Annotated in this window: 77 protein-coding genes, 6 tRNA genes and 6 pseudogenes; 29 read left to right on the top strand and 60 right to left on the bottom strand. The window is 25.1% G+C overall.

The features are described from left to right. The 10 genes from LUA84_RS00555 to LUA84_RS00510 form a co-directional block, all read left to right on the top strand. On the top strand, positions 1–516 hold a 516-nt coding region (locus LUA84_RS00555; RefSeq protein ID WP_231433945.1), incomplete at its 5' end, for a glucosidase family protein. A gap of 160 nt (positions 517–676) precedes the next feature. Then, entirely contained in the window at positions 677–916 is a 240-nt protein-coding gene (locus tag LUA84_RS00550; protein WP_231433944.1) for a glucosidase family protein, read from the top strand. Position 917: 1 nt separating this feature from the next. Beyond that, positions 918–1,208 carry a RuvB-like domain-containing protein gene (locus LUA84_RS00545; RefSeq protein WP_231433943.1) on the top strand — a complete coding sequence of 97 codons (291 nt, stop codon included), beginning with the start codon at positions 918–920 and terminating at the stop codon, positions 1,206–1,208. After that, positions 1,171–1,527, top strand: a complete 357-nt coding sequence (locus LUA84_RS00540) for a hypothetical protein (RefSeq protein WP_231433942.1) — start codon at positions 1,171–1,173, stop codon at positions 1,525–1,527. Before LUA84_RS00545 ends, LUA84_RS00540 begins: the two co-directional genes overlap by 38 nt. A 47-nt stretch (positions 1,528–1,574) precedes the next feature. Further along, on the top strand, positions 1,575–1,832 hold the full coding sequence (locus LUA84_RS00535; RefSeq protein WP_231433941.1) for a winged helix-turn-helix domain-containing protein: 258 nt from the start codon (positions 1,575–1,577) through the stop codon (positions 1,830–1,832). Beyond that, positions 1,832–1,905, top strand: a tRNA-Val gene (locus tag LUA84_RS00530). The genes LUA84_RS00535 and LUA84_RS00530 overlap by 1 nt, the downstream gene beginning before the upstream one ends. 612 nt (positions 1,906–2,517) lie before the next feature. Further along, positions 2,518–3,138 carry a hypothetical protein gene (locus LUA84_RS00525; protein WP_231433940.1) on the top strand — a complete coding sequence of 207 codons (621 nt, stop codon included), beginning with the start codon at positions 2,518–2,520 and terminating at the stop codon, positions 3,136–3,138. Between the two features lie 416 nt (positions 3,139–3,554). Continuing rightward, positions 3,555–3,803 carry a hypothetical protein gene (locus tag LUA84_RS00520; protein ID WP_231433939.1) on the top strand — a complete coding sequence of 83 codons (249 nt, stop codon included), beginning with the start codon at positions 3,555–3,557 and terminating at the stop codon, positions 3,801–3,803. Positions 3,804–4,068: 265 nt separating this feature from the next. Next, complete coding sequence (locus LUA84_RS00515) at positions 4,069–4,473, top strand: hypothetical protein (RefSeq protein ID WP_231433938.1); 405 nt, start codon at positions 4,069–4,071, stop codon at positions 4,471–4,473. A 205-nt stretch (positions 4,474–4,678) separates the two neighbouring features. Next, positions 4,679–4,751 (top strand) — tRNA-Pro (locus LUA84_RS00510). A gap of 334 nt (positions 4,752–5,085) precedes the next feature. Here LUA84_RS00510 and LUA84_RS00505 read toward each other — a convergent pair. From LUA84_RS00505 to LUA84_RS04955, 4 genes are all read right to left on the bottom strand, one after another. Beyond that, entirely contained in the window at positions 5,086–5,406 is a 321-nt protein-coding gene (locus LUA84_RS00505) for a hypothetical protein (RefSeq protein ID WP_231433937.1), read from the bottom strand. A 93-nt stretch (positions 5,407–5,499) separates the two neighbouring features. Continuing rightward, entirely contained in the window at positions 5,500–6,234 is a 735-nt protein-coding gene (locus LUA84_RS00500; protein ID WP_231433936.1) for a thermopsin family protease, read from the bottom strand. Then, complete coding sequence (locus LUA84_RS04960; protein ID WP_457913277.1) at positions 6,155–6,379, bottom strand: thermopsin family protease; 225 nt, start codon at positions 6,377–6,379, stop codon at positions 6,155–6,157. The genes LUA84_RS00500 and LUA84_RS04960 overlap by 80 nt, the downstream gene beginning before the upstream one ends. Then, positions 6,321–6,581 carry a thermopsin family protease gene (locus LUA84_RS04955; protein WP_457913315.1) on the bottom strand — a complete coding sequence of 87 codons (261 nt, stop codon included), beginning with the start codon at positions 6,579–6,581 and terminating at the stop codon, positions 6,321–6,323. The genes LUA84_RS04960 and LUA84_RS04955 overlap by 59 nt, the downstream gene beginning before the upstream one ends. Positions 6,582–7,089: 508 nt before the next feature. On the opposite strand from LUA84_RS04955, the pseudogene trmY reads away from it, so the two are divergent. The 3 genes and pseudogenes from trmY (at position 7,090) to LUA84_RS00485 (ending at position 8,276) form a co-directional block, all read left to right on the top strand. Further along, positions 7,090–7,662, top strand: a pseudogene (gene trmY / locus LUA84_RS00495) (tRNA (pseudouridine(54)-N(1))-methyltransferase TrmY). Positions 7,663–7,947: 285 nt separating this feature from the next. Further along, positions 7,948–8,193 carry a hypothetical protein gene (locus tag LUA84_RS00490; RefSeq protein ID WP_231433935.1) on the top strand — a complete coding sequence of 82 codons (246 nt, stop codon included), beginning with the start codon at positions 7,948–7,950 and terminating at the stop codon, positions 8,191–8,193. Between the two features lie 8 nt (positions 8,194–8,201). Beyond that, positions 8,202–8,276: transfer RNA gene (locus tag LUA84_RS00485), tRNA-Arg, on the top strand. Positions 8,277–8,951: 675 nt separating this feature from the next. On the opposite strand, the gene LUA84_RS00480 is transcribed toward LUA84_RS00485, so the two are convergent. The 10 genes and pseudogenes from LUA84_RS00480 to LUA84_RS00440 form a co-directional block, all read right to left on the bottom strand. Further along, positions 8,952–9,034: transfer RNA gene (locus LUA84_RS00480), tRNA-Leu, on the bottom strand. A 9-nt stretch (positions 9,035–9,043) separates the two neighbouring features. After that, on the bottom strand, positions 9,044–9,766 hold the full coding sequence (locus LUA84_RS00475) for a hypothetical protein (RefSeq protein ID WP_231433934.1): 723 nt from the start codon (positions 9,764–9,766) through the stop codon (positions 9,044–9,046). 445 nt (positions 9,767–10,211) lie between these two features. After that, the gene (locus tag LUA84_RS00470) at positions 10,212–10,463 is read right to left on the bottom strand and encodes an alanine--tRNA ligase-related protein (protein WP_231433933.1); all 252 of its coding nucleotides are present in this window, start codon (positions 10,461–10,463) and stop codon (positions 10,212–10,214) included. After that, positions 10,414–10,824: an alanine--tRNA ligase-related protein gene (locus LUA84_RS00465; RefSeq protein WP_231433932.1), complete on the bottom strand. Its 411-nt coding sequence runs from the start codon at positions 10,822–10,824 to the stop codon at positions 10,414–10,416. Before LUA84_RS00465 ends, LUA84_RS00470 begins: the two co-directional genes overlap by 50 nt. A gap of 284 nt (positions 10,825–11,108) precedes the next feature. After that, a complete protein-coding gene (locus tag LUA84_RS00460; protein ID WP_231433931.1) occupies positions 11,109–11,342 on the bottom strand; it encodes an alanine--tRNA ligase-related protein in 234 nt (77 codons plus the stop codon). A gap of 307 nt (positions 11,343–11,649) precedes the next feature. After that, a complete protein-coding gene (locus LUA84_RS00455) occupies positions 11,650–11,919 on the bottom strand; it encodes a hypothetical protein (protein WP_231433930.1) in 270 nt (89 codons plus the stop codon). Positions 11,920–12,005: 86 nt separating this feature from the next. Continuing rightward, positions 12,006–12,320, bottom strand: coding sequence for a hypothetical protein (locus LUA84_RS00450; RefSeq protein ID WP_231433929.1), 315 nt, complete (start codon positions 12,318–12,320; stop codon positions 12,006–12,008). Between the two features lie 225 nt (positions 12,321–12,545). Beyond that, a complete protein-coding gene (locus tag LUA84_RS03970; protein ID WP_256443463.1) occupies positions 12,546–12,674 on the bottom strand; it encodes a hypothetical protein in 129 nt (42 codons plus the stop codon). An 18-nt stretch (positions 12,675–12,692) separates the two neighbouring features. Continuing rightward, positions 12,693–12,857, bottom strand: a complete 165-nt coding sequence (locus LUA84_RS00445) for a 50S ribosomal protein L12 (RefSeq protein ID WP_231433928.1) — start codon at positions 12,855–12,857, stop codon at positions 12,693–12,695. Between the two features lie 42 nt (positions 12,858–12,899). Beyond that, a pseudogene (locus tag LUA84_RS00440) lies at positions 12,900–14,018 on the bottom strand (fructose 1,6-bisphosphatase). A 369-nt stretch (positions 14,019–14,387) separates the two neighbouring features. Between LUA84_RS00440 and LUA84_RS00435 the strand changes: the two are divergent. Genes LUA84_RS00435 through LUA84_RS00425 form a run of 3 tightly spaced genes read left to right on the top strand, consistent with a single transcriptional unit; the run spans position 14,388 to position 15,307 of the window. Beyond that, the gene (locus LUA84_RS00435; RefSeq protein WP_231433927.1) at positions 14,388–14,588 is read left to right on the top strand and encodes a hypothetical protein; all 201 of its coding nucleotides are present in this window, start codon (positions 14,388–14,390) and stop codon (positions 14,586–14,588) included. Between the two features lie 2 nt (positions 14,589–14,590). Continuing rightward, positions 14,591–15,031, top strand: a complete 441-nt coding sequence (locus LUA84_RS00430) for a toprim domain-containing protein (RefSeq protein WP_231433926.1) — start codon at positions 14,591–14,593, stop codon at positions 15,029–15,031. 45 nt (positions 15,032–15,076) lie between these two features. Beyond that, complete coding sequence (locus LUA84_RS00425; RefSeq protein ID WP_231433925.1) at positions 15,077–15,307, top strand: hypothetical protein; 231 nt, start codon at positions 15,077–15,079, stop codon at positions 15,305–15,307. Here the strand turns inward: LUA84_RS00425 and LUA84_RS03965 are convergent. Together LUA84_RS03965 and LUA84_RS00420 are read right to left on the bottom strand one after the other, a co-directional pair. After that, entirely contained in the window at positions 15,304–15,438 is a 135-nt protein-coding gene (locus LUA84_RS03965) for a hypothetical protein (RefSeq protein ID WP_256443462.1), read from the bottom strand. The two genes, LUA84_RS00425 and LUA84_RS03965, sit on opposite strands and share 4 nt — an antisense overlap. A 77-nt stretch (positions 15,439–15,515) precedes the next feature. Beyond that, positions 15,516–15,776 (bottom strand): hypothetical protein, encoded by a 261-nt coding sequence (locus tag LUA84_RS00420; protein ID WP_231433924.1) that lies wholly within the window; start codon positions 15,774–15,776, stop codon positions 15,516–15,518. A gap of 5 nt (positions 15,777–15,781) precedes the next feature. Between LUA84_RS00420 and LUA84_RS03960 the strand changes: the two genes are divergently transcribed. Together LUA84_RS03960 and LUA84_RS03955 are read left to right on the top strand one after the other, a co-directional pair. Further along, the gene (locus tag LUA84_RS03960) at positions 15,782–16,129 is read left to right on the top strand and encodes a tRNA-wybutosine modification methyltransferase TYW3 (protein WP_256443461.1); all 348 of its coding nucleotides are present in this window, start codon (positions 15,782–15,784) and stop codon (positions 16,127–16,129) included. After that, on the top strand, positions 16,092–16,451 hold the full coding sequence (locus LUA84_RS03955; RefSeq protein ID WP_256443460.1) for a tRNA wybutosine-synthesizing 3 family protein: 360 nt from the start codon (positions 16,092–16,094) through the stop codon (positions 16,449–16,451). The genes LUA84_RS03960 and LUA84_RS03955 overlap by 38 nt, the downstream gene beginning before the upstream one ends. Positions 16,452–16,661: 210 nt before the next feature. Here the strand turns inward: LUA84_RS03955 and LUA84_RS00410 are convergent, their stop codons facing one another. The 14 genes from LUA84_RS00410 to LUA84_RS00345 form a co-directional block, all read right to left on the bottom strand. Continuing rightward, the gene (locus tag LUA84_RS00410; RefSeq protein WP_231433923.1) at positions 16,662–16,895 is read right to left on the bottom strand and encodes a hypothetical protein; all 234 of its coding nucleotides are present in this window, start codon (positions 16,893–16,895) and stop codon (positions 16,662–16,664) included. Between the two features lie 434 nt (positions 16,896–17,329). Next, the gene (locus LUA84_RS00405; protein WP_231433922.1) at positions 17,330–17,686 is read right to left on the bottom strand and encodes a hypothetical protein; all 357 of its coding nucleotides are present in this window, start codon (positions 17,684–17,686) and stop codon (positions 17,330–17,332) included. Next, the gene (locus tag LUA84_RS00400) at positions 17,676–17,861 is read right to left on the bottom strand and encodes a hypothetical protein (RefSeq protein ID WP_231433921.1); all 186 of its coding nucleotides are present in this window, start codon (positions 17,859–17,861) and stop codon (positions 17,676–17,678) included. The genes LUA84_RS00405 and LUA84_RS00400 overlap by 11 nt, the downstream gene beginning before the upstream one ends. 31 nt (positions 17,862–17,892) lie before the next feature. Further along, complete coding sequence (locus LUA84_RS00395) at positions 17,893–18,144, bottom strand: hypothetical protein (RefSeq protein ID WP_231433920.1); 252 nt, start codon at positions 18,142–18,144, stop codon at positions 17,893–17,895. A gap of 578 nt (positions 18,145–18,722) precedes the next feature. Beyond that, the gene (locus LUA84_RS00390; protein ID WP_231433919.1) at positions 18,723–19,085 is read right to left on the bottom strand and encodes a hypothetical protein; all 363 of its coding nucleotides are present in this window, start codon (positions 19,083–19,085) and stop codon (positions 18,723–18,725) included. A gap of 7 nt (positions 19,086–19,092) precedes the next feature. Further along, complete coding sequence (locus LUA84_RS00385; RefSeq protein ID WP_231433918.1) at positions 19,093–19,236, bottom strand: hypothetical protein; 144 nt, start codon at positions 19,234–19,236, stop codon at positions 19,093–19,095. A 376-nt stretch (positions 19,237–19,612) separates the two neighbouring features. Then, positions 19,613–19,867 (bottom strand): hypothetical protein, encoded by a 255-nt coding sequence (locus tag LUA84_RS00380; RefSeq protein WP_231433917.1) that lies wholly within the window; start codon positions 19,865–19,867, stop codon positions 19,613–19,615. Between the two features lie 99 nt (positions 19,868–19,966). After that, positions 19,967–20,176, bottom strand: a complete 210-nt coding sequence (locus LUA84_RS00375; protein WP_231433916.1) for a hypothetical protein — start codon at positions 20,174–20,176, stop codon at positions 19,967–19,969. 225 nt (positions 20,177–20,401) lie between these two features. After that, entirely contained in the window at positions 20,402–20,806 is a 405-nt protein-coding gene (locus LUA84_RS00370; protein ID WP_231433915.1) for a hypothetical protein, read from the bottom strand. After that, the gene (locus LUA84_RS00365; protein WP_231433914.1) at positions 20,763–21,068 is read right to left on the bottom strand and encodes a hypothetical protein; all 306 of its coding nucleotides are present in this window, start codon (positions 21,066–21,068) and stop codon (positions 20,763–20,765) included. The genes LUA84_RS00370 and LUA84_RS00365 overlap by 44 nt, the downstream gene beginning before the upstream one ends. Positions 21,069–21,284: 216 nt before the next feature. Continuing rightward, positions 21,285–21,443, bottom strand: coding sequence for a hypothetical protein (locus LUA84_RS00360; protein ID WP_231433913.1), 159 nt, complete (start codon positions 21,441–21,443; stop codon positions 21,285–21,287). Positions 21,444–21,837: 394 nt separating this feature from the next. After that, positions 21,838–22,143, bottom strand: coding sequence for a hypothetical protein (locus tag LUA84_RS00355; RefSeq protein ID WP_231433912.1), 306 nt, complete (start codon positions 22,141–22,143; stop codon positions 21,838–21,840). 147 nt (positions 22,144–22,290) lie between these two features. Continuing rightward, positions 22,291–22,665: a hypothetical protein gene (locus LUA84_RS00350; RefSeq protein ID WP_231433911.1), complete on the bottom strand. Its 375-nt coding sequence runs from the start codon at positions 22,663–22,665 to the stop codon at positions 22,291–22,293. A 64-nt stretch (positions 22,666–22,729) separates the two neighbouring features. Then, positions 22,730–22,999 (bottom strand): hypothetical protein, encoded by a 270-nt coding sequence (locus tag LUA84_RS00345; RefSeq protein WP_231433910.1) that lies wholly within the window; start codon positions 22,997–22,999, stop codon positions 22,730–22,732. 1,109 nt (positions 23,000–24,108) lie between these two features. Here LUA84_RS00345 and LUA84_RS00340 point away from each other — a divergent pair. Together LUA84_RS00340 and LUA84_RS00335 are read left to right on the top strand one after the other, a co-directional pair. Next, the gene (locus tag LUA84_RS00340) at positions 24,109–24,255 is read left to right on the top strand and encodes a hypothetical protein (RefSeq protein WP_231433909.1); all 147 of its coding nucleotides are present in this window, start codon (positions 24,109–24,111) and stop codon (positions 24,253–24,255) included. A gap of 227 nt (positions 24,256–24,482) precedes the next feature. Further along, positions 24,483–24,734, top strand: a complete 252-nt coding sequence (locus LUA84_RS00335) for a hypothetical protein (protein ID WP_231433908.1) — start codon at positions 24,483–24,485, stop codon at positions 24,732–24,734. A 654-nt stretch (positions 24,735–25,388) separates the two neighbouring features. Here LUA84_RS00335 and LUA84_RS00330 read toward each other — a convergent pair. The 6 genes from LUA84_RS00330 to LUA84_RS00310 all read right to left on the bottom strand — a co-directional run bounded on the left by LUA84_RS00330 (position 25,389) and on the right by LUA84_RS00310 (position 28,137). Beyond that, positions 25,389–25,868: a hypothetical protein gene (locus LUA84_RS00330; RefSeq protein ID WP_231433907.1), complete on the bottom strand. Its 480-nt coding sequence runs from the start codon at positions 25,866–25,868 to the stop codon at positions 25,389–25,391. A 25-nt stretch (positions 25,869–25,893) separates the two neighbouring features. Next, positions 25,894–26,256: a hypothetical protein gene (locus tag LUA84_RS00325; RefSeq protein ID WP_231433906.1), complete on the bottom strand. Its 363-nt coding sequence runs from the start codon at positions 26,254–26,256 to the stop codon at positions 25,894–25,896. A gap of 131 nt (positions 26,257–26,387) precedes the next feature. Beyond that, entirely contained in the window at positions 26,388–26,675 is a 288-nt protein-coding gene (locus LUA84_RS00320) for a hypothetical protein (RefSeq protein ID WP_231433905.1), read from the bottom strand. A 20-nt stretch (positions 26,676–26,695) separates the two neighbouring features. Then, a complete protein-coding gene (locus LUA84_RS00315; protein ID WP_231433904.1) occupies positions 26,696–27,190 on the bottom strand; it encodes a hypothetical protein in 495 nt (164 codons plus the stop codon). A gap of 73 nt (positions 27,191–27,263) precedes the next feature. Beyond that, positions 27,264–27,386 (bottom strand): hypothetical protein, encoded by a 123-nt coding sequence (locus LUA84_RS03950; RefSeq protein WP_256443459.1) that lies wholly within the window; start codon positions 27,384–27,386, stop codon positions 27,264–27,266. A 562-nt stretch (positions 27,387–27,948) separates the two neighbouring features. Further along, on the bottom strand, positions 27,949–28,137 hold the full coding sequence (locus LUA84_RS00310) for a hypothetical protein (protein ID WP_231433903.1): 189 nt from the start codon (positions 28,135–28,137) through the stop codon (positions 27,949–27,951). A 522-nt stretch (positions 28,138–28,659) separates the two neighbouring features. Between LUA84_RS00310 and LUA84_RS00305 the strand changes: the two genes are divergently transcribed. Beyond that, on the top strand, positions 28,660–28,974 hold the full coding sequence (locus tag LUA84_RS00305; RefSeq protein WP_231433902.1) for a hypothetical protein: 315 nt from the start codon (positions 28,660–28,662) through the stop codon (positions 28,972–28,974). Between the two features lie 208 nt (positions 28,975–29,182). On the opposite strand, the gene LUA84_RS00300 is transcribed toward LUA84_RS00305, so the two are convergent. Beyond that, the gene (locus LUA84_RS00300) at positions 29,183–29,413 is read right to left on the bottom strand and encodes a 50S ribosomal protein L21e (RefSeq protein ID WP_305836314.1); all 231 of its coding nucleotides are present in this window, start codon (positions 29,411–29,413) and stop codon (positions 29,183–29,185) included. Between the two features lie 142 nt (positions 29,414–29,555). Between LUA84_RS00300 and LUA84_RS04950 the strand changes: the two genes are divergently transcribed. Genes LUA84_RS04950 through LUA84_RS04945 form a run of 4 tightly spaced genes read left to right on the top strand, consistent with a single transcriptional unit; the run spans position 29,556 to position 30,454 of the window. Next, complete coding sequence (locus LUA84_RS04950) at positions 29,556–29,876, top strand: hypothetical protein (protein WP_457913314.1); 321 nt, start codon at positions 29,556–29,558, stop codon at positions 29,874–29,876. A 30-nt stretch (positions 29,877–29,906) separates the two neighbouring features. Beyond that, the gene (locus tag LUA84_RS03945; protein ID WP_256443458.1) at positions 29,907–30,158 is read left to right on the top strand and encodes a DUF655 domain-containing protein; all 252 of its coding nucleotides are present in this window, start codon (positions 29,907–29,909) and stop codon (positions 30,156–30,158) included. Next, complete coding sequence (locus LUA84_RS03940; RefSeq protein WP_256443457.1) at positions 30,139–30,267, top strand: DUF655 domain-containing protein; 129 nt, start codon at positions 30,139–30,141, stop codon at positions 30,265–30,267. The genes LUA84_RS03945 and LUA84_RS03940 overlap by 20 nt, the downstream gene beginning before the upstream one ends. Next, the gene (locus LUA84_RS04945) at positions 30,260–30,454 is read left to right on the top strand and encodes a DUF655 domain-containing protein (RefSeq protein WP_457913313.1); all 195 of its coding nucleotides are present in this window, start codon (positions 30,260–30,262) and stop codon (positions 30,452–30,454) included. The genes LUA84_RS03940 and LUA84_RS04945 overlap by 8 nt, the downstream gene beginning before the upstream one ends. Before the next feature lie 76 nt (positions 30,455–30,530). Here LUA84_RS04945 and LUA84_RS00290 read toward each other — a convergent pair whose 3' ends face one another. From LUA84_RS00290 to LUA84_RS00245, 11 genes and pseudogenes are all read right to left on the bottom strand, one after another. After that, entirely contained in the window at positions 30,531–30,671 is a 141-nt protein-coding gene (locus tag LUA84_RS00290; RefSeq protein ID WP_231433901.1) for a hypothetical protein, read from the bottom strand. Positions 30,672–30,732: 61 nt separating this feature from the next. Then, a pseudogene (locus tag LUA84_RS00285) lies at positions 30,733–31,372 on the bottom strand (fibrillarin-like rRNA/tRNA 2'-O-methyltransferase). Then, entirely contained in the window at positions 31,369–31,533 is a 165-nt protein-coding gene (locus tag LUA84_RS03935) for a hypothetical protein (protein WP_342765385.1), read from the bottom strand. The pseudogene LUA84_RS00285 and the gene LUA84_RS03935 overlap by 4 nt, the downstream one beginning before the upstream one ends. 112 nt (positions 31,534–31,645) lie before the next feature. Continuing rightward, positions 31,646–31,981, bottom strand: coding sequence for a hypothetical protein (locus tag LUA84_RS00280; protein WP_457913312.1), 336 nt, complete (start codon positions 31,979–31,981; stop codon positions 31,646–31,648). 58 nt (positions 31,982–32,039) lie between these two features. After that, positions 32,040–32,201, bottom strand: a complete 162-nt coding sequence (locus tag LUA84_RS00275; protein WP_231433898.1) for a hypothetical protein — start codon at positions 32,199–32,201, stop codon at positions 32,040–32,042. Further along, positions 32,173–32,355 (bottom strand): hypothetical protein, encoded by a 183-nt coding sequence (locus LUA84_RS00270; RefSeq protein WP_231433897.1) that lies wholly within the window; start codon positions 32,353–32,355, stop codon positions 32,173–32,175. The genes LUA84_RS00275 and LUA84_RS00270 overlap by 29 nt, the downstream gene beginning before the upstream one ends. Further along, positions 32,352–32,588: an uS10/mL48 family ribosomal protein gene (locus tag LUA84_RS00265; RefSeq protein WP_256443568.1), complete on the bottom strand. Its 237-nt coding sequence runs from the start codon at positions 32,586–32,588 to the stop codon at positions 32,352–32,354. Before LUA84_RS00265 ends, LUA84_RS00270 begins: the two co-directional genes overlap by 4 nt. Before the next feature lie 59 nt (positions 32,589–32,647). Next, on the bottom strand, positions 32,648–33,115 hold the full coding sequence (locus tag LUA84_RS00260) for a DALR anticodon-binding domain-containing protein (RefSeq protein ID WP_231433895.1): 468 nt from the start codon (positions 33,113–33,115) through the stop codon (positions 32,648–32,650). A gap of 94 nt (positions 33,116–33,209) precedes the next feature. Then, positions 33,210–33,767, bottom strand: coding sequence for a DALR anticodon-binding domain-containing protein (locus LUA84_RS00255; protein ID WP_231433894.1), 558 nt, complete (start codon positions 33,765–33,767; stop codon positions 33,210–33,212). Positions 33,768–34,082: 315 nt separating this feature from the next. Then, complete coding sequence (gene argS, locus LUA84_RS00250; protein WP_231433893.1) at positions 34,083–34,370, bottom strand: arginine--tRNA ligase domain-containing protein; 288 nt, start codon at positions 34,368–34,370, stop codon at positions 34,083–34,085. Positions 34,371–34,398: 28 nt separating this feature from the next. Further along, positions 34,399–34,572, bottom strand: a complete 174-nt coding sequence (locus tag LUA84_RS00245) for a hypothetical protein (RefSeq protein ID WP_231433892.1) — start codon at positions 34,570–34,572, stop codon at positions 34,399–34,401. Positions 34,573–34,668: 96 nt separating this feature from the next. Between LUA84_RS00245 and LUA84_RS00240 the strand changes: the two genes are divergently transcribed. Beyond that, positions 34,669–35,016 (top strand): hypothetical protein, encoded by a 348-nt coding sequence (locus LUA84_RS00240; RefSeq protein WP_231433891.1) that lies wholly within the window; start codon positions 34,669–34,671, stop codon positions 35,014–35,016. Between the two features lie 11 nt (positions 35,017–35,027). Beyond that, entirely contained in the window at positions 35,028–35,216 is a 189-nt protein-coding gene (locus LUA84_RS00235; RefSeq protein WP_231433890.1) for a hypothetical protein, read from the top strand. 39 nt (positions 35,217–35,255) lie between these two features. Here LUA84_RS00235 and LUA84_RS00230 read toward each other — a convergent pair. The 11 genes and pseudogenes from LUA84_RS00230 to LUA84_RS00185 form a co-directional block, all read right to left on the bottom strand. Then, positions 35,256–35,326 (bottom strand) — tRNA-Trp (locus LUA84_RS00230). After that, complete coding sequence (locus LUA84_RS00225) at positions 35,326–35,631, bottom strand: translation initiation factor eIF-1A (protein WP_231433889.1); 306 nt, start codon at positions 35,629–35,631, stop codon at positions 35,326–35,328. Before LUA84_RS00225 ends, LUA84_RS00230 begins: the two co-directional genes overlap by 1 nt. 243 nt (positions 35,632–35,874) lie before the next feature. Continuing rightward, positions 35,875–36,357, bottom strand: a complete 483-nt coding sequence (locus LUA84_RS00220) for an NMD3-related protein (protein ID WP_231433888.1) — start codon at positions 36,355–36,357, stop codon at positions 35,875–35,877. Next, on the bottom strand, positions 36,354–36,641 hold the full coding sequence (locus LUA84_RS00215; RefSeq protein WP_231433887.1) for a DUF424 family protein: 288 nt from the start codon (positions 36,639–36,641) through the stop codon (positions 36,354–36,356). Before LUA84_RS00215 ends, LUA84_RS00220 begins: the two co-directional genes overlap by 4 nt. Beyond that, positions 36,638–37,096 (bottom strand): eukaryotic translation initiation factor eIF-2-beta/eIF-5 family protein, encoded by a 459-nt coding sequence (locus tag LUA84_RS00210; protein ID WP_231433886.1) that lies wholly within the window; start codon positions 37,094–37,096, stop codon positions 36,638–36,640. Before LUA84_RS00210 ends, LUA84_RS00215 begins: the two co-directional genes overlap by 4 nt. A 620-nt stretch (positions 37,097–37,716) precedes the next feature. Further along, positions 37,717–38,088 (bottom strand): annotated as a pseudogene (locus tag LUA84_RS00205) (minichromosome maintenance protein MCM); the annotation flags it as partial. Between the two features lie 18 nt (positions 38,089–38,106). Then, on the bottom strand, positions 38,107–38,346 hold the full coding sequence (locus LUA84_RS03930; RefSeq protein ID WP_256443567.1) for a hypothetical protein: 240 nt from the start codon (positions 38,344–38,346) through the stop codon (positions 38,107–38,109). A gap of 22 nt (positions 38,347–38,368) precedes the next feature. Continuing rightward, a pseudogene (locus tag LUA84_RS03925) lies at positions 38,369–38,782 on the bottom strand (ATP-binding protein). After that, on the bottom strand, positions 38,748–39,065 hold the full coding sequence (locus LUA84_RS00195) for a hypothetical protein (protein WP_231433884.1): 318 nt from the start codon (positions 39,063–39,065) through the stop codon (positions 38,748–38,750). Before LUA84_RS00195 ends, LUA84_RS03925 begins: the two are co-directional and overlap by 35 nt. A gap of 7 nt (positions 39,066–39,072) precedes the next feature. After that, entirely contained in the window at positions 39,073–39,456 is a 384-nt protein-coding gene (locus tag LUA84_RS00190) for a hypothetical protein (RefSeq protein WP_231433883.1), read from the bottom strand. A gap of 84 nt (positions 39,457–39,540) precedes the next feature. Beyond that, on the bottom strand, positions 39,541–39,684 hold the full coding sequence (locus LUA84_RS00185) for a hypothetical protein (RefSeq protein ID WP_231433882.1): 144 nt from the start codon (positions 39,682–39,684) through the stop codon (positions 39,541–39,543). Between the two features lie 70 nt (positions 39,685–39,754). Here LUA84_RS00185 and LUA84_RS00180 point away from each other — a divergent pair. Both LUA84_RS00180 and LUA84_RS04580 read left to right on the top strand, forming a co-directional pair. Continuing rightward, positions 39,755–39,844, top strand: a tRNA-Ile gene (locus tag LUA84_RS00180). Between the two features lie 228 nt (positions 39,845–40,072). Further along, a pseudogene (locus LUA84_RS04580) lies at positions 40,073–41,513 on the top strand (MFS transporter). Between the two features lie 585 nt (positions 41,514–42,098). On the opposite strand, the gene LUA84_RS04940 reads toward LUA84_RS04580, so the two are convergent. After that, positions 42,099–42,596, bottom strand: a complete 498-nt coding sequence (locus LUA84_RS04940; protein WP_231433879.1) for an elongation factor 1-alpha C-terminal domain-related protein — start codon at positions 42,594–42,596, stop codon at positions 42,099–42,101. Positions 42,597–42,987: the final 391 nt, after the last annotated feature.

Below are 42,987 nucleotides of genomic sequence, written 5' to 3'. Positions count from 1 at the left end.
TTAATTTCATTAAAAGGATTATATTATATTAATAAAGATATTGTAAAGAATAAGTTAATTGAATATTCAAATTATTTTTTATTAGATGGAATATTGATGAATATAAAAAATGAAAATGTTGGAAATTCTGATGGAATAGGATTATATATTTTTAGATTATTTCAATTTAAAGATTTGTTTGAAAGAGATTTATTTAATAAATTAGTAAATAATATAATAGAGAAACTAAAACTATTTGAAGAAAATTATTTAGATGAAAAATTATTTTTATTTAAAGCATATCCAAATGAAACATGGATGGATACATTAAATAGAATTTATCCAATTGAAATACAATTTTTAATGGCAAATGCATATGACAATTTATATAATTATACAAAGAAAGATGAATATAAAGAAAAATTAGAAAAAATAAAGAATTCAATTAGAAAGAATTATTTATCAGATTATTCATTATATGATGATATAAAAAATAAAAAAATAAGATGCAATGTATTTTTATCCTATTATTTTTAGCCAAAGATTTTTTCAAAGATTATGAATGGGAAAATATATTTGATTATTCATTAATTCATTTATATCTAAAATGGGGAGGAATTAGTAGTTTACTATATTTGATAAAGAATTTATTCCATATAGTAATGAGGATAATTATTTTAAAAATGAGGGAAAATCAATGCATAATGGAGATTCATGGATTTTTATAAATAATATTGCTGCTATAGACTTATACAATTTAAATAAGGAAAAATATGAAAATATAATAAATAGTATTATAAAAGCTGATGAAAGATTGATAAAAATGATAGGAACATTACCAGAAAGATCCAATGCATACGAATTAAAACCAGTAGGGGCCTTACATCAATTATGGTCAATATCAACTTATATGGAATTATTAAATAATATAAAATAAGATGTGGTGGAAAGAATATGGCTTTTCTAAAAATCCTTTAGATATAAGACCAAATGAAAATTTAGTTGGAGTAGATGATATAATAAAAAAAGTAAAAGATTCAATAATAAATGGAGAAATATTTTTATTATATGGACCAATTGGATCTGGAAAAACTTCTTTAGCATTTAAAATTAAAAAAGATCTATCAGATGATTATAATGTAATATATATAAATGGAGAATATGAAAAAGATAAAGATATAGATGAAATAATTGAAGAAAATAAATATATTAAGTTCTTATTTCTTTAAATTTGAAAATAAATTACCTATAGTATTGATATTAGATGAATATTATAATTTTCCAGAAGATGTATCTAAAAAACTAAAATATTTATATGATAATAAGATTGTTCATTCAATAATGCTAATTCATCCATCTCCACAAGTAATGAATGCTACTTTATCTTTCTTAAATAGATTATATAGAAAGATTGAAATGAAATTCCCTCCAGAAGATGAAATATTAAAATTGATAAATAAAAAATTAAAGGGAAAAATAAATATAGATGAAAAAATATTGAGAAATTTAATAAGAAAGAATAATAATAATGTTACAAATATTTATTGAATTAAATAATTTATTAGAAGAGGTGGATAGATAATATAAATAAAGATTTGGAAGAAATAAAAAATTTAGAAGGTGATATAAAATTATCTAATACACAAAAACGAATTTTAGAGATATTATATAAAAATAAAATGTCCTCAAGAGAAATATCAAAAATATTAAATCTTCCAAGGAATAATATATCAAAATATTTGAATAAAATGCATAAACAAGGTATATTATTAAGAGAAGTAAATAACAATGAATATATTTATAGTATAAACCCACAATATATAAATATTATATCAAAAAAGATTGGAAAATAGCCACCGTAGCTCAGCGGTAGAGCACTACCTTGACATGGTAGGGGTCACAGGTTCGAACCCGGCGGTGGCACCAGTTTTTCATTTAATTTTTCATTAGAGAATGATTATATTTTCTTTTATTATAGTTGAACTATAATTAGATTATTGTTTTATATTTTATAAACGGCTAAGGATTATTAGAAAAGATCATAAAGTATAAAAATATATATGTATTCATCAAACTATGAAGACTGATGATAATTATAAATACAGAAAATATGGATATTGTTATAAAAAGAAAATAAAAGTAGGTCTAGAAAACTTATTATTAGTAAAATTATTGCTAGTATCATAATAAATTTGTTAATATTAATAATACTCATAGTCATTTATTATCCTTCATATATAAAACAAACCACAATAAATTCAACATGGGTTTTCCAATTCTTTAGCATTGTAAATCAGTACAGACAATCAAATGTGCTCCGCCATTACAACATTGTCCTTGGCTAGACAACTTTGCCTACATTAGGTTGATACAATGATCCAGAACCCTACAATAAGCTAACTACGGTTTTGATCANGACTTCAACGAATACCTAAGTCAATACCAAAGCTTTCTCATTATTGGCGAGGAAAGTCTGGACCCAAGTGGCTACACACCTAGTAAGTACGCACAGATCCTACAATCAGAGGCTTCAATCTATTGGGAAGGTTTAAAGATAGCAATTATACATACTATGGATATTATATTGGCTACGGACCAACTTATGCAATTACTGGTTCCTGTCCAGTAACTGAAATACCAGGTCCAAACATAAATATACCCCAGTACTTTCAGTCATATGGTTGCTCAGTAGAACTTGAAAACAATACTTGGTTAGTTATAGAACTAAGCATTTGGTGCAGTGGGCCTACAACAATTACAGTTTCAACGATTAATGAAAGTCTTTCTCCTCAGTATTATATATACTTACCAATACAATATAACTTATCAACAAACAGTAAATATGTAGAAATAGTTGTAAATATTACCTCAACAAGCCCTGTTGAATTATTTTTATTCACACCAGATCAATTTAATTACTTTGAAAGTCTATACCAACAGGAAGCATGGTCATTTACAAGCCCTGCATATTACTATGGTGGCGAATCAACAATATTTAACACAGAGATTACATTAAATACAACCCAACTAGCTAATAGTGGTTACTATTTAGTCATTAGTAAAGTATTGCCAAATGCTCAGTACACATATGTTAATGGTAATGTAACGATAATATATATTCCAACAACACCTAACATGCTGGCTATTACCGCGTCATAGATTTGATTTTTATATATCCAGCTATCAGGTATAAACATGACAGTTAATATATGCAGACAATTGGAGTATATAACTTTAGTAATACTTAAAAATTTTATTTAGTAATATTTTTATGAAATCAGTTAAGATATATCTGATTGGTTTGATTATTTTGGCTATAGCAGCTTCAGTATTTGCAGTACTATGGTTGACAACTTATTTTAATTATGCAAACTATGAAACTAATATACGAAAATTTACAAATACAATATCAAACATTACAAAGTCAATACAATACACTTGAGTCTAACTATACAAATCTGGAGACAAACTATGGTAGCCTACAAAACCAATATCAGACACTACAAACACAATATAGCTCACTACAGAGCCAGTATAGTAAACTAAACAATACTTATTGGAACATACTCACATACTTGGGACAGTTTGATATTAGTGATGGTACATTACAACCAGACTACTTTGAATATTCATGGGTTGTTGTACCAAACGGCTTCTCAGGAACAATATACATAACCGTATCAGCATCAAGCCCTGTCGAAATCTATGTACTTAACTTACAAAATTTAATACAATTTGCTGAGGGTTACTCATATCAATATTACTTATATGATCAGGGCACTTATATAAATGATAATCTTCTGTTGGTCCAGGTCTCTATGTAGTAATTGCGTATAACCCAAGTAATATAACAGCAACTCTATTATCATTTACAGTAACAACATTATATACACCAACATCGTAATTATTCTAAAAGTTTGAGTCTAAATTTACAGAACTTAGAAATAATTCAAAGTATACTAACTACAGTAAAGATAAAACATAATTTAAACCCATTATAGTTGTATAGACTAATGATTATTGACCACAAGTTACAGTTCAAATCACTGATAGTATAAATTTATATTTAAAAAACAAAATAATATTAAAATGATAATAAACTTTGGAATACAAGAATATCTATTTCTTTTTATAATATCAGAAATAATTGTAGGATTGATATTGCCATTTATAATAATAAAAGAAGAAAAAGAAAAAATAATAGAATTAAAATTGTATTCTTTAGTAGGTTTTATATTATATGTATTATTTGGAATGACATTTATAGTTATATTAGCATCAATAGATTACTATTATAATTTTTCGCTATTTAATTACAATTTAGGTTATATTATTGGATTTTCATTATTTATAATTGGATTAGCATTACAAGGTATTGCTGAAGCAACCCTTGGAAGATATTATTTACCATCTATTGGAACTGTTGAAGATCAAAAAAAGATTAAAAATGGTATATACAAATATTTAGGATATCTGGATATTTCGGAGAAATAATAATATTCTTTGGACTTGGCTTTGTAACATATAGTCTATTAGGAATATTAGGAGCTTTTATTGTATCATTAATGATATATTTTGGAGAAGTAATTCCAGAAGAAAAATATATGTTAGAATAGTTTGGAAAGGAATATGAAGAATATATGAAAGAAACTTTTAGATTTATTCCTTATATATTTTAATTTTTCATATATTTTTATCTGGNACCGTAGTCCAGCCTGGAAGGATGTCGGTTTGGGGTACGGTTGTCCCGGGTTCAAATCCCGGCGGTCCCATTAGTATAAAATATATAATATTATCACTATTATTCCAATTATTCCTCCAATCAATAATCCAATATTTAAATAATTATACTGAATTTCTTTATTAAACTGTATAACAATATTTAGTGGTTNATTTACAACATAATTATATCCATTTTCATAATAAATTGTATTATAAAAGAATCCTGGATAAATATGTTTTGAAGGCAAAATATTTATTAAAGTTCCATCATTTAAAAAGATAGAAGTGTTTCCATAAGTATTTACAGAATTATTTATAGAAATATTTACTAAAAATTGTGTATTAATATTTACTAAATATTGATATATACAGTAATTGATTAAATTAATATTTTTTGGAGAATTTATATTTAAAGTTAATATTGTTTTGACTGCAATACAATCTTTCCTGATTATTTATATAATTAATTGAATTTATTAATATAGTTATATTACTATTTGCATTTATATAAAAACTATTATTTCCAGAATAAGTATTATTATTTATTGTATAATTGAATGGAAAAGATATATTTAGTTGATATTGCAAATAACAATAATTGGATAGATTTATACTTTCTGAATTATTTATATTTAATGTTATATTATTTGGACAATAATACTGATAATTTCTCAAATTATATGTTTGATTTAAGTAAATATTCAATATATTATTTGCATAAAGGGAATATATATTATTATAATATGTTTCATTTAAATAAATTTCCAGAAATTGCGAAATTTATTCCAATACTATCATTTATAGTAACCAAATAATATTCAATATAGCTTGTATAATATTATAATTATTATTTACAAGCAAACTTATATTAACATACTGTTGAGAATAATTAATATTATAATTTTCCCCATTTATTGTTAAATTATTTAATAAATATAATGTATTGTTTTGATAAATATATACCGGAATATTCATATTAAAAATTGTTCCAAATGGATATTGATAATTTATATATGAATTATTGTAAGAATAATAAACTGATATATTATAATTTAAAGTGTTTGTACTTCCCAAAAATTCTGGATAAAAATAATCTGTAAGTAAGTTTACAAATCCTTGAGATATTATATTTTCATAAATATTTGAAGAAGATTCTTGTGTATTAAAACCAAAATTGAATATTGATGGATCCGGAGTAAGATATTGATTATTATATAAATAATATAAACCTAAATATCCACTATTATTGTTTATATCTATACAGGTTCCGTATCCAGGTCCTCCGATAACAAATTCTAAATCTTCTATATTATTAGAACCTGTAAAATATGGAGAAATAATTATATTACCATTTGATGGAATTAATAATGTAACATTATCATACCAATATATATTTTGTCCATCAAAACTATATACAAATTGAATTTCTGGATAAGAATTGTTTTGAGTAACATTAATTATTAAGTATACATTTAATGGATTTTGCAGAACAACGTTTATTTGTTTCATATACATAAAAATATTCATTATCATAATTACTTATTATTCCATTACCTCTAATTAAATTTCCTAATAAATAAGAATTTAAAGAAGTAAAATTCCATAAATTATCAGCAAATTCATAATATCCAATATTCTTTATTAATAAAACATTTTGTAACCAATAATAATTGACCATTACTTAATTCTAAAATAGCATTTAATTGTATAGAACCAGAATTTTCACCTATAAAATTATTAGAACATAAAGGATCAACATATGAACTAAAATTATTTAAATAAACTTCTCCAATAACTTCATTTGTTGTAATATTGTATCCATAAATATTTCCATTACTAATATATATACCATAATCAGAAATTCCTATTGGGGAATAAATATTATTTTCACTTTGATTTGTTAAACTATATATAAGATTATAATATGCATTTTGATGTATTATTGTTGTAAATTACTATATAATAATTTCCTGAAGGTAAAAATATACTTTGTTCTATATAATTTGTATATTCTTGATAAATTGAACTAAAATTCCCACCATTTTGAAAACTTTGAAAATTTTGTTGATTCATTAAATAAAAATTTAAAGGAATTATTGAATTAAAATATATATTGAAATATTGATTTGATGAATTTATTGGGTAATAAAAATAATATGAAGAATATAAAATATAAAAATAACCATAAGACCCTTGTCCTAAATTATACAGATTTAATTGATTTACATTTATTGAATTTATTGGAATATTAAATAATGTTGGTGAATAATTTTGCGAATATATATTAAAAAATTAAATATTAAGATCAATAATGCAAATAATTTTAGTTTTTTCATATGATTTTATTATTATCTCATTTTTTATAAGATTTTATTTAAAATTTGACTTATGAGAACATTTATTTTTTATTCAAATACAATAAGAACCGACGGAAATTTTAAAAATATATATTATTCTGGAAGATTAGATATTGCAATTAATTCAATTATACATGCCTTTTTTGTATCAAATGGATTAAGAAAAAATATTAGATTTGATCTATATTTAAATGGAAAGCCAGTTCCTCCTAGATTAATAAGAATAGAATCTGATATAAATACTCCATGGTCAAAAAAGGATATATCTACCATTATTATCAATATCATTAAAAAAATATAATAAAAAGAATATTAAAAATCATTTCCAGGTATATATGTTGATAAAATTGATTTCTTCGATTTATTAAATGAATATAAAAATAATGGAAAGAATATATATTTATTAGATAAGGATGAAAAATTTATTGAAAATGTTAAAATTGAAAATCCAGTATTTATTATTGGAGATTTATTAGGAATACCAAAAGATATAAAGAAAAAAATAGAAAATGATGTAATAAAAATTTCTTTAGGGGATATTAATTATATTTCATCACAAGTTATTGTAATATTAAATATATTATTTAGATTAAATGAATTTTGAAAAGGATATATGATGATACTTCATATAAATTTGTTTATAGGGAATGATACTTGGTTTAGATCTATCTGCAAAGGAAAATAATAGAACTGGATATTTTTACTTTAACTAAAAAACCAACCTTTGGAATATTAAATAAAAATGAAGAAATATTAAGATTTAATAGTAAACGAAAAGTTCAAATATATATTTATTGATGCTCCTTTAAGCTATGAATATCCATATAGAATAGAAGAAAAATTATGATATAAATATGGATTTAAACCATTACCATTATCTTTAAAATCAATGAAATTACTATATGAAAGGGCTAATTTATTAAAAAGTAAAATAATAGAAATTAATAAGAATATAGAAGTATATGAAACATTTCCAAGAGCTGTAGAAAAAATATTAAAATTGAAATATCAATATTTTTCAAATGTATTTAAATATAAAGATATTTATGATGCATATTTATCCTATTTAGCCGGTTTATTCTTTAAATTGAATAAATATGAAAAATTTGGAAATTTAATACTACCAAAGATATAATATATATAGGACCCGTAGTTCAGCATGGACAGAATTCTCGGTTGCGGTCCGAGAGGTCCGGGGTTCGAATCCCCGCGGGTCCATATAAATTTTTGTTCCTATTTGATAATATATGCTAGAAGATTTATTACTTAATCCAAGAGTTTACAAAATAGAAAGAGAAGGCATAAGCTCATATAAAATATATGCACAGTCATTTCCTGATGACTCTAAATTTTATGATGAATCTAAATTTTATACTTTTAAAACAAAAAGGGGTATTATGAAAATATTAGAAATATATAAAAATAAAGAAGGAAAAGATATATATTATCCTGAAGTAATCATAATACCTACCCCACCATATGGAACATATAGTCATCCCATCCCGCTTGATGGTAACTTTTCTTTAGCTATAGGATATACAAGAGANNTACCACTCTATGTACNTTTAAATAACTTAATTATTACATCAGATATAACAATTTATGGAGAAAAAGATAAACTAAAAGAGATGAATGTTATAGGTTTCTGTGGAACTGATACTTTTAATAAAGATATAAAGCCAAGATCTTATATTATAAATCTAAAAAAAGCTAAATTAGATGATATAATTGCTTTTATTAAAAATAATTTCATAAATCCAAAAATTATAGAAAAAACCGGAATGAAAAGAATTGGTTGGTATATTATTATTAATGGAGAAAACGTTTGCAAAAAATCTAAAATAACCCCTAAAGAGATTAAAATACTCGATATATATATGTAAATATTTATAATGCGGCGGAGGGATTTGAACCCCTGGCGGATCTTATCCAATCGGACCTAAACCGACCCCCTTTGACCTCTCGGGCACCGCCGCTTATAAAAATTAATTTACTTTCTTTTTATAAAATTTATCAACTTTCTTTTCCCCTTCTTTTAAATTAATAATTCCATCTTTACACTTTAAATTAATATCATTTATTAAATCTTTATACTTTAAAATATATTTTATTCTATCTGAAACATATAAATTAGTTTCTACATATAATTTTCCATCCTTTATATTGTTTTTAATATATTCTTCCAATATTATATTTAATTTTTTATTATATTCATCCCTTTCTTTACTTATTTTCTCAATATAATTATTTAAATTATTTATGTCAATATTATACTTATTTTTTATATCCAAAATTTTTTCCTCATAATCTTCAAATTCTTCTATAACCCTATCACCAGCAACAAATCTAAACCTTATTAATCCATCTGCAATTTTTTCTACACTTTTTATTTTTACTAATCCAATTTCTAATGTATTATCTAAATGTGTTCCTAGACATGCTTCAACATCTGTATTTTCTATTTCAACAATTCTTAATTTTGTTTGTGGTATGAATCCTCCCTGATATATTGTAAATCCATATTTTTCTTCAGCCTCATTTCTTAATAAATAAAATTTATTTTTTTTCCTTCCTTCCAATATTATTTTATTTAATTCTCTTTCAATTAATTTTATTTCATTATATGAAGGTACCTTATAGTGAGTAACATCCAATTTTCCTTCATATTCGTTTTTTTCGGCTCCAGCCTGCGCATATATGATTTCCATATATTTTTCTTAAAACTTTATGTAAAATATGTGTTGCAGTATGATGCCTTGATATTCTATATCTTCTATCTTTATACAAGTAATTCTGTAAAACATTTGAATTTCTATGCCAATTAATGTTTTCTATCTATTTTGTGTAATATTATTTTTTCATAGTTCAATTACATCGATAACTTTTGCAAAATAATTTTCAAATCCTTCAATTTTATTACCATTTAAATAATACTTTTAATATTTCTTTTACATAATATGGGAAATCATACTTATTCAAAATTTCCTTTGAATAATTTTTTATTTCATCTAAATTAAACTATATCCAGTATCATTTACCTGACCACCTTTTGTTGGATAAAATACAGTTCTATCAAATTTAGAATGTTTATTTTCTATTCCTATTAATTTTCCAATTTCATAATATTTTTTCCATGATTCATAAAATGGTTTATCATGTTTCTGGATAATTTAATTTTAAATTTAATTTTTCTTCCTTTTTTACTTTTTTAGATTTTTCTTTATGTTCTTCAATTAATTTATTTAATTCTTCTCTATTTATTTTTATATTTGGATTTATATCTTCTATAATTTCTAAAGAAATTCCATATGATGTATATAATTCAAATATTTTCTTTGTATCAATATTTTTTAAATTATTTAAAATTTTTTGGGCATTTTTCTTTACTTCTACAATATTTCTCATATTCATATTTTAATATATCAACAATTTCATTTATATTTCCCTTTAATTTTTCTTCATACCAATCTTCAGAAATTTTTATTAATAATTTTCTCAAAAAATCTTCTATATCATTTATTTCAAAATATTTATCAATAAAATAAAACATCCTTCTTGCAATCAATCTTAAATTATAATTTCCACCAATATTTGAAGGTAATGCTCCAACAGATATTGCAATATTTGATGATCTAATATGATTTGAAATTGAATATATTGCCCTCATTATTTCAATATTATTCTTTGGATCAATTCCTTTTTCCTTTAAAAATTCTTCAAAAGATTTTATATCATTTTTTTCAAAATCAAATAATGAAGAATACATTGAAATTTTTGATAATAAATCTAAATCAATTTCATATTTTATATTAACTCAAAATGAATTTTATTGTTTTTGGAAATACATTATCATATGATGCACTTGTACCATTTGTGATCCCTGAAACCCTTTCTCGTCCCATTCCCATATCTAAAACTTTTAATTTATCCAATTCTATCCATTCATTATTAATAATTTTATATTGCATATATACCTNGTTTGCAACTTCTAAACCCCTTATAAAGAATTCAATTGATGTACCACCATTTCCTCCACCTTCCCATTTATCTTCATGACAATATAAATTCATTCATTGGAAAATTATTATCTTCAAACCAATAATATAGATCTAAGAAATATTGATTCATATCATATTCTTCAGGTCTTACAAATGCATGTTGTCCAATCATTACAAAACCAGTATAATGTCTTCGAGTCAATCCAACATTTCTTACATCATTGAATCTTAAACAAAATGCAGGAACAGTTAATTTTTTTGAAGGAGGCTCTGTATATCCTTCCACAATCCATGGCTGAAAATCTGCAATTGATGCATTTACAAAATCTATATCATCTCTCCCATCTTGCTACAACAGGATATCTATTTATTATTGCATTTCCCCTTTTATTTAAATATTTTGAAAAGCTTTCCCATACTTCTTTATATTCCAATTTTTTTCCAACAGGATTATTTATAAAACCATAATTTTCATGATCTCCACAATTTCTCTATTTTTATCAGAAGTCCAAAAATATCTCCCACCAATTTTAGATTTTTTTCTAAATAAACCCAGACTTTCTAAAGATCTTTTTGGATATAATTTTTCATAATTAGATTGCACTCCTTTTCTTTAATAATTCATATTTTTGCATTACTAATATTTCATCCATTGATAGCTCAGAACCATTCATAATTTTTTGTTGTATCTTTGAATATTCTTCAATTATTTTATTCTTTTCCTCATCTGATATTTCAATTGTTTGTTTTTGTAATCTCTTACTTATATATCTTTGTAAATCTTCATTTAATTTATCTTCAAGCTCTCTTATTCTATCTTTTATTTGTTTTATTTGTTCTTTAAGTTTATTATATTTATCCATTATCTGTGTTAATCTCTCCTTTATTTGTTTTATTTGTTCTTTTATAACCTTTCTTTCATCGATATTTTTTCTAATATTTTGACCTATTATTGATAATTTAGATTATAAGCATTATATTCTTCTTTTAATTTATCAATTTCTTGTAAAACAGAAGATATTTCTTCATATTTACCTAAAAGTTTTCTTAAATATTTTATTCTGTTCCAAATTTTCTTTTCTTGGGAATATGATAAAACTTCAGTCTGTAAAACATACTCTAATGTTTCCAACTCTTTTTTATATTTACCTATATCTTTTGCAATATCTTTATTCTTAAATATATCTTTTCTTGCTTGTTTTATCTCATCCAATTTTTTCTTTAATTCTTCTAACTTTTCTAATGTTTTTTTTCTTTCTTCCATTAAATTATCTAATACTTTACTATATTCTTCTTTCTTAACTTCTCAATTCTTTCAATTTTTCCAGTAATTCCTTTCTTTCCTTATATAATGCTTTCTTTCTAGAATATTAATTTTCCTTCTCCTCTCCCAACTTAATCAATTCCTTTTTTGCCAAGATAATGCCCCTATAAATCTTATCTGAATCAGTCACCTTAAAATAAAATTATATATAGAAATTTATAAATTTTAGAAACCAAACAACGATGATAAACCTTCTAATGCTTGCTCTTCTTTCTTTTCTTCTGCCTTATTTTCTTGTTTTTCTTCTTTCTTTTGCTCTGGGTTTGCTCTGTCAGTCAGGCTGTGCTGGAGCAAATGATAATGATTCTTCCTTTATTTTATCCAAATCAACTCCCTGTAACTTGCTAATACAGCATTTATCATTGCATGATTTGGTTCTATTCCTACTGATGTTAATACCTTCTTTATATTATCTGCATTTATTTCTTTTTTAGCTTCATGCAATAGCCAGACTGCATATATATATTCAAGACCCATTTATTATTGTTAAAAAAAATATATTTAAAAATAATACCTTCCTTACTTTATATCCTCAAATCTTTGAATTAGTTTATCTAATATGGGGTTTACTGTAGTTGTTAATAGATATTCATAGGATACCCTATGTGGTTCAAATGGACCATGTCTTCTTATGTAATCTGCAATTTCTAATGCTTTATTTCTTGTATAATCAATTGCTGGATCATCAAACATATCTTCTGGTCCATATAATTTATCTTTTTTTACTTGAAATCCCAATGCAATTACCCTTGGAGGACCATCAAATCTTGTTGCTCTCGCATTTTTTAAACTTACAGGTAATAAAGGACCCCAATATGATCCCCTCATCCATCCATTTACCATATATGGAAATGAAAATGCTTCTAATATTTCTCCAACAGCTGGAAATCCTTTTTGAGCTCTTACAATCATTACTGGATCATCTTTTCCAGCATATCTTCCAGCCTCTTCATATAATCTTTCTTTTGAAGAAACTGCCACAGGTTCATCCTTTGGATATTTATCAGATCTTGGATATACCCTTTTTATAGCAAATCTTTCAGATGTTCCAATTAGTAATAATAAATCATAAATTTCTTCTGGAGAATGCAGATATATTCTTTTATGATTATATAGATCCCATACTTCAGATCTAAATCCAGGTCTCATATCAGGATCAATTACCAAACCTGGTGTATTAAATGGATTTGCAAACATTTGGAATAAAGGATTATTAAATGCTCCAGATTCTGTTTTATCTGCAGCAAATACAATTATTGATTCTGAAGATCTTAATGTAAATTCCATTTCTGCAACTCCAGGTCCCATTCCAATTAATGAACCTGTAAATTCATTTTTTAATAAATCAACCCTGCACCATATAAATTCATTTCTTTTGCAATTTCAGCAATTTTTCTTAAATGTTTCAAATGCAATTTGATGTATTTCCCTATTATTTTCCCCTTTATTATGCAATATTATTAAATTTAAATCATCCCCAACATGAGATACAAAATAATCAAATATTTTTTCCCCCTTATATTTATCTAATATATCTGAAGCTGTTTCTTCAAATATTTCTGGAATTGTTGAATTTCCAACTAAACTTCTTAAATCAGCTTTTAGAACACTTATTGTTATTTTTTCTGATGATGTCATATAATAAATTTTGATTTCATTTTTTATAGTATTATTATACCACCTGGAGGTATAAAAATTTCAATAGTTAAATACCTTTCCTAAAAATATTTAATAATGGAAAGCCTACACCACCTTAGATAAAGTATATGATACATGCATCAGTATATATTGATGGAGTAGTTGAGAAAATCAGACTGTAATAGCACCAAATATTTGGGCAAACAGAGGGACTATTAGGATCAGAAATGGATTTAAGGAAATTTCAAAGATCTGGAAAAGTTGGAAGAATAGATGTAGATCTTAAGGTAGAAAATGATAAAACAATTGGAGAAATTAGGATACCAACAAGTTTAAATAGATCTGAAACTGCATTAATTGCAGCAACATTTGAGAACTGTAACAAGGATAGGACAACTAGATGCAACAATAAAAGTACAAAAAATAGAAGATATAAGAAAAACAAAAGTACAACAAATATTGGAAAGAGCTAGAGAATTATTAGGAAAATTAATAAATGAAGAATTACCAGATCCAAAAGAATTACTATTATATTTAGAATATTCGCATAATATGAAAACATTTAATTGAATATGGACCTGAAAAATTACCTGCAGGACCCGATAGTAGATAAATCTGAAGAAATAATATTAGTAGAAGGAAGAGCAGATGTATTAAATCATTTAAGATATGGAATTACAAATGTAATAGCATTGAATGGATTAAATGTTCCAAAAACAATAGTTGATTTATCAAAGAAAAAAATTTTAACAACATTCTTTGATGGAGATAGAGGTGGAGACTTATTAGTAAAAGAATGCATGCTAAGTGGTGTTGATATTGATTTTGTAGCAAAACCAGAACCTGGAAGAGAAGTTGAAGAATTATCTGGAAAAGAAATATTAAAGGCATTAAAGAATAAGATATCATTTGATCAAATTAGGGCATATTATGAAAAATTAGAAGGAAATATTGAGGACATAAAAAATATTAGGAGTGAAAAAAGAATAAAAGTTCAATATTACAAAAATTAAAACCATATATAGACTGATTTATTTAAAACTGATCAGGCTTTATTATTGGATGAAAACTTCAATATATTAAATAAAGTACCTGTAGATAAATTGGATGAAACAATATTGAAACATAATAATCTAGCTTGTATCGTAAAGGATGGAATATTAACAAGAGAACTATTAGAAGAAATAGAAAAAAGTACAAGTATAAAATATATATTATGTATAGATAGTATACAAAAGAGTAGCAATAAAGTAAAGATATTTACAATAAGCGATCTTGATAAAGTCTAGCTTTTTTCTATTTGATAATTTATTATTCCATTAACAGAATTATTTCCTACAGATGAATAATATAATGTTAAATATAAAATTCCACCAAGTTTTTCCCATTGAATAATTGTCAATCTTGTTTGTTCATCCAATTCAAAATTATATTGTAATGTAATATGATTACCTGGTTGTATTATATATATATTTTGTAAAAAATTTCCAGAAGTAATTATTGATGATGTTTAATTGAATTTCTTAATCCTAAATATGAAAAATATATTTCAACAGAATTATTGTTTGGATTATTTACATTAAAAGAAAAATAATCTCCACTTACAGTAAAGTTTGATATGTATAAATTATATATATTTTCAGGATTTACCATCTTATTTTCACTAAAATATGTTGAATATGAATAATATATTAGATAAATTACTGGTATAGAAAATGCTAGGAATAATATATTTAATATTATCTTTTCTTTATCCATAATATATGGATGAATTTAATAAATTAAAAATATATCATATGAGAAAACTTGAAGAAGCTAAGGAAAAATATTTAGCAGATCAACCAATATACCATATCTTAGATCTTATTAATTCATTAGATTTCTTTTTTACAACATCTTCATGTGCGGGCAGGATAATTTTATTAAAAATACCAAAAAGTGGAAAAAAATTCGATGCAGAATTTTTATTTAAATCACATTATTATGTAATTTTCTATTATATATGGAATAAATTGTTAGAAGTATATAAAAATTATGATGAAAAAATATACTTTAAATCAAGAACCATTTATTTTGCATGTATCTTCAAAAAATATAGAAAAAGCATATGAATTATTAAATATTGCAAGAAAATCTGGATTTAAACATTCTGGAATATTTTTAATAAACGATAAAAGAGTAATGGTTGAAATTGTTGGAAATGAAAAAATTGAAACAATTGTATCAAAAAATAGAAAATTATTAGTAAGCAAAGAATATTTTTATAATTTAGTAAAAGAAGCAAATGAAAAATTCAAGAATGTAAGAAAAAGGATAGATATATTTTATAAAAATACTTTTATCCTATTATATAACAATATAAATTATCGCAATAATCATTTATTGTTTCATTATTTATTTCTAAAAATTCATATAAATAGTAATTGTATGTAAATTGATTATTTATACTTGTTTCTGGAACAAAACAAATAGCATTAAAAAAATAAACTCCTGAATATCCGTGTGCTTTCACTGCATAGCATGTGTGTTCAATTATACATAAATTCGATAAATAGTCTTGTGCTGATGAACAATTAGAATAATATTTATATGGTCCAAATTGTAATGTTTCATTATATATAGAACAACTAACATTACTATAATTTATTTGAAGATGTACAGGTGTTGAAGAGCTGGATAATATCCGTCAGTATAATATGTATAATTTTCTAATATATTTTCAACAAAACTTTTATTAACTTCTACATTTTCTTCATTACTCATATTTACACTCGTTATGTTATACCAATGTTCATTGAATATATTCTCTTTATTTATATTATATGATTGATAATTTAACAATATATTTTTTATATTTGAATATAAGCATTCATTCATATATTCACTATATGTATCATTTTTAATACATTGATTATTTACGATCTGTCCAACAGATTCACATGGTATTACAATTGTTACATTTGTAATGCCTGGATATTCTGATGGTATAGGTTGAGATGTATAAAATCCAGAACATATAATAGGGATTATTAAACGACAAATCTAAGTATAAATTATCACCAACTGTTTCATTAGAATACGAATTTTGATATAAATATATATAATGTGATTGATTTGCTAAATTATAATATATGAATTGAAATGTTTGATTATATAAATAATCAATTAATTCATTATAATATAATAAAAATGGGTATACTGAATAATCTATTCGATTATTTAATTGAGGAAAAGATAAATTTCTTTCATATTTGCTTAATACAAAGAAAGAATATTGAGGATTTGATAATACAAAACTATTAATACAACTGTCATAATAAAAACCTATGTGGAAAATTTGCATATTTAAAATTTAAAATTCCAATTTCTTCGTTTAAATTTTTCTCTACTGTATTTGCAACACTATAAAAAATATTATTATTTTTATCACTAAAATTATCTAAAGGAATTATTGGAACACATAATGAATAATTTATATAATAATTATTTCCAATAGTATAAACAGGATAAATTATAGGATTACTTATATTGTATTTAAATAAAAAAGGAATTTCACAAGAGTAATAATAATAATATGGAATACTATTTTCAAATACATAAACCTGATTATAAACAGGGTAAAAAATATTTGTTAAAAGATTATTTATTAAATTATATCTAGATATCAAATGGAATATAAACAAATAATAAATATAAAAATCCCTGATATGCAATATAATCTTCACTTAAATATTTTAAAGATTGAGTTGAAAGTTCCATCTGAGAATTTAAATAATAGATACCAAAGAGAACTAAAATTATTACTCCTATTAATAATGCTAATGGTGCTAAAGATGTTTTCATATAAAATCAATGAATTTTAAAATTATTAACTTTAAGTTAATTGATTAGATGAACTATATATATTATAACTGTAATTTACATAAAAATTATATAATACTGTTGGCGGACAAACATAGAATGTATCGAAGTTACCATCTAAATAAACATTATAAGGTATATATTCTTTATTTGGGCATACTCCAATAACTGAATAATTATTTAAATAGAACGATAAAATTGTAGCTGAATTATTTAAATAATATAATTCATCATTTACCAACTCATTTATTATAAATTTATTCAATTCTGTATCATTATAAAACCCTGCATATATATCTATTACAGGAACTAGTTACCATCATCAAAGTAAATTAAAGAATCCAAAAAACCATTTGCAGATTTATATTAAATACCAACAGTATTTAAATCTGCAATATTATTTAGTGTTGGATTTCCATATGAAAATATACCAAAAATAAATATAAAGGATACTACTTATAATAATTAATATTGTATGATAAATGATAAAAAGAAACCAATTTGTATTTTCATTGTACTTTAATTAATTTGACAAGAAGANNTATTTATTTGGCCTCCGGCAATCGTATTACATGTTTCATTATATATTCCATTCATATAAAGATTGTCCTAATCCATATAAAGATACTATTACAGGTTCTGCACTATCAAATTCTGGTAAAGTAATATAATATGAAGCTATTGGTTGTATATATATTTCACTATAATAATCCCCATCTGCATAATCATAATATATTGCAGTATTATTTATAATTTGATAGTTTTCATATGCATTTTCTGTTTCATTAAATATATATAAACTATAATTATTGAAATAATTGATTAAAAACTTATCTAAAGATGCTAAACTTCCATCATATGATAACTAACATTATTAATATTATATGCATTATAATTTGGATTTACATTTATATCATTTTCAAAACTAAGGTTATATGGATCATAAGAATATGAGTTATTTATATTGTTAATATCATAGAAAAAGAAATATATATAATCATCATAAGAAAAATTTAGATATGTATAGTTAACTTGATCTGATTGATTTGTTTGATTATTATAATAATAAAGTGTTCCAGATACATTCATGAAACATTGTTGATATGTATTATTATATTCATTAATAATCTGCAAATTTGGAGCATAAAATAATAATAATGGATTTCCTGTATTTTCATATAAACAAAAATTTAATCTATCAATCAATAAACTATTAGTAAATTGCTGATAAGTATATTCTGAAATATGATTCAATATTAAAAAACGCATATAATATTGCTACAATAAAAAATGTAAATATTATAACAACTGCAGCAGCTATATTTTCAATTATATCTTTTAAGGATAATGATCTCATGTTTCAGAAGATAATACTGATATATTTAGATATGGGCCTCCATATTCTACACCAACCTTTGATATAACAATAAACTCTGGAAATTCTTCTTGACCCTCATTATTTATATTTCCTTCAACTGATTTACAAGACTATTATCTTCTGATTCTTCAGTTGAAATATAGATATATGTAAAGCTTGTATTACATAAATAATAATCATTATCATTACCATAACATCCATTATAAAATGTGAAATTTGGCTTATAATATATTGATAATGTTAAATATGGTTGATATACTGTATATTTACCATTTGGAAGTAGACCAAAAAAAGTTTTACCTTGACTTATAAATTGATTATAATAACAATATGTATATGGATTTGTTGTAGCTTGCTAATATTGTATTAAAGTGATTGCTGAGGAAAATGCCATATTAAATGCAAAACCAGCTACAAAATCGGCTGGAAGTGGTAAAGTTTCATCTAATACCATATCTACAACTTGCATTATAGTAGCTTCTCCAGCAGCCCATAAAGAAGGCCCTACTGAAGATTGCAATGCATTAAAAATATCTCCCCATATATTATGATTTCCATATGAATATTCAATTATGCAGATTGTTTGTATATGAAGTATATGCAATGCCAAAATTTATTAATGCTTGTTTAGCAATTGCTGTATGTTTTTAGATATGCCATTTAAAACTTCTATTATAGATTTTGTTGAACCAAAACTCTTTAATCATGGTTAATATGAAAGTCCTTCAGCTATAAAAGAATTTAGTGCATCATCTGCAAGTTGTTGCCATAAATCACGTACATAGCATACTCCAATACTAACTAAAAAATCATTATTATTATATAAAGGAATAAACAGAGTGGATGATTGTATAGGAGGAATTATCCTAAATTCATAGAAAAAGGTTGGTCCATTAGTTACTAAAAATGCTGCACTCATATTTCCAGGTTCTGATGTTGAATATGTAATAAAACCAGCAACTTCTAATATTAAATAAGGATTATGAGTACCAAATATTCTTGTAACAGATATATGGAAAATATATTCCTATTAACGATACAATTATTAAAAATATTGATGCTATTGTTGAATCTAATAATTCATCATCCATACTATGAAACAGTTTCTCCTATATATATATTAATATCTGCCGTTCCATCATTACTATTTACATCTATATACATTACTGTTGGTGGTAATAGAACCTGCTAATAATAATATTGGAAAATCTACCCCCAGAAAGAGACTTCCTAATGTAGCAGCATCTACTATTTCACCTTCTATATTACTAAGCTGTACTTCAGCATTTTGTGGAAATCCTGATAATTCAACACATACCGATGGATTATATGTTAAACTATTTGAATTCATATTTGAATATGGAGAACAATATATATTACTACTTTCTTCATATGTATTACTATTTTCATTAATTGTTGACATAAACGTACATCTATTACTATTACATGTTATATTTGTATCATTTATTATAGTAAGAACCATTGATGATGGTATTTGAAGCATTCTAACAGTATTTATTATTACATTTATAAAAAAGGTCAAAAACATTTAAATTACTATTCTCAGAATATGCTAATAAACCTGCATTATCATTTAATCCGTTTATGTTTATATTTCTTTCATTTACATTATCCAATGATCTTTGTTTTATTAATTTACAAAATGCTAATGCTGGTGCAAATATGATAGTTTTTCCATTATCTGTTGTAGAAACATTCCAATATACTAATTTAACAGATAAAAGACCTACAACAACGTTCGGAGGAAAACAATGATATAATTGTAAATACCATCCAGTGTTATATGTCAATACAAAAACATAATTATAATCATAATTATCTATAAATATCTGTCCAGTAGCATTATTATTTATAGCATCAGAATTGAATTTAAATATCCGATATATTCAAAATCTTTCCCCATAGATAATCCAATAAGTGCCGTAATAATATTATATATTAAAACTACCAATACAATTAATACTATTATATCAAAAATTATTTTAATAAGAGAATCCCCTTTCTTATTATCCTAATCCAGATTGATTTAATACTTTATACCCAACACTTGTTACATTTACCTGCATAGAATTATTTACTATATAATAATAAAATAATATTGCTAAAATTATTATTACTATTGCAATAATTAAAAATCTTATAAAATTTATTGCATTATCAGCCATAGTTATTACTATTTATGCTATTTACAACATTTGTGCCATTTGTTTGATTTATGCTTTTAAATAANTTTACTCCACCTTTGAAATAAAAGTACATAAATATTACTAACAATACTAAAGCAACTATAAAGAAGTATATTGCTATTAAAAATGTTTCTAATTGAGTTTCTTTTATCCATTTCCTCTTATTAGATGGATAGTTTGCAAATATTTTATATTTAGCCCTATTTCTTGTCCCAATATGACAAAAACAAATATTAATATTAGTACAATAAATATTAATGCTAGGATTATCTTTAAAAGTTCTCCAGTTTCCATTATAAATCTAAAAACTTTGTAATTTATAAACTAACTTCCCCCAGAAATTGATGTTAATAGAATTACCCTATTTCCTCCCTCATATGTATATTCTATTATTATACCATTCAGGTAATGTTAGATTACCTGGAATAATTGTAACTTGATTTGGTGAAGGGTTGTTTTTAGTTGAACTTAATAGATAAGGTTTACCACTGCTGTTATTTATTTCTAAAGAGTTTACTAATAGTTTATTATATACATTATTTGAATCTTGTGGATTTTCTGACATTAAACTACTATTTACATTGCTTAAAATCTGACAGGCGATATTATTAGTACTATTTGCTATTACCTTATGTCCATACATAACTTCCAATGGAATATAATTATAATATTTCATCATTTCCAGCATACATAAAACATCATTTAATGTAACATTATATGTACTATTATAGTCAAATAATAATAATACATATTCATTATGATTTCCTTGCTATAGTTACACTTTGTCCCAGTGTTTCTCCATATGTAAAGGATAAATATTTTGCAACTAAATATGTTGCATATAAATTTTGACATGCTGATGATGTTGGATTACTGCAAATTGCTGTTGTTCTATATTATTTACATATGATTGATTTAAATCATTAAGCATTTCATTTATCTGGGAACCACCTATATTACTCAAATTCACAACTACTAAACCTTCTGAAACTAAATAATATAAAATTGGTCCTTGTAATGCATGAGCTAAATTATTTAAAGATTCAGATGATAAATCTAAACCAATAGTTCCAAATAATAAACCACCACCTAAAGGATTTAAAAATACTGTTCTATATGAATTTATAACATCTTTCGCAATAGGACCTAATGCAGATCCTCCATTCTGAAGATCCTCAAATAACAGATCTTTCAAATCCATATTCTGTATATCTTCTTCACTAAATCCTATACTCTCTAAATATTCTATATTCGCATTATAATTTTCATAATACTCCTTTAACTATACCAGCCTCAGCCGTAGCAGCAATAATTCCTATTAATACATCATTTGCAATTGTTGAAGCATCGGCTATTCCCTGTGCTATTGGATTTACCATAAAACTTATACTTCCTGATAATGCATATCCAAACGATGGCGTTGGTCTACCTGCATAACTAAGACCTTTTAATACATTAAAGAAAACTAATATTACAAATATTATTTTAATAATTACAATAATAAGTTCTATTACACTATCGCTTATTGATTTCATATCATTTATAAAAATTTTGGATTTTATTAATTTTTTATAGCAAATTTTCAATAACCTTAATACTTAAAAATAAATAATAATAGAAAATTATATGAAAAATAAATTTAAGGCAATAGCTATTATTTTTATATTATCTTTGATAATGTTAGGTACACCAATAATAGGCACAAACAAATTTAAATGGCCAACAATATACAAATACATCAATTATTATAATAACTAATAATTCTAGATTTGGTTATGGGTTTTCAATAACTAGTTATAAAGGTACTTGTTTATATTTATTATACAGAATTGAAATCATCAATTGCAACTATTAATGGTTTAGTATTTAATGGAACTGAAGAAATGAATGCACCTTTACCAAATTTTAATGATTTGGGAGAAGCTAGTCCAGCATTAGTTGAATTAAANAATGGATCATTAATGATGCTATGGGCTGGTGTGCCAATTGGAAGTTATAGTTGCAATAATTTAACAATTCTTCTTCAAGCTTCAATATTAAATAATAATGTTTGGGGACCTGTTATTAATTTAACAACAAGCGTGAAGGAAATGAGTTATGGTACTGATGGAAATTATATATATTTAGTTTATGAACCTACATTATCCCTTACATATAATAAGAAAATACTTGAAGAATTAACACTTTCAGGTAATGTTATTAAATCCTTAAATATTCCAGGTATTGCTGGTATTTTAAGTGCAAATAATGGTCTTGTAGCTGTTCAATTTCTAAATGGTACTTATGCTTTAGTAAACATGAATAATGGAAATATTGAATTTTTAAGTGCAACGGATATTGGCTTTGTTGGTAATTCATTATATCAATTTTATAATGGAGTATTAACAATTAATCAAAATTTGACATTTAATTTACCAATATATGAACAGTTGATCTTCCACAAATCATGGAATAATGGATATGTTAAATTGCATGGAGACCTGGTTTATTAAGTGTATATTATTGGAATGGTACAGAATAACAATCAATTGTTAATTATACAACTCAATTTACAATAATTGCAAGAGCAACAATTTCAAATAATAATCCTTATTTAGCATGGTTTGGATTAAATAATATTTCAAATGGACAAGGTTCAATATATATGGCAATAACACCATTACCTTATCAAATAAGGCAATCTACTACAACTACTACCAATAATATAAATAATATTCCTACCACATCAACTTCATCAACTTCTAATACATCTTCATATAGTTCAATACCAGAGTATAACTACAACATCTAATAAATCTTTGTTTNNNNCAATACCAATTTGGGTTATTATTTTAATAATAGTTGGTGTTGTAGTGTTTATTATTTTGTATTAGCTTTTTTAGATTAGGATATTAAAAATATTTATAAAATTTTTATAAAAAGGTTTGTTTATTTGATAATTATAAGTATAATTATCTTTTTAAAACTTTATTAAAAGTATATTATATGCAAGAGCCTGNNACTTTAGATACTATTTTAATGAGAAATATAAAAAGTATTGGAAAAATTAAAGAATATTTAAAAGAATATGGGCCAGTAATAGCAGGTTATGCATTATCATTATCTCCTTATACAAGAGCTTCACTTTCAGTAGGATCATATTTAGAAGGAAGACTTGGTGGTCGTAGAGGTATAGCTGCAAAATATGCATCAATAGAAATTGGTGTTATTGCTACTGCTGCTGCTGATACGAGTTGCATTATTTGGAATACATGCATTACCTTCACATAATGAACATATACAATATTTAGGATCTCAAAATGGTTATGAAGCATTTGTACCAAACGGTCAAACAATAAATTATAATGGTCACACAAATCCTGTAGGTGATTTAATATTAAACAATGGAACAACATTACATGACGTAATATGGAATGGACAGTATGCAAGTACAATAATTAATAATCATAATCAAATAGTTCAACTAAATAATCAATTTGTTGGAGCAACTGATCCAATAAATCATCAACCATATGACCCCTTAAAGGATTTATATGTAATTAAGGGTAAGGTGCCAGTTGAGCAGGCAATAATAAATGGACAGACATATTATATAATAGAGGCAAATAGACTCAACCCAGCGAACATTGCAGGATTCTATACATATGATAAATGGGTACCCAACTTCNNAGCGGCAATGAATACACCAGGAACATACGCAGCAGTAATACCAGGAAACTCACCAGTATATGATTGGGCAAATGTAACAGGAACATTGGTTTATGAAACAAACTNATATCAACAATATAGCAGTATAGATATCGCTGGAGGATATGTACTAGCACTACCTAACAAAACAATAATTCCTTACGGAGCAATTGGACATATTGCTGGTTCATCTTTCAACAATTTTTATGTTCCAAATCAAACATATAATATACCCAGTTAATTTTTAGCAATATTTTTAAGATATGTCTTATAACATAAGGAACTCCATACGTTACAATTATCCAGTTTAGATACATAAATACCCGAACCTCCTCCCGAACCTGCTGAAACAAATAAATAGGGGGTTCCTGTATATACGCTTGAATCATCTTGCAAGTGACTTATAATAATATTATATTCTTCATGATATCCAAAAGTTCCAGGTATAAAAGTGTTATTATTTATACTACTTGGAGCAAAATAGCTATATTTATATAAAGCATTTTGAAGATTATAGGATTGATTAAACGCTGTATTATATGCATTTATGTATGATTGTACAAATAAAGGTTCACATTTATCATCTTCAACAGAGCAAAAAATTGTTCCAGGTGGTTTTGGTGGTATTGCATACGCACTTCCCCCATTCCAACTATATGGTTCTGAAGCAAGAGAATAATTGAAAATGTTTCCATTGATTAAGAATATTATTTTCATATTATTATTTTCTGGCTGGAACCAATTATACAGCCAAAATACACCATATTGGAGAATAAAAATCATTATTTTGTTGATCTGGTGGCATAAAGGGAAAATAATTTGATCCTCCATTTTGTCCGTATATCTTTCCATTATTATCTTCTAAGAAATAATAATTGAGATTCCAACCAGTTAGACCACCAGTGAGATAACAAGTTGTACCACAACTCCAACCAGATCCTGAATAATAATAATCATAATATCCACTTGGATTTAGATTATTTGTATATTGAGTAGTTAAGAAATATCCTAATCCTAATGTATCACTATATTGCAATATTCCAACATAATATCCTGAAGAATAGCCTGGACCTGGACCACCAAATGCCCATGCATATTCATACATAAATATTGGGAAATTAAGTGGTAAATATGTATCACCCCCAACATTTATTCCTATATTTTGATTTCCTACAGGAGCACATCCTCTAAGACCATGTATACAGTTCGTTGTTGAATCTTTATAATTATAATCATTTACTGTATCAGCTTGGAATTGATTATTATAACTAATATAGATAATAGTATAGCAGCTGAAACATATGGAGTTGTAACAGTACCTGGAGTATCTTCCCAGGGTATTCCAGAAAAATATGCAAATGTTTGTAATCCCAATCCATTTTGTGATTGAGATAATTGATTAAAAGTCTTTTGTAAAACATTTGATGTAATTAATGCATATGATCCTTGCCATGTTCTTTTATCCATCATTAATCCTTCTAATTCTCCAGTTAGCGATAATTTGTGGAATAATATTTGTTCCATTTACATAAATACTTATATTATTATACGAGGTAATACATTATTAAATTGAATATTTTCGAAACAGCATATCCATTATTACATACTCCTGCTGATGTTTCTTCCATTCTTTCACCTTTTGTTTTATAATATGGATAAAAGTTAACATATATAGGAAATACATTTAATCCATTATCATATTCAACTGCTGAAGCCGGATGGGATGAATTTAATGCATAAGGATCACCACCAATTGTTCCATTTAAATATGGTAATAGACTTTCATTACTAAATCCAACAAATATTGATATAATATTACAACCAAAATTACTATTATATAATGAAGGAATATTTAATAGATTAATAAAGAAATAATAATTTCCCTCACTATCTTGACCAGCATACCATGAAGGTAATGCATAATATTTACCATCATAATTATCTAAAAATACTACATTATCCCCAACATATGGAGTATTATTTATATAATTACTTAAAGGAGGACCAATTGTAACTAATATATTTTGGAAATCTTCCATAGAATATCCTCCATTACTATTTGATAAAGAATAGCCAGAATATGTTCCATTAACTATTTCTACATTATTTTACTCAATAATATGAATATTGAGTATTTGGATAAGAATTTCCTAATAAAGATATTACTGGACTTATATTTATATATTCAGGTTCACTTAAATAGTAATATTGTATACTTGGACTATTTCCTGACACTGGTTCACATAATATACAAAAAATGCAAAACTACCTGGCTGATATTCTAAAACATTATTTCCAACAATTTTACATTCATATGTAGTTTCATTATACGTATATATAACATTATTTCCTTCAAAAGTTATTTTTTGATAGATTAATTATAGATTCTAATTCAACATTATATGATGAACTTATATCAAATGATGTTGAATGTATATTTGTTATATTCGGAGGATTTATCTGAGATTAATTACTCCTACTACTACTATAGGTATTTGTAATATTATAAAATATACTCCAATTACTTAGATTTTCAATAAATGATGGAACATAATATTTATTCAATCCATTCTGATAATAAATATTTACCATAATTGTTGAATTTATTGTATTCTGATTACTATTNTGATTGTTTTGACTATTTTGGTTCATTATTGAAATATAATATTGAGATGGATTATTAATATGATAGAATTTATATATTGAAGTTAAAATAAATATAACTCCTGCAAGAGCTATAAAAATATTGGAAGATAATATCCTATAAATAGCATAAGATCATCAAAAATACTCCCCCTCATTTTATTATATTTGAAATTGATTGATTTGTAATATTTTTAAAGCTGTTATTAAGAAAATTAATTGACTCATTTGCTGTATTATTTCCACCTAAAAATATTTTATATCCAAACAAAACTGCCAAAACTAAAATAACTAACATAATAACTATAATTATTTCCATATCTATTGCTATAATATTTTTCATATATATCTAAAAAATCTTATCAATTATAAATTTTATTCGAAAACTTTCTTTTTATAATAATATAAAATTATCCCAAAATTGATAATCAATATTCCATCCACTGTAGAACAATATAAACATATTGAATGAATTAAAAATAACATTACTATATAATGAAAATATTACAAATATAATAACAATTAATCTATATAATAAATTATAAATTATCTTAAACATTTTCTTATACAATAATAATATCAAAAATATATCAATTATGATATATTAAATTACATATATTTCTAGGTATTCCAAACAATTTTGAATATGGACTTCTTATTACATTTTCACAATTTATTGGGGTATTATTAATAGAACAAAATAATGGTAATGAGCTATTTATTAAAACAACATATGATAATTAAATATATATAATTAAACCTATTATTGAGAATATTATTTATCATAATAACCTTTTATCAAAGTTTAGATCCATAAAAATAAATAAAAAACAATATTTATAAATTTTTGAATAAATAAACAAAAATGAAAGGAGATTATTATTTATCATTTGAAAAAGAAAAAATAAATGAAAAAATAAAATTGGAAAATGAAGGTCCATTATTTACTATTAATTATAATCCATCAATATATTCATTAAGATCATCATTTCCATTATATTTAATTTTTTCTATATATTTTGTTACATTCTTAATTTCAGAATATTATAACCCAAATATATTATCCTTATTTTTATTATTTTTTATTACTTCAATTGTATATTATATTGCATTAAAATATTATGAAAAGGCAAAGAACTATTATATAATATTTACAAATAAAAGATTAATAATTGATTGAAAATGAAAATATTAAGATCAATAATGAATTCATATATAAATAATATAGAAATATATCAGAGTTTATATGAGAAAATTAGAAAATTATATACAATAAAAATATATACTCCTAACATTTTTATTAAATAAAAGTGTAAGTTTAACAATTAATTAATTAATGAAAAAGGATGATATGATAAAATTAAGGGATATTATTTTAAATCATATAACTAAGAAGATTGAACAGGAGAAACTTGTTCCTTAAATTTTTCTAAATGTGCTGGATGAACAATTATCATTTTTTCTTTTCCTTTATCATTTACTAAAACTTCATAACATTCCCCCCTTTTTCCTATAATTGTTCCAACCATTCCATGATATTTTGGATGAGGCATTGTTTTATTATATGATGGATCAATCTTTATTACAACTTTATCATTTATATTGAATTCTTGTAATATTTTCCTTATCTTTATTTTACCATGTTCCCTTATATGTAATGATATTTCAATCCCTTGTTTTTCTTCTAGAACCCTTCCCCTTTCTTNCAGTCATTAAATTTAAAGTTCATGATATATTTTTAAATAATATTTAAAAAGATATATAAATGGAATACTGAATAAAAAGCTTATAACACCTGCAAATGTTAAAAATATATTACAAAAAAATAAAGAAAAGAGAAATTTATTATATGTAGAAGAAAGAACATTAAAATTCCTTAATGATACATATAAATTAGATGAAAATGAAGAAAAAGAAATATTAGAAGAATTAAAAGCTATAAATTTACCAGATGAAGTAAAAATACAAATATTAGAATTTTTACCAAAAAATGAAGAAGAATTAAGGGCAGTATTATATACGCATACTTTAAGCAAACAAGATATTGAAAAAATATTAAATGTAATAAAGAAATATGGATAAAAGAGAAGAGTATGAAATTGAAATTATTATTTGCCAGGCGGAGATCCAACAAAAAATATAAAGGAGCCAGTAGTATATACTGTTGGAAGGGATTATTTTACATTATTATTATTAACATTAAAACCTGGTGTTACAGTAAATTTATTTGAAGAATTATATATTGGAAATAAACAAAGGGATAAGGTAAGATCTATATTAAAAAGATTATCCTTTGATGAATTACCTGAAATTGCAAAAGCAAATTTAGAAAAAGCAATAAGAGATGCTAATAGCAAAAAATGAGAAAAAATTTGTAGAATTTTTTAATAAAGCTGGTCCATTAAATATTAGAATACATACATTGGAATTATTTCCAGATATTGGAATAAGTAACTGTTCAAAAAATTATTGAAGAAAGACAGAAGAAACCATTTGAATCATTTAAAGATATTGAAGAAAGAGTAAAGGGAATTAAAAATATACAAAATATAATTTATGAAAGAATAATTAGAGAACTATCTGGAAAAGAAAAGACAAAATTATTCACTTTTAGCTTTATATTATTTAACTTTGATTTTATCTTTAAGTATCTTTCATAATTTGTTAATTCAATATTACTTTTTTCCTTTAATATCAATTAATAATAATTGTTTCATAAATTTCTTCCATTTTCTTTTATTCATTGTAACATTTCTTAAATGGGATTTCATTAAATGTCTGACTATATTGCTTGCTATTTACAAATACATGACCACATAATGGACATTTATATATTTCCCTTCCATTTCTATCAATTTCTCTTATAGCATGCAGCATTTTTTATATATTTATTATAACCTTTAAAAATTATTTATTTTGAATTAAAAACATTGAATGATCAATATGATATGAGTTCCAATCTTACTTCTTTTATTATTCTTAATCCATTATCTTCCAATTCCTTTCTTACTTCCTTAAATATTTCTTTTGGATCTCTAGATACATCAATTGATTTGCTTTTACTGCTAAAAATCCATATCCCTTATTTTTTAAATAATATTCAATATTTTTAATAAATATTTTTACCTGATGTGGTGGTGCAACATCTTGATATATTAAATCAACCTTTGTAACAATATGTAAATATTCCCATGGTTGTTCCGCGTCCGCCAATATTCCAATAATATTTTTTCTATCGTTATTATTGGGACAAGATCCCTTAATATTCTTGCAGAAATATCTACACCTAATATTAATCCATTTTTATCAATTATATCAGAAATATGTGATGCAGTTGTACCTGATGCAATTCCTAAATACAATATTTTATCACCTTTATTGTTTGGTACTTCTCCAATATTTTTCTTAATTGCTGCTGCTAATTCTGTCATTTTAATCCATTCTCTATATTCCTCATTATTATACTTTACCAATCTTTCACCATATACAACTTTTCCAGGTAGCAAATTCTTTGTATATAATCTACCTTTTTCATCAATAAATATCTTCTTATTCTCTTTTAATGCCTTTAATTTCATTTTTCAGATAATTCTTTAAATCTTTTATCCAATTCTTCCTTCAATTTTTGATATATTATCTTTCCATTCAAATCTGCTTTTACTGCTATAGATATTTTTGATGCTAATGTTCTAGCCATTGCTCCTCTTCTTTTTGGAGTTAATTTTTGTAAATAAGTTATGATTAAATATTACACCATGTTTTGGAGGTTTTATAATTTAAGATAAATGCAAAAACAATGCTTTTTCTGCATCTAGACCTTGTATTGTTGAAGAAGGTAATAATGATAATTCCTATAATCCGCGAGCTATTAATATTAATCTTGCACCAATTTTTGGAGTAGCAATTTCTGATAAATTTNNAGCAATTTCTTTCATTAATTTTTGTGTATATTCTTCCAAATTTTTTCTTAAATCATAAATTTCCTTTATTTTTAATGATATTTCATTCATTATTTCCAAATCTTCTTTTTCAAATATTTTTCCACCCATTGTTTTATTAATATTATATTTTTTCATTAATTCTTCCCTATTTGAATTTACAATTGTTCTTATAAATTTCTCATGATCCTCAATTTCCTGTGAAATTTCTGGAAAATATAATCCATACCATTCCCTAAATCTTTCCATAAATAATTTCAATGATTTATTTAAATCATCAAGAAAACTTATTGCTTGAATTATCATTTCAATCCCTACTTATTGAATCTGATATTTGTTCCTTTAATAAATCAATAAATAATTTATTATCAATCTTTTCTTCTCCAATTTTTTCCAATGTTTTTCTTATTATACTTGTATCTTCTGTATATTTATATCCTTCAAATCTTTTTCCAATGAAAATAGTCATTTTCCTTTATATAATTTTTTATCTTTTCAGGTAACTTGTTTTTATATATTTCTTCTAAATCTTCTAAATTTAATTCAACATCAATTTTCTTAAAATTTTCTAAATTATCATCAAATATATCTAATCCATTATATCTCAATAAAATATAGCTCATTGTATTATCTTTAATGATATTCTAAATCCTTTTGATGGAATTTGCATATTTATAAAGTAATTTTTGAAAAATCTTTCATCATTTGCAACATCTAAAAATCTTCTATGCATTCTTATTTGATATGTTTCATATATTTTTGTATCTCTCTTTCCCAATGTTCTCATAGCAGGTATTCTAATTATTTTTGTTGGTAAATTAACAGGACCTCTCTTTTCAATACCCAATTGTTCAATTATTTTTACACAATTGATTAGTAAATTGATTCATTGTTTTTAAATCAGTTCCCCACATTTTAATCCTTATCATTGACATACATTGATAATATATATTTTATTTTTAAATACTTTTCTACAGGTTCAATTTTCAATATATAGAATATTTTATCCAGCATTTCTTTCGTTAAATATACTAGGAATAATCTATGTGGATATTTATCTTTATAATTTAATATTGGAACATTTTGATAAAATTCATTAAATGATCTAACCAGATCTATTAAATATTTATACAAATGAATTAATTCTAATGATTTTTCAATATCATAGATTACATCCTTAAATTTAAATATATTAATAATTAATTTTTCTTCATATTTATTTAATTCTTTTATTTCATACTCTTCAGGTATTTTATCAACTTTATTTAATAATGATTTTATTCTTGCATATGTATATAAAAAGTATATTGCATTCCCTTCTTCCAAACTTAACATTTTATCAATATCAAACAATATTGCAGTATTTCTATCATATTTCAACATTTCTAATGATATAAAACTTTTTACTACTTTTTCAGCTTTTTCTTTATCCTTAAATTTATCATATGCAATATTATATAATTTCTCATATAAATCATCAACATTTATATATAATCCCGTTTCTTCCAGACATTTTTATATCCTCATTTATTCCAAATATTTTTGCAGTATTTCTATGCAATCTAACTAATCCATATCCATAATATATATATTTTGAATCTTTATCAATTTCTTCAATTACTCTTTTTACCATTAATCGCTTATGCATTTGTTCCATTCCAATTACATTTACTGAAATTTTATATGGTTCAATTTCTTTTCCTTCATTGTTTATTTCATATATATATTCTCCATTTCGTTGTTTTATATATTCTTTAAATTTAATATCTGATCTAATTATACCATGATTCCACATTGCATATGCAATATCCTTTGCATGATATGTAGTAGTTCCATTTGATCTTTCAAGAACCTTTTCTTTATTTGAATATGCTTTATATATATCCTCCCATCTTGTTAAATCTAAAGAAATTGTACCATTCTTTTTTATCATTTTATTTTCTTCCAATACTTTTAATGCATTATCAAATAATTTATACTTTAATATATCAGATTCTCTAATGATTAAATTAAAATATATATTAAATCTCCACAATGTATTTAATTGTCATATAAAATTCTATCAGATATTCTTTTAGATAAATAATATACTTCATTATTTCCCTCTTCAATCATCTTTATAATATTATATTTATATTTTTCCAATTCAGGAATTATTTCATATAATTTATTAACTATTACATATATAAAATCTCCATAATAATGATCAAATTTTTCAGGAACTTATAATCGCATATATATTTTTCAATATATTCATTCTCTCCAAAAATATTTTCCTAATTTTTTCTTCATATTCTTCCTTATATAAATTTTCTCTTATTAAAAATTCTTTAATATTCTTTATTACATTCTATAAATTGAAATCTTTTGGTTCTTCAGGTATTTTTAAATAATATATTCCTAAAATGTTATCACTAACTTGAACACCAGTATCATCTATATAATTTATTACATTTACATCATAGTTTAATGTTTTAAACAATCTATATAAAGAATCTCCAATCATTGAATTTCTTAAATGACATATATGTAATGCTTTATTTGGATTTGCAGATGTATGCTCTAAAAATACTCTAATATTCTTTTTTTCAACATTAAATAATTTTCTATAGTTTTCTAATAATTTTTCTTTATTCAATTTAATATTTAAATATCCATTTAAAAACTTATAATCCGAAACAAATTCTTTTATTTCTTATTATTTCATTTACTAATATATTTGGATCTTTTCCTTTTTTTATTTCTTTGACTAATTTAATAGATATATCATAATCTAAATTTTTTGGAGGTTCAGAAAATTCTATATCATAATCTTTTAATTTTTCTCTTAATATCCACATAAAATTAATCTTTTATAAAAAATTTAAAAATTAGAAATTGTATAAAAATTTATGGTAAAGAAAGGCCAATCCATAGCAATTAATACACTTATTATATTGATAATAGCACTTGTTGCCTTAATAGTTGTAGTATTATTCTTTACAGGTACATTTTCTAAGGGAATAACTGGAACACAAAATGTATTAAATCCAACATTGAATCAAACAAATCAAACAGGTCAAGCAATAAATAATATATCAAATCAAGTAAACGGCGGATCTAGCTCATCCCAATATTCTACAACTATAATTCCAACTACGACAACAACTACGTCTTATGGAGTGGGGGAGAATGGAGAATTTACGTCTACGATTATAACTACGACTACAATTATAACTTGCACAACCATGGGTGATGAGTTGGTGTGCCCATCCTACTCTTTTATAAGTTCATCTTTTATATAATAAATTAAAATATGGAAATATCTGATGCTATAGATTTTGTATTTTTTTTAATAATTGGAATCATTGTTTTAGTAGTAGTTAAAATTTTTGTAGTCCCTCAAACTTTGAAAATCTCATCATCTCAACAAAATTTATCAAATACATCAAATAATGCTTTAAATCAAACATTTGGCAATATATCAAACAATTACAATATTTAATTTAAAACCCTTTTTATATTATCTTTTAGTAGTCGGTCTTGGGCCCGGGGGGATTCGAACCCCCGTCAATGGTTTTGGAGACCACCGTCCTGCCACTAGACTACGGGCCCTAAAACTCTTCCTCAATCTTTAGATATCCTTTCTTTTTTAGCCATTCAACTTCTGAATCTGTATATGAATATAATATCTCTCCTTTTTTATCAGGTTGTAACTCCCATGGTTCTACTAATACATATGTACCCTTTTTTAACCATATATTCTTAAGCATTTTATTATTTTGTGGAACTCTACATATTCTTGTTTTTCCATCAAAAAATCTTACNCTTGCATGTGCCCAACCAACAACCTCCTCAATTATTCCTATAACTTGCCTATCCTTAGGAACAGGAACTCCTTCTTCTTCGAAAAGAGACATTTAAAAAATATTATAAATTAAACATTCATATAAATTACCATTCATCTTCCCCTTCCTCGTCCCAATCTTCTTCCAAATCCCAATACTCTTCTTCATCTTCTTCCCAACCTTCTCCTTCATCCTCTTCTTTCATTCTTCATTTCCTTTATCCTCCTTTTTGGGTCTTCCCAGTCCATACCCTTTATTATTATGTAAACTTTTATAAGGTTTTTCATGTATCTTCTTCACCCCTTAGTAATATTGTTACAATATATTTTTTATTTCCTGCTTTATTTTGAAGCTAAACAATTTTTTACTTAATTTTACTTCTCCATATTTTTTTAATATATTATAATAGCTCTTTATCCTATTTTTTCCTACATATAAATATATTTCAAGTTCATTTTCATTTATTTCATTTACCTTTTTTATTATATCTCTATTTTTCTTTGCTATTTTTAATATTTCATCTTCAATATTTTTATTATATCCTCTTATTTGTAAAATTAGATTTGCTTTTTTAATTAAACCTTTACATCTTGGACAAACAGTATCTTCATATTCAAAATTTTTCATATCAAGATTATTATACCATTTATTATGATATTTTATTCTTCCACAATAGCTACATATATATACTTTCTCTTTTTTCTCTTCTTTTTTATTTATTTTTAAATAACATTCATAACATAAACCATCATATAATTTTTCAATTCCTCTTCCACAGGATGGACATATCCTCTTCATAAATATATAACAAAAGTATATGGTATTCCTGCAATTCTTTTAATATCTTTTTCTTCAATTATTTTTTTCTCTTTTAATATATTTACAGATTCTTCTCCAACAGCATATATAAAATATATATCTTCAAAATCTTTTTCATCAATTTTTTCCTTTTCTTCTCCCTTAAAAAATTCATTTAATTCTAATACAAATTCCCCTTCCTCAAATCTTTTTCCATATAAATTTTTATCACATAAAACTAGAGCATATCCATAACTATTCCTATATTTTTTTACCAATATCATTTTAACTTATATATTACAGGACTTTCTGCACCACAGGCCAGGCATTTAATAATATATACCCTTTCCCTCTTTTCCAATCTTGTATCTAACTTTTTACATATTGGACATCTAACAAATATATCTATACAGTTATCTATCTTTGCCTTTATTTTATCAAATTCTATCCTTTTCTGTAATATTATTTTCTTATCTTCAATTTTTGATGCAACATTAAATTCCTTTTGTAAAAATTCTGCCAATAAATTTATGTCTCTATTTACTATATCACAAATTGTTCCAGCATTTTCTATAGATGTCCATTTTCCAACATAATTTATTTTTGGTAATGGTATATTTATCGATCCCAACATAGATCCATGTAAAACTTTTATACTACCCAATTTCTTATATGCTTCTCTAACATTTCTTCGTATGTTACTGTCATATAACTTTATATTTTTCTGAAGAAGATTCACTAAATCTCTCCTGCAGATAATAAATCCATTATCGTATTTGATAACTTTTCTTCGCTTATATCAAAGAAATCTTCTATTCTTTTAAAGATACTCCATCACCTTTATCATTATTTCTTATATATTCTAAAATTTGTTTTCTTAATTTTACTTCCTCAGGNAATTCTTCTTCATATTCTTCCTTATCTATTTCTTTTTTTACTTCTTTTTCTTTCACATTATCCTCATCACTATCTTTTTCTTCCATTTTATTTTCTTTATTATTTTTCTTTATATTTCTTTTCATTTTTTTAATGAAAAATTTTCTCCATATAATTTCATCATCTTCATTTAATATACTTACATATCTTGCAATTACAGAAAAATTATTATTATCTTCTGAAACATTTCCTAAAATTAGTAAAGTATCAAATAATTTAATATTATATATATCAAATAAAACAACATCAAAAAATCCGAATGTATCTAATAATTTTAGTCTAATTAATTTCTTTTCTTCTTGTATATCTATTACTTTTCCAATTAAACTTACTTTTTTATCTTTATAATTCTTTAAATCTTTTGAAAATATTGGCAAATACATATTTATACATCTTTATATTTCTTTCTCCAGATTCATATATCTATCCTTCCTTTAATAATTTCTCAATTGTTTCTTTTACTTTTTCTTCTTCCAAATCATATTTCTTAGATTCATTTAATATTTCATTTAATGGAACGCCATCAGGAAAATCTTTTTGTAAATCTTTTATTATATCCAATACCTTTGATAGTTTTTGTCTTTGTGTAGAAGAAATTCCAGACATTATTATATCTATATCTAATCTATTAGTTTCTGGATTTATTCCAACTTCTTTCAAACTATATAATAATAATTCTTTTGCAAGATTTAAAGCAGCTTCATTAAGTACTGGAGATGATCTTATTTTTGCAGAAGCTTCAGCTATTGTTATTATTGACATTAATTGTCTTGTAGTTATTGGTATTGTATCTTCCCCAGAACTAGATCTTAACTATATATAGAAATCCTTTACAATATCTAAAGCTGCAGTTGTCCATTGAGGTTCAATTTTCTTTGCATATATTATATATTTTCTTAATATATCTTTATCCAATGGTGCTTTCTTTTCTTCTTTCAAACCTTTCAATAGTTCATCAACAATTGCCTCATCCTGTTGAGGATTTGGTTCATCTATAAGAACAAATATTAAATCCAATCTATTAATTATTGTTGGTGGTAAATCTATTTGCATCAACTATACTTTTCATCTTATCTCATCTTCCAAATTTTGGATTCGCAGCTGCCAAAATTGATGTTTCCGTTCTCAATGTTGCATGAATATTTGCTTTATCAATTGTTATTGTTTGTTGTTCCATTGCTTCATGTAAAGATTGCAATTCCTCTGTAGATAATTTATCAAGTTCATCAATACATACAAGTCCTCCAGAAGTTAATACCGAGCTCCAGCTTCCAATACCCATCCACCTTTAAATATTTCATCTTTTTGACAGATGCAGTTAAACCTACAGAAGATGATGTTATTCCAAAATACATATTTTGATTTTGGAGCAATTTCTGATACATATCTTAATTAATTTTGATTTTCCTACACCAGGATCTCCTAAAATTAATATGTGTATATTTTTTCTTTCATCAACACTTCTTTTTCTTTTTCCACCAGATACCAATTGTAATGCAATTGCTTTTTTCAATTATTTCATAATGCTTTCCATATAAACCTGGAGCAATAGAACTTGCAATCAATCTTAATACATCTGCAGATTTTGCCAATTCTTTTATTTTTCTTTCATCTTCTGGAGATATTGATATATCTTCAACATCTTTATCTACAGGTTCAATATAAATTGCATCTATATATAAATCCAATATCGCTTTAAAATTTGAATTTTTTAATTCTTTTACAATTCCATATATTTTAACCCTTATTCCAGGTAATGTTTTCCTTTCCATCCTAGGTTCACATAAGTCTTCCTTTAATATTACAGTAATTTGAGTCAGGTTGTTCTCCTTTTTCAATTTGATCTGCAGGTTCTTCAATTAATAATCTTTGACCATCTATTGTTTCATGATCTGTTTCAATAAATTTTCCCTTTGTATCACCACATACAGGACATTTCTTTGGTTTTTCTATTACAATAATCTTATTTTCAACCCAAAATTCTCCACCACAATCTTCATGTAAATATTTTGTTTTTATAATAAAAGGCCTTACTTCTGAAGATATTTTTATTTTTCCCTCAACCTGTATTAATTTATCCTTATGTTCAGATGTAATATCCCTTATCCTTAAATATCTCAAACTTTCAGGAAGGTTTTTTATTCTTATCTTTACCTTTCTCATCTAATCTTTCAGAAAAATACATATTAAGTTGTTCTAGAAAACTTTCTGTTTTATTTAATAGGAGATCTAATTTTTTCATTAGTTTTAATATGATTTTATTTTCTCATAATCTAATACAATAGATTTTTCTTCTTCCTTAATAAATTTTTCAATTTCTTCTTTTGAAGCATCAAAAATTTGTCCTAAAAATCCAGCATCCAAAATTTCAACTTCCTTTGTATCATCCATATATATTATATTAGAAAAAACGCATATAAGAAAAGACATAAAAAAATTAATAAGTGAAATTATGCTAAAAGGGCCCGTAGCTCAGAGGTGGAGCGCCGGCCTTATAAGGCTACGCTCCTAAGAAAGCCGGAGGTCAGGGGTTCGAGTCCCCTCGGGCCGATTAATAGTTTAATTGAAGGGATTTTCCTTATCTATATAAAGACATAAATTTAACGCACGACAAATTTTTATTTAACACCCTATTATTATTAACAGGCCCTACTTAATGTCATGCATCCAGTAATTTATTCGAGGGGAGAAGACACATTTGAATGATGGCTTACTTGAGAGATCTGACTACATGAGAGCACTCAGAAAAAATAAATAGTTAATTGTCTAACAATTAATTATGAATTCAAATAACTTAGCGTTGCTGGTCATCGTTTTAGGAACGTTAATGTCGGCTGTGGATACAACCATTGTAATCTTAGCGATTCCATCTATCGCTCAAGAATTGCATACTAACCTTTACGTAATTATTTGGGTTATCATACTTTACCTTCTAGTTATAGCGGTCTTTACAACTCAGTTAGGTAGATTAGGTGATATTTACGGTAGGTCTCGCTTTTATATATTTAGGATTTGCAATATTTACATTAGGTTCAATTCTCTGTGGAGCCTCTCCTAATGCAATTTCCCTAGTAGCATTTAGGGGAGTTCAAGGGTTGGGGGCTGCAATGATGCAATCTAATTCTGGGGCTATAATTGCTGATATATTTCCTCCAAATCAAAGGGGTAAAGCTTATGGATATACTTCATTAGCTTGGAACGCTGGAGCTACTTTAGGGATAGTTTTAGGAGGTTTGATAACAACTTTCGTAGGCTGGAGATATATATTTTATATTAACGTTCCAATAGGAATCGTTGCTATAATATTGGGATTGAAGAATATAAAAAGATACTGGAAAGAAGAAATACTAAGCCGGATATTATAGGTATGCTAAGTTTATTGGCTTCACTATCCTTAATATCCTATGGAGCTGCTGATATTGCAGGGGAAGGGGTGAGGTTATTAAACATTTACTTAATCTCTGCCGGTTTAATTATATTATTAGGATTTTTATTGGTTGAAATGAGACAGCAGTTTCCTCTAAAGATCTGAAAGCTTTTAAAGCAAGCAGGGTATTTACTTATTCTCTATTCGCGTCATTTCTTCAAACAACGGGTTATTTAGCCACGGCATTCATTATAATAATGTATCTTCAAGGGATTAGAGGTTTATCGCCTTTCAACGCATCCTTACTATTAGTTCCAGGTTATGTTTTAGCAGGTTTAGTTTCACCATTTACCGGAAGATTATCAGATAAGATAGGTGCTAGAATACCTGCTACAATTGGGTTAACTTTCATGATGCTAGCTATTTTCATATATTTACACCTTTTAATCAGTACTCCTTTATACATTATTAAAATCGCTTCAACTATTGGCGGTTTAGGTTCTTCTCTATTCTTCCCAGCTAATAATAGCGCCTATAATGGCTAATGCACCCAGAGGATTTTATGGCGGTGCTTCTGGCTTAGCCAGAACTTTATCAAATATAGGGACTCTTTTAAGTTACGTTATAGCAATAAGTGTATCCTCTGCTACTGTTCCTAGATATGTTTCATTTGAAGTGTTCCTGGGAACTACAAATTATAATAGGTGGTGTGGCCAGTTCTTTCTTAACAGGTTTAAAGTCAGCTTTTTACGTATCGTTAGGAACATTAGCTGTTGCACTAGTTTTATCTGCATTAAGAGGTAAGGAGGCTAGAGCTCAGTTGGTACAGGTAGATCAAAGTCATAGTCAATAAACTTTTATCAACTTTCCTCTCGCTATACTTTAATTAATTGTTAATAGCTAAGTTTAAGCTTATAGGTTATTATCTGAGAACATACACTAATAATTCTTTTCTGGCTTGATTTGTAGGGATATTTATAGGCTTTACAATTGCTGCTGAATTGTTAGCAAAGAGTATAAAATAATTTTATTATTCAATATCGAATAGGATGACTACATGATTACACTCCCTTTTTAATAAAAAGAGAAATATAAAAATCTCATGAGAAATAGTTATATCATAGAAATAAGACCAATTGAGAGAAAATATAAATTAAAACAATTCATCCGAAAAGTTAGATCTCTAAGTCATTTGAAAGTACATAGAATACCTCATGCATAATTAAACTTGGGACTTTAATGCTTTAACATCTTATGCGCAGCAGTTTTTCACTTTATTTCATTTTACTAATCCTTTCTCTATTGTTTCATTTTATCTTGAACATTTGACATTTAACAATACATCGTTTATTTAACTTCTCTGAGACTCAGTAGTTCGGGATTCGAATCCCTCAGGCCAATAAAATTTTTATAATTATTTAAAATAAAATTAAAAAATTTACTTTAATTGTACCTGCTTTTCTTTTACACTTAATACCTGTCCAATTCCAATTGTTTTATTCATCTCTCTAATTGCAAATCTTCCCAAAGATGTGTTTGGGAAATCTTCAAATCTATCTACTATTATTGGTTTTGTTGGTACAAACTTTACCATTGCTGCATCTCCTGTCTTTAAGAATTGTGGATTCTTTTCAACTTCCTGTCGAGTTCTTGGATCTATTTTTGATTGTATTTCTACAATTTTACATGCTACTGCTGCAGTATGTATATGTACTACTGGTGTATATCCTACAGCAATTGCAGATGGATGATATAATACATAAATTCTTGCAGTAAATTCTTCTGCTAATTTTGGTAATGCTTCTCCCAATTTTCCACATACATCTCCCCTTAATATATCACCGCTTTCAGGTCCTTTAACGTTAAATCCAATATTATCTCCTGGTAATGCTTCATCTAATCTTTCATGATGCATTTCTATTGATTTTACTTTCACCTACAACACCATTTGGTTTCTTTGATGGTAAGAATATTACTCTATCACCAGGTTTTAATCTTCCAGATTCTACCTTTCCAGTTGGTACAAGTCCTACACCTTTAATATTATATACATCACCAATTGGGATCCTTAATGGTTTATCTACCAATCTTGGAGGATCATCCAACATATCAAATGCTTCATATATCGTTGGACCATTATACCATGGCATTTTTTGTGATTTTTGTGTTACATTTTCATCTGATAAGAATGCAGCAATTGGAACAATTGCTTTTATTTGTTTTTTAGTATAACCAATTTGTTTTGCCAATGTTAATACCATATTCTTTACTTGTTCATATCTTTTTTNNNCATAATTTACAGCATCCATCTTTGATACCGCAAATAA

It is taken from the genome of Candidatus Nanopusillus massiliensis, from assembly GCF_920984865.1.
The sequence above is the reverse complement of the archived record's forward strand: the minus strand, read 5'-3'. Positions and strand labels throughout refer to the sequence as shown.

Excerpts from the sequence above, each read along its gene's own strand:
- LUA84_RS00550 (WP_231433944.1), top strand. The coding sequence starts at position 677 with ATGCATAATGGAGATTCATGGATTTTTATAAATAATATTGCTGCTATA.
- LUA84_RS00545 (WP_231433943.1), top strand. The coding sequence starts at position 918 with ATGTGGTGGAAAGAATATGGCTTTTCTAAAAATCCTTTAGATATAAGA.
- LUA84_RS00515 (WP_231433938.1), top strand. The coding sequence starts at position 4,069 with ATGATAATAAACTTTGGAATACAAGAATATCTATTTCTTTTTATAATA.
- LUA84_RS00500 (WP_231433936.1), bottom strand. The coding sequence starts at position 6,234 with ATGATAATGAATATTTTTATGTATATGAAACAAATAAACGTTGTTCTG.
- LUA84_RS04960 (WP_457913277.1), bottom strand. The coding sequence starts at position 6,379 with ATGGTCAATTATTATTGGTTACAAAATGTTTTATTAATAAAGAATATT.
- LUA84_RS00490 (WP_231433935.1), top strand. The coding sequence starts at position 7,948 with ATGAAATTACTATATGAAAGGGCTAATTTATTAAAAAGTAAAATAATA.
- LUA84_RS00475 (WP_231433934.1), bottom strand. The coding sequence starts at position 9,766 with ATGGAAATCATATATGCGCAGGCTGGAGCCGAAAAAAACGAATATGAA.
- LUA84_RS00470 (WP_231433933.1), bottom strand. The coding sequence starts at position 10,463 with ATGAGAAATATTGTAGAAGTAAAGAAAAATGCCCAAAAAATTTTAAAT.
- LUA84_RS00465 (WP_231433932.1), bottom strand. The coding sequence starts at position 10,824 with ATGTATTCTTCATTATTTGATTTTGAAAAAAATGATATAAAATCTTTT.
- LUA84_RS00455 (WP_231433930.1), bottom strand. The coding sequence starts at position 11,919 with ATGGATAAATATAATAAACTTAAAGAACAAATAAAACAAATAAAAGAT.
- LUA84_RS00450 (WP_231433929.1), bottom strand. The coding sequence starts at position 12,320 with ATGGAAGAAAGAAAAAAAACATTAGAAAAGTTAGAAGAATTAAAGAAA.
- LUA84_RS00445 (WP_231433928.1), bottom strand. The coding sequence starts at position 12,857 with ATGGGTCTTGAATATATATATGCAGTCTGGCTATTGCATGAAGCTAAA.
- LUA84_RS00430 (WP_231433926.1), top strand. The coding sequence starts at position 14,591 with ATGGACCTGAAAAATTACCTGCAGGACCCGATAGTAGATAAATCTGAA.
- LUA84_RS00420 (WP_231433924.1), bottom strand. The coding sequence starts at position 15,776 with ATGGATAAAGAAAAGATAATATTAAATATATTATTCCTAGCATTTTCT.
- LUA84_RS03960 (WP_256443461.1), top strand. The coding sequence starts at position 15,782 with ATGGATGAATTTAATAAATTAAAAATATATCATATGAGAAAACTTGAA.
- LUA84_RS00410 (WP_231433923.1), bottom strand. The coding sequence starts at position 16,895 with ATGAATGAATGCTTATATTCAAATATAAAAAATATATTGTTAAATTAT.
- LUA84_RS00400 (WP_231433921.1), bottom strand. The coding sequence starts at position 17,861 with ATGAAAACATCTTTAGCACCATTAGCATTATTAATAGGAGTAATAATT.
- LUA84_RS00385 (WP_231433918.1), bottom strand. The coding sequence starts at position 19,236 with ATGAGATCATTATCCTTAAAAGATATAATTGAAAATATAGCTGCTGCA.
- LUA84_RS00375 (WP_231433916.1), bottom strand. The coding sequence starts at position 20,176 with ATGAGTGCAGCATTTTTAGTAACTAATGGACCAACCTTTTTCTATGAA.
- LUA84_RS00370 (WP_231433915.1), bottom strand. The coding sequence starts at position 20,806 with ATGTTTTTGACCTTTTTTATAAATGTAATAATAAATACTGTTAGAATG.
- LUA84_RS00360 (WP_231433913.1), bottom strand. The coding sequence starts at position 21,443 with ATGGCTGATAATGCAATAAATTTTATAAGATTTTTAATTATTGCAATA.
- LUA84_RS00355 (WP_231433912.1), bottom strand. The coding sequence starts at position 22,143 with ATGATGAAATATTATAATTATATTCCATTGGAAGTTATGTATGGACAT.
- LUA84_RS00350 (WP_231433911.1), bottom strand. The coding sequence starts at position 22,665 with ATGGATTTGAAAGATCTGTTATTTGAGGATCTTCAGAATGGAGGATCT.
- LUA84_RS00345 (WP_231433910.1), bottom strand. The coding sequence starts at position 22,999 with ATGAAATCAATAAGCGATAGTGTAATAGAACTTATTATTGTAATTATT.
- LUA84_RS00340 (WP_231433909.1), top strand. The coding sequence starts at position 24,109 with ATGGCAATAACACCATTACCTTATCAAATAAGGCAATCTACTACAACT.
- LUA84_RS00335 (WP_231433908.1), top strand. The coding sequence starts at position 24,483 with ATGAGAAATATAAAAAGTATTGGAAAAATTAAAGAATATTTAAAAGAA.
- LUA84_RS00330 (WP_231433907.1), bottom strand. The coding sequence starts at position 25,868 with ATGAAAATAATATTCTTAATCAATGGAAACATTTTCAATTATTCTCTT.
- LUA84_RS00325 (WP_231433906.1), bottom strand. The coding sequence starts at position 26,256 with ATGTATGAATATGCATGGGCATTTGGTGGTCCAGGTCCAGGCTATTCT.
- LUA84_RS00320 (WP_231433905.1), bottom strand. The coding sequence starts at position 26,675 with ATGGAACAAATATTATTCCACAAATTATCGCTAACTGGAGAATTAGAA.
- LUA84_RS00315 (WP_231433904.1), bottom strand. The coding sequence starts at position 27,190 with ATGGAAGATTTCCAAAATATATTAGTTACAATTGGTCCTCCTTTAAGT.
- LUA84_RS00310 (WP_231433903.1), bottom strand. The coding sequence starts at position 28,137 with ATGAAAAATATTATAGCAATAGATATGGAAATAATTATAGTTATTATG.
- LUA84_RS00305 (WP_231433902.1), top strand. The coding sequence starts at position 28,660 with ATGAAAGGAGATTATTATTTATCATTTGAAAAAGAAAAAATAAATGAA.
- LUA84_RS03940 (WP_256443457.1), top strand. The coding sequence starts at position 30,139 with ATGCTAATAGCAAAAAATGAGAAAAAATTTGTAGAATTTTTTAATAAA.
- LUA84_RS00290 (WP_231433901.1), bottom strand. The coding sequence starts at position 30,671 with ATGCTGCATGCTATAAGAGAAATTGATAGAAATGGAAGGGAAATATAT.
- LUA84_RS00275 (WP_231433898.1), bottom strand. The coding sequence starts at position 32,201 with ATGACTATTTTCATTGGAAAAAGATTTGAAGGATATAAATATACAGAA.
- LUA84_RS00270 (WP_231433897.1), bottom strand. The coding sequence starts at position 32,355 with ATGAGCTATATTTTATTGAGATATAATGGATTAGATATATTTGATGAT.
- LUA84_RS00260 (WP_231433895.1), bottom strand. The coding sequence starts at position 33,115 with ATGTTGAAATATGATAGAAATACTGCAATATTGTTTGATATTGATAAA.
- LUA84_RS00245 (WP_231433892.1), bottom strand. The coding sequence starts at position 34,572 with ATGTGGATATTAAGAGAAAAATTAAAAGATTATGATATAGAATTTTCT.
- LUA84_RS00235 (WP_231433890.1), top strand. The coding sequence starts at position 35,028 with ATGGAAATATCTGATGCTATAGATTTTGTATTTTTTTTAATAATTGGA.
- LUA84_RS00220 (WP_231433888.1), bottom strand. The coding sequence starts at position 36,357 with ATGAAGAGGATATGTCCATCCTGTGGAAGAGGAATTGAAAAATTATAT.
- LUA84_RS00215 (WP_231433887.1), bottom strand. The coding sequence starts at position 36,641 with ATGATATTGGTAAAAAAATATAGGAATAGTTATGGATATGCTCTAGTT.
- LUA84_RS03930 (WP_256443567.1), bottom strand. The coding sequence starts at position 38,346 with ATGCAAATAGATTTACCACCAACAATAATTAATAGATTGGATTTAATA.
- LUA84_RS00195 (WP_231433884.1), bottom strand. The coding sequence starts at position 39,065 with ATGGAAAGGAAAACATTACCTGGAATAAGGGTTAAAATATATGGAATT.
- LUA84_RS00190 (WP_231433883.1), bottom strand. The coding sequence starts at position 39,456 with ATGAGAAAGGTAAAGATAAGAATAAAAAACCTTCCTGAAAGTTTGAGA.
- LUA84_RS00185 (WP_231433882.1), bottom strand. The coding sequence starts at position 39,684 with ATGGATGATACAAAGGAAGTTGAAATTTTGGATGCTGGATTTTTAGGA.